Source organism: Sneathiella sp. (genome assembly GCF_047631475.1).
Classification (GTDB): Bacteria; Pseudomonadota; Alphaproteobacteria; order Sneathiellales; family Sneathiellaceae; genus Sneathiella.
Genome location: NZ_JBLHZT010000010.1, coordinates 1 through 57671, shown reverse-complemented (window position 1 = coordinate 57671; position 57671 = coordinate 1). Strand labels below are relative to the sequence as shown.

Here is a 57671-nt window from a genome sequence, read left to right as displayed (position 1 = left end):
GAATGGCATGTTTGTTGGCTTCCAGGCAAAACTCACTGGGCCAAGATTTGACGACCGGTGTCAAAATATCAAGAAGGAGTGATGCTTCTTTCTTTTTGTCCGGATCCGTTTCAGTGTTTTCGTCATCCACAAGTTTTGCAGCATACAGACACAGCCCCAAACCACCCTCAACTGCCGCTTTCTGCGCTAATAAAAGCCGCCGGATATCCGCGTGTTCGATCAGGTTTAGCTGATCTGATGACGCGTCTTTGCCATCTGGATGGCGTCCCTGTGGTCGGTTTCGAGCATATTCCAGACTGTAAAGATATCCGGCATATCCAAGGCTGACCGCCCCAAGGCCGACCCCGATGCGAGCTTCATTCATCATGTGAAACATGTAGAAAAGACCTTTGTGGGCCTCCCCGATCAGATAGCCGGTCGCTCCTCCTTTTTCGCCGAAGTTAAGGAGGGTATTGGTTGTCCCGCGATACCCCATTTTGTGGTTCAAGCCTGCAAGACTGACATCATTTCGGTCACCGATACTGGTGTCATCGTTCACCAGAAATTTGGGAACAATAAAGAGTGAAATACCCTTAACCCCTTCTGGCCCGCCCGGTATTTTAGCGAGGACCAAATGCACTATGTTTTCTGACAGTTCATGCTCGCCTGCTGAAATCCACATTTTATTGCCAGTCAGGCGGTAGGTGCCATCTTCCTGAGGAATAGCTTTTGTTTTTATATCAGAGAGGGATGAACCGGCCTGAGGCTCAGAAAGGCACATTGTGCCGAAGAAACGCCCGGCAATCATCGGTTCCATAAATCGTTTTTTCTGGTCTTCCGTCCCATATGCCCGAATAACGTTGGAGGCGCCTACTGTTAGAAATGGGTATCCGGAAGTGCCCACATTTGCGGCATTGAAGATGGCACTGCAGGTCATGGCAATGGTCGCCGGAAGCTGCATGCCGCCATGGTCATAATCGTGCTGGGCTCCGAGGAAACCAGCTTCGATATAGGCGTTGAGAGCCTCTTTGACTTCAGGAATGATGTGCACTTTTTCACCGTCAAACGTCGGCTCATTCAGATCAGCTTTCCGGTTGTGAGGCTCGAACAGATCGGCGGCGATATTCATGGCGGTGTCAATTACGGCATCAAAGATATCTTTATCATGATCAGCAAAACGTTCACGTTTAGCAAATTGGGCGACGTCCAGCATTTCATGCAGTTGAAAGGAAATATCCCGTTGATTCATCGTCGGTGTTGTCATGTCAGTTTTGCCTATCGTGATGTCTTGTGATCATTCTCGTTATGTCATTGGTTTACCATACCTAGCCTGCGATTCCAGTGGATAACAGACAAAAAATCGATTTTTTGCGGGTGCTTTTTCTGATTTGAGCCGCCCAAAGCAATCGAAAAATGATGTTTGCCGTTGCGTCAATTTTCCGGTTCTGCCCGGTTTTTCATTTTCGACCTAATTTTGTTGGCGTGCGACCTAAAAATAATTTAGCTTTGCAGTGTGACGGTGATCACAGATAAGAAAAACGGAATACGGGAATTCCAGATCACTTTCACAATGTGGGAGATTAAGTAATGATTGTTTTGCCTTCGGCGCCACTTAGAAATAGCAACACGGCGTCCGTTTATGTAAATCAGGTTTTCTCAGAGGCAGAGTGTGACCGAATACTCGCGGCCCTGGATGAGCAGAAATGGGAAGAGGCGATGATCGGCGGTGTGGCCGGGAAAGGGAAGTTCACGATTGAAAAAGACTATCGTAGCAACTTTCAGCAAACCGTTCCCGTTGATGAACTGGGATTTCCATTGAACCGGATCGCGGAAGAAATCAGCGTGGCGAATTCCCAACTCTGGCGGTTTGACCTTGGTGGTTTTGTTAAGGATGACATGCCGTGGGTGATGAATTATTGCCGAACAGGCGATCATAACGATTGGCATGTTGATCTGGGTCAGGCTGCTACTGCATCCCGCAAATTGGGATTTTCATTACAGTTGACCGAAGGGACTGAATATGACGGTGGTGACCTTGGTTTTCACCGAATTGAGAAGTCTCGAAAAGAATTGACCGGTAAGGGCACTTTAATTGTGTTTCCGTCCTTTTGGCTTCATCGGGTTGCACCGATGACAAAAGGGGCGAGGAAAGTCGTCGTCGGTTGGGTCCATGGCCCTAGTTTTCGATAAGGGACCAGAGTAATGCATATACCTCTTTTGCCGATGAGAAATCCCAATGTTTCGCTATCCATGCATTGGCCTGTTTTTTCGCCTCAGGAATGCGCGTCTATTATAGCTCAGGCAAATGCCAAGGGATGGGACAAGCGTTTACCTATTGGTCCGGGTAATACTAAGATTTTTCCAGATGCGAAAATGCTGCCCTATGTTGAAAGGCAGGCGTTGCCGATTGGGAAAAACGCCTACCCATTGGATCAGATCAGTTATGGTATTAATCAGGTAAATTCAGATAACTGGCGATTTGAACTGTCAGGCATCCCCGGGGATGATATGCCCTGGCTGGTTAAGCACAGTGCTGGCCGTGCAAAAAAAGAAGACTGGGAAGTCGATCTGGGTCCGGCTCAGACAAGTTCCCGAAAACTATGTTTTATCGTTCAATTGTCTGATCCAAAATCCTATTCTGGCGGTGATATATTACTGCACAATATACCAGTGGATCAGCAGGGCTTCCGGCAGCAGGGAACACTGGTTGTCTTCCCTGCATACTGGTTGCACCGGATTTCAGATGTGACCAAAGGGCACCGCCATTCGATTGTCGGTTGGATCCACGGTCATAATTTCAGATAAAGCCTATCCCCAAAGCTCTGGTTTTGGGGGGTGCATGACGCTATCGTCAAACTGGATGCCGTTCGGACGGTCCTTGTCGAGAAGGAGAGGGCCGTCTAAATCGACAAAGCGCGCAAAACTTCCCAAAAGCATCGCAGGCGCCATGGCAAGGCTCGTGCCGACCATGCAGCCAACCATGATGCCCAACCCAAACTCTCTTGCCGCTTCCGCCAAAAGAAGGGCCTCTGTCAGTCCGCCTGTCTTGTCCAGTTTAATATTGATGTAGTCATACATCGGCGCGACCTCATCAAGGGTCGATGTATCGTGACAGCTTTCATCCGCACAAACGGGCACCGGCCGATCCATTTCGGCAAGTATGGCATCCTCCCCTGCGGGAAGTGGCTGTTCAATCAGTTCTACGCCAAAGTCCGCCATTTTCTGGAAATAATAGTCCAGATCTTTTGGGGCCCAGGCTTCGTTGGCATCAATTATCAAGCGCGATTTTGGCGCGGCGGAGCGGACCGCGGCAACACGTTCTACGTCAAGGTCGCCCCCAAGCTTCAGCTTCATCAATGGCCGGAACGCGTTTAGCTGTGCGGATTCACCCATTTTCTCGGGGGTATCCAGCGACAGAGTATACGCCGTAATCAACGGGCCCGGTTCTTTTAGGCCTGCCAAACTGGCAACCGAACGGCCTGATTTCTTGGCTTCCAGATCCCAAAGGGCTGTATCGATTGCGTTTCTTGCGGATCCCGAAGGCATCAAAGTCAGCAGATCCTGTCGGCTTGCGCCATGGGCAATCTGTTCACGAATGGCTGAAATTTCGCCAAGAACCGTGTTGAAGGTTTCGCCATATCGTCCATAAGGAACGCACTCTCCACGACCCGTCAAGTCGCCTTCTTTGATCGTGACGACAACCACTTCAGCTGTGGTTTTTGCCCCGCGGCTGATGCGAAAGCTGCCCCGAATGGGCCAGCTTTCCTGTTTCGCGTCAATAGTACGAAGGGTCATTTCAATTGGTCCACAATTTTCGCAACGCCCGTGCGATAAGCGTCAACGGCAGGCAGCCCATACTTTTCTTCCAATTGGGCAAGATAGGCATCGCCTTCTTCCACGGACAGACCGGATGTATTCACACTGATCCCAACAAATTTCGCGTTCTTGTTGGTCAGGCGCGCCGTTGTCAGGTTCAGGTCCATGCATTCCTGTAAGTCGGGCAACGCATATTCAGGAATACCGCGCATATGCGTGCGGGTTGGTTCGTGGCACAGGACCAGTGCATCGGCCTGCGCACCATGTAACAGGCCCAAGCTTACACCGGCAAAAGAAGGGTGGAACAAGGAGCCCTGGCCTTCGACAATATCCCAATGGTCTTCATCATTCGCCGGGGACAGAATTTCGACAGCGCCGGAGATGAAATCAGCGACAACTGCGTCGATAGAGATGCCTGTTCCAGCAATAAAAATACCCGTTTGGCCTGTTGCACAGAAATCAGCCTTCATTCCGCGGGTCTTCATTTCTTTTTCAACGGCAAGGGCAGTGTACATTTTGCCGACAGAACAGTCGGTTCCGACAGCCAATAGGCGTTTTCCGCTTCTAGGGAGTCCTTTGCCGGTGGGGATATCGCCTGTTGGATGGCGGACATCAAATAGAGCGCGTCCATACTTTTCAGCGGCGTCCTTGATTTCCGGCACATCGGCCAAACGGATGTGCAAGCCGCTTGCGATATCCATGCCCGCCTTCATGGCGTCAGTAATTTTTTCAATCCAGTGTTCCGGCAGGAACCCGCCTGAATTAACAATGCCAATGACCATTGTTTTCGCGCCTTGCTGAATGGCGTCTTCGATTGTCATGTCATTGATCCCCAAATCAGCCTTGCAGCCATCCAGGCGTAGCTGTCCCAAGCACCACTCTGGACGCCAATCGACAATCCCTTTGGCTGTCTTTGCGCCTAACTGGTCGCCGACATCACCTAAGAACATCAAATAAGGATGTTGCATTTCACTCATAATACCTCCGGTACTTGAAAGGGGTGGTTAGACGTTCTGTCTAATCCTGTTGTAGTTTGCTGATTTCCTGGTTCAGCGCTTGCATACAGTCTTCGCTCGACCATTCTCGATGCTCGCTTTTTGTATAGGCGAGTGCGTTGCGGTAATACATAAACGCATTTGCTCGACATTTAACATAGTTATTTTGTGTGCGAACGACTTTTCCGGGCGTGCCCATGACAATTGAATTGTCCGGGATGACGGTTCCTTCTTTAAGGAAGGTATGCCCGGCAATGATGCAATTGTCGCCGATGACGCAACCATCCATAATGGTTGTGTTGATCCCGATCAGGCAATTGTCACCGATTGTGCAGCCATGGATCGTGCAATGATGGGTGATCGAGCAGTGGGCACCAATATGGGTTCCCGTGTTGTCTCCGATATGGATCATGACAAAATCCTGAATGTTAGTGTATTCACCAATTGTAACCTCTCTGGCTTCAGCCCGGATAACGGAATAGGGCCATAGGGAAGAGCCTTCACCAAGGGTGATACGGCCATACATTAAGGCTGTGGGGTGAATAAAAGCTGCTTTTTCAGCGTTGATCTCTGGGCCAAACTTGCTCATGTCCATCTTCTTCTTTCGGTATGGTATGTGGAGCGCAACCTGAAATTTTTCCGCAGAAAGCGACAGATCAGGTAACAAAACGCACTGTATCAGCAGGGCTGTTTTGTCGTCAAACAGATGTTCTTGGAAAGAAGAGGGTCAGGGGATAAAAAGAGGAGGGATTACCGGGAACCTGCCCACGGTGATGTTTGCAGCCAGTTTTCCAACGCTTCGACATCCACTGGTCGGCTCATGTAATACCCTTGTGCCACATGACATCCCAAACCGGCAAGCATATACCAGGTTTCACGGTCTTCTACACCTTCTGCAACGACAGCCAAATCAAGGTTTCTGGCAAGTTCAAGAAGGGTTCGAACTATGACCGCATCGTCTGAGATTGAGTTCATGTTCAGAACGAAACTCTTATCAATTTTGATCTCATCAACCGGCAATTTACGGATATAAGCCAACGATGTGTAACCTGTTCCAAAGTCATCAATTGAAATTTTAAGACCAAGTTCGTGCAGACGCATGAGAACATCGGACGCCCGAACGACGTCAGAAATGATGGCGCTTTCAGTAATCTCAAGCTTCAACAATTCTGCGGGATACTGGGATTGTTCCAATAGTCTGTTCACAATATCCGGAAATACCGGGTTGTGTAGAATGAGCGCTGAAATATTGACGGACACAGATAATCTATGGCCTTGTTTCAACCAGTTGCTTCCCTGACGAATAGCGGCATCGAGAACCCAGCGTGTCAGCGATTCAACATTGCCGGACCCTTCCGCAAGGGGAATAAAACTATCAGGGAATAAAAGGCCCTTTTCAGGATGTTGCCACCTTACCAGTGCCTCAACACCTACAACAGTGCTATCATGCATCCGGATCATAGGTTGGTAATGCAGTCTTAGCTGATTATTCTCAATTGCATTGGGTAACTCCTGAGCTAGACGGAGCTGGTGCCGCCGTTCCGTGTCTTCACGTTTCGTATAAACCATGAAACGGTTTTTCTCGCGTTTCGCGGTATATAGCGCGGAAACTGCCTTGTGAAGGAGAGTTTCGGCGGTATCGTGTGGCTCGAATTTAGCGATGCCCATGGTCGCACTGAGGGCAGTGCTTTGATCGTCAATAAAATAAGGTTGGCGCAGTTCATGGGATAGACGCGCTGCAATGGTTGTGTCCGAAACGCGTGATAGATGCTCGCCATGTAAAAGCAAAGCAAACTCGTCATCCCCGAGCCGACCAACAAGGCTGTTTTCTGGCGCGAATTGTTTCAATCGATCGGCAACTGTCCTCAGGATCTGATCACCAAAGCCATGACCTTTACTTTCATTCAAGCCTTTAAAGCTATCCAGATCAAGGGTGATAAGGGAAACGGGTTCGTTGTTGGACATGGACGTTTTGATCGTCTCGTTCAAATGAACGCTAAAGCTTTGTCTGTTCGCCAGCTGGGTGAGGGAGTCTTTCGCGTGAAGGGCACCAATATCTGAAAAAAGAGTGCCTGCCGTTTGCTGTAGTTTCCTAAAGCGTTCACTATTGATCAGCAGAGTATTGACCCGAGAATTTGTAAGCTCACCCTCGGGGATACAGTCTGCTGCGCCTTCGAACATTAACTCACTGGGGCCATTAACGACCACAACAGACAAGAGTGAATGACTGTGGGTATGGGCGCGAAGTAACTTGGAAATTTGTTCTCTGCCTAAGCTGAAACAGACAAAGGCGAGATTGTAGCGACCACTGGAGAGTTCTGTATTTGTGTGGCTGTTATACTCATTGAAGTGTGCGGATGTTTTGATCCCTAAATCCTGCAACATGTGATGCAGGGTGTCACCGGGTTCCAGAACCACGGCATTGACCGGCAGGCTATCCAGACTGTCTTCTCCAACATCTCCGGTTTGTTCCTCCGGTGATGTCCAGTTCCTGGAAAGTTTCAGTGAATTTGGTTTGAATGAAAACAAAACGTCGCTCTACTAAAAAAGAAATACGCGCCACATCCAATATACTGACGATGTGCACTCAGGAGTATTAGTGGAACTCTGTAAATAAGGTCTTAAGATTTGCTGCGGATTCAATAAAAAGAGAGCGCCATTTCGGCAATTTTAAGATCCTGATGTCAGCTGAAACAGGTTTCTTCATTCCCGTTATGGTTAATAAAACCTGTTTTATTTCAGGGAACTGCGAGAAATCGGGGATTAGCCAATTTGGAATAGATACAAATGAACTTAAAATACAAATATGAAACATTTGTTGCATTGTCTCAATGAGGGAAATATACTTCTCGAGTAATGTGAGCCAACGCACTCTTTGGATCTGTGGATTTGTTTAAATGGCGATAGAAAAACAAGACTTTGATCTTATTCAGGTGCTGGAAACAGAATTTGATTCGCTTAGCCCTCAGCTTAAAAATGCTGCCCGATATATCATCAGTGCGCCTGATGAAATCGCCTTATACTCCATGCGGGAGATCGCGGGTCGTGCAAAAGTTGCACCGGCGACAATGGTTCGTCTTGCAGATCGCTTTGGCTATGATACTTACAATAAATTCCGCGATGATTTTCGGAAAAGGATTGCCGCGCCGGTCACCGGTTACGCTGCCCGGGCAAGAGCGCTGCGGCATCGCCAAAATATAGTGGGCGGATCCAGTCTGGGATCAGAGATGCTGGCGGCAGAAAAAGAAAACCTGATCGGCACCTATCAGGCCATCTCTAATGATCAATTGGAACTGGCGGCTGAAGCTTGTCTCGCAGCCCGGAAGATTTATGTTGTCGGTTTACGCAAATGTTTTCCCATTGCCTATTTCTTTCATTATGGCACACGACTGTTTTTCCCCTCTTCAGTTCTGGTTCAGGGCCAGGCCGGATTGTTTCGTGAGGAAATTTCCCAGATTGGAAAAGAAGATCTCGTCTTTGCCGTTGCCTTCGAGCCCTATACAAGAGAGACCGTTGAGACATCAGAAGCCGCTCGCGAAGCCGGTGCCATGCGAATTGTTATAACGGACAGTCCTGTGTCCCCCCTTGCCAAGGATGCGGAGTTTGTTTTCATCGCCTCCAATCGAAGTCCATCTTTTTACAGATCCCTGACAGGTGCACTCTCAATTGCGCAGGCGCTGGTTGCTGCCATTGTCTCCAAAACGGGCGATCAAGCGATAGAGGCATTGGATCAAATGGACGCAAAGCTCCGCTCTAGCAACACATACTGGTATAAATAGGATTTGCCATGACTCATGTTTTTCATCGTGCACCCGGCCATCAATACCCTAAAGCAGTAAAAGGGGATGGCGTTTATATTGAAGATGCTGAAGGCCGGCGATATCTCGACGCTGGTGGGGCCGCTGTGTCCTGCCTGGGGCACAGCAATCAATCGGTCAATGACGCGATCAAGCAACAGGTTGATCGAATTTCATTTGCTCATTCCGGCTTTTTTACCAATGAGCCGATGGAAGAGCTTGCTGATTTTCTAATTGAGCGGGCACCAGGCCGTCTGGATAAAGTCTATTTTGTATCGGGGGGCTCCGAAGCGGTTGAGGCAGCGTTGAAGCTGGCGCGCCAGTATTTTATTGAAAAAGGGCAAACGAAACGAACTCGTTTTATTTCCCGCCGTCAAAGTTATCACGGTAATACTCTGGGAGCACTGGCGGCAGGAGGAAATGAATGGCGCCGCGAACCCTATGCGCCCTTGCTGATGCCTGTTTCGTTGATCGCCCCATGTTACGCTTACCGGGGAAAGAATTCCGGCGAAAGCGATTTTGATTTTGGACAACGGGTGGCCAATGAGCTTGAAGCTGAAATACTAAATCTGGGGCCAGAGACTGTTTGTGCATTTATCTGTGAACCGGTTGTTGGCGCGACGCTTGGCGCGGTACCAAGCGTCGAGGGTTATTTTAAGAGAATTCGTGAAATCTGTGATCAGTATGGTGTTTTGTTGATCCTCGACGAGGTAATGTGCGGAATGGGGCGAACCGGAACACTGTTCGCCCATGAGCAAGAAGAGATCACGGCCGATATTATGGTCACAGCAAAAGGGCTTGGTGCTGGGTATCAGCCCATCGGGGCCATGCTTGTATCTGATGAGGTTTTTGACGCCGTTTTAAACGGCAGCGGCTTTTTTCAGCATGGACATACCTATCTTGGGCATCCTGTCGCGTGTGCGGCATCGTTAGCCGTTCAAAGATATGTCGAAGATAACCAATTGCTTCAAAACGTCATGAAGCGCGGGGAAGAGATTCAAACAGAATTACGCCGCCTGATGGGACAGCATCCGAATGTTGGTGATATTCGCGGCCGTGGGTTGTTTATCGGCATGGAGTTTGTTTCAGACCGGGAAACCAAAACGGCATTTGATCCTGCCAAAAAACTGAATAAAAAAATTAAGGCGGCTGCTATGGCGGAAGGACTGATGTGCTACCCGATGGGCGGCACCATTGATGGCCAGAAAGGTGATCATCTTTTGCTTGCGCCACCTTTCATCATTGAAGAGAAACATGTGGATGAAATCACAACCAAGCTTGAAAAAGCTATTCTAAATGCACTTGGTTCGATATAGGTGACCTGATGAACGACTTATTGTCCAGTGTGCCTCCGCTGATTATTACTGTCGCGCCAAATGGAGCCAGAAAGACGCGGGAGGATCACCCAGCTCTTCCCATCACTCCAGAACAATTGGCGGAAGAAGCGTTACTATGCAAGCAGGCAGGCGCATCGATGATCCATCTGCATGTTCGCGACGATGCACATCGCCATTCTTTGGATGTCGGCCGGTACCGTGCAGCGACTGATGCAATTCGGGCCTGCTGCGGAGAGAATCTCATCATTCAGGCAACGACAGAAGCCGTCGGACAGTACACCGCCTCTGAACAGATGACTGTAGTTCGAGAGTTGCAACCGCAGGCCGCGTCCCTTGCTATTCGTGAGTTGGTGCAGGAAGGGGACATGGGAGAGGCGACCGAGTTTTTTCATGAACTCGCTCATCTTAATATCATGCCTCATTATATTCTCTATTCAGAGGAAGACCTGCAATGGTTTCAAACTTTGGTTGAACAAGGTGTGATTCCGGAAAAGAACATCTTTTTACTTTTCGTTCTGGGCCGCTATTCCGCGGGGCAGGTTTCAAGCCCTCAGGATTTATTACCGTTTTTGACATCCTTGAACATGCAGGTTCCCTGGTCTGTATGCGCGTTCGGCCCTATGGAGCACGCCGCGGCCAGTGCGGCAGTCGCTATGGGAGGGCATGTGCGTGTGGGTTTTGAAAACAATATGCGACTGAAAAACGGGCAGCTGGCGGATCGCAATAGCGATCTGGTTCGTCAAATAGCGGACGTTTCGGCGGCGGTAGGGCGTCCGATTGCGACTGCTGATCAGCTTCAGGCGATAGTCAGGGCAGGTTAATATTAGAATAAAAATCAACTTATGTTTACATTCGAAAAAGTTGGTTTAGTATTTTCCAGGAGAGTGGGAACGATCGCTATCTTGGGAGGAAGCTTGGTCCACATATTGAGGTCAGGCACGTAATGTCGAATAATTAGAATGAGTTATTTGGCGAAAGACAGGTTGAGGAGAAAGAAATGAGAAAGTTCTTTACTGTATCTGCAGCGGCGACAGTCGCACTTGGTGGTGCATTGCTTGCCTCTGCACCAGCGCAGGCAGAAAAATTTATTACGATCGGTACTGGTGGTCAGACAGGTGTCTATTATCAGGTCGGTGGCGCAATTTGTAAGCTCGTTAACCGTGGCACAAAAAACCACGACATCAAATGTACGCATACGACAGGTGGTTCCACGAAAAACATCAATGGTATTCAGGCCGGTGATCTGGATATGGGTGTTGCTCAGTCAGATTGGCAGTATCATGCGTATAACGGAACTGCACCAAAGCAGTTCCCTAAAGGCGCGTTTAAAGAATTGCGGGCTGTATTCTCTGTTCATCCAGAGCCGTTCACTGTTGTTGCACGCACCGATTCAGGGATCAAAACTTTTGATGATCTGAAAGGCAAGCGGGTTAACGTCGGTAATCCTGGTTCCGGACAACGTGGCACGATGGAAGTTGTTATGGAGAAAATGGGTTGGACAATGGGTGATTTCGCCCTTGCTTCCGAACTGAAATCTTCAGAACAGTCCGCAGCTTTGTGTGATAATAAAATTGACGCAATTGTATTTACGGTTGGTCACCCGAACGGATCAATCAAAGAAGCAACAACGTCATGTGATGCAAAACTTGTCAATGTTGACAATGATGTTATTCGCAAACTGGCAGCAGACAACGATTACTATGCAATGGCGACCATTCCGGGCGGCATGTATAAGGGGTCTGATGAGGACACAACAACCTTTGGTGTTGGTGCGACTTTCGTCTCCTCTACAGCAACATCTCCTGATGTTGTTTACCAGATTGTGAAAGCCGTTTTTGATGACATCAAACGGTTCCGCAAAATGCATCCGGCATTTGCAAACCTTGATCCAAAGAAAATGATTGTGAACAACCTTTCTGCTCCTCTTCATGAAGGCGCTGTTCGCTATTATAAAGAACAGGGCTGGATGTAATCCGCTTTATCAGGGACGGCATAATTGCCGTCCCTTTTGCGTTTTTATACGTATTTTTTTGATATTGGGGTTTGTAACCCGCCAATCCAGTTTTGGATTTTACGGGTTGTAAATAAGGGGGTTACATGAGTGATAAACTCAATAAAGAGGGTCCTTTAAGCAACGAAGAGCTCGAGGATCTGGTCGCGTCCACGGATACTGGCGGACGGACTCCAGACAATGCATTTATCGTAAAATTGATGATGGGCCTCGCGCTCGTTTGGTCCGTGTGGCAAATCTGGATCGCTTCACCATTGCCGTACATTTTTAATTTTGGCGTGTTTTCGGGCAAAGAAGCCCGGCCAGTTCATTTGGCCTTTTCAATTATTTTGGCATTTATGGCCTATCCGGCCTTTAAGAAAAGTCCTCGCCACAGAATTCCTTTGGCAGACTGGGGGTTGGCGATCATTGGGGCGCTTGCCACCATGTATCTGTTTGCTTTTGATACAGCCTTTGGCGACACTTTAACCGGTTCTCGACTATCAGATCGGCCGGGAAATCCTATTCTTCTGGATATCATTGTCGCTTGCGTCGGTGTTGTTGTTCTATTGGAAGCGACAAGACGCGCGCTTGGCCCGCCTTTGATGATCGTCGCGATGGTTTTCCTCGGATATACCTTCCTTGGTCCTTATGCCCCGGGCATCCTTGCCTGGAAAGGCGCAAGTTTTGGTGCGGTTGCTGATCATCAGTGGCTTTCTTCAGAAGGCGTCTTTGGTATTGCACTCGGCGTTTCAACGGGTCTTGTTTTCCTTTTTGTTCTTTTCGGTGCGTTGCTGGATAAGGCCGGCGCAGGAAATTACTTTATCAAGGTCGCCTTTTCGTTGATGGGGCACTTGCGAGGCGGACCGGCAAAAGCCGCGGTTGTTGCATCGGGCATGACGGGCTTGATTTCAGGCTCCTCTATTGCCAATGTTGTCACCACTGGCACGTTCACCATTCCAATGATGAAAAGAGTAGGCTTCTCTCCTGAAAAAGCAGGAGCGGTCGAGGTTGCTTCTTCCGTGAACGGACAGATTATGCCGCCTGTTATGGGGGCTGCGGCCTTCCTGATGGTTGAGTATGTCAATATCAGTTATTTTGATGTGGTCAGGCATGCATTTGTGCCCGCGATCATTTCCTATATTGCGCTTGTTTACATTGTCCATCTTGAGGCGATGAAGCTGGATATGCAGGGCTTGCCAAAAGCAGGTGAAACAAAACCTGCCAAACTGGCATTGCTTTCCTTTGGTATTACTCTGTCTGCCGTTCTTGCAATTGGTGGCGGCCTTTATTACCTGTCTGAGCTATTCAATCTGCTCGGTTCAACCTTCAACAAACTGGCCGCAATTCTGATCCTGATTGCCCTTCAGATGGGTGTTTTTAAAGGAATTATTGCGCGATCAGCCGAAGGCACCAAGGCATTGATTTTTTCTAAAGGGGCTGTTGTCCTTTGTAATGTCGTCATCGTGTGCTTTGGTATTTTCTTTGCGGTAAACCTTATTCGCGAATTGGCTGGAAGCGACCTTACACCTTGGATCGTGGGGGCCAGTATTCTGGTTGTCTATATCATTCTAATTTCCATTTGTGCAAAATATCCTGATTTGGAAGTTGATGATCCGAATGCCCCGGTAACCGCGTTGCCGGAGCCCGGTCCAACCGTGATGGCAGGTCTGCATTTTCTGTTGCCGGTTGCGGTTTTGATCTGGTGTTTGATGATCGAAAGACTATCACCTGAGTTATCTGCCTTCTGGGCCGTTGCTTTAATGATTTTCATTCTATTAACCCAACGTCAGGTTTTCGCATTTTTCCGTAAAGAAGCTCAGACTGGAAAACTAAAACAAGGGTTTAGTGAACTGGTTGAAGGCCTGATCGCGGGTGCCCGCAACATGATCGGTATTGGTATCGCAACCGCGGCCGCTGGTATCATCGTTGGTACTGTTTCTCAGACTGGTGTCGGGCTTGTTCTTGCGGAACTGGTTGAGTTTCTCAGTCAGGGGCAAATCCTGCTTATTCTGATCTTTACTGCAATCCTAAGTCTTATCTTGGGAATGGGGCTTCCAACGACAGCAAACTATATTGTTGTGTCTTCGTTGCTGGCTCCGGTGGTTGTCAGTTTGGGGCAGCAAAACGGACTGATCGTGCCGTTGATTGCCGTACATCTATTTGTTTTCTATTTCGGTATCATGGCTGATGTAACGCCACCGGTAGGGCTTGCATCCTTCGCCGCTGCAGCGGTGTCGGGGGGTGATCCCATAAGGACAGGTTTTGTTGCCTTCTTCTATTCCATGAGAACAGCTATCCTTCCGTTCCTGTTTATCTTTAATACGGATCTGTTGTTGATTGATGTGACACCTTTGGAGGGTGTCGTTGTGTTCATTGTCGCTACGGCAGCCATATTATTGTTTACGGCTGGTACTCAGGGGTATTTTTTCGCACGATCAAAAATGTGGGAATCAGCACTTCTGATCCTGATTGCATTTACCTTATTCCGTCCAGGATTTTGGATGGATCTGATTTCGCCGCCTTTCTCCAAAACAGAACCTGCTACGTTGGTTGAAGTGTTAGGCAGCTTAAATAGCGGCTCCGAAATGCGGCTCATTGTGCAGGGCGAAGATGATGTGGGTGACCCGCTCGTCTTTACAGCAATACTCCCTGTTTTGGACGGTGCGACTTCAGAAGAACGTCTTGAGAAGGTCGGATTGGAACTGCTGATCGAGGGTGATGAGGTTATTATTGATAACGCCGCATTTGACAGTCCAGCACAAGCTGCTGGGTTGGATTTCGATCAGAAAATTCTCAGTGTTTTAGTTCCGGTTAGCCAGCCTGCAAAAGAGCTTATGTATATTCCGGCTCTTATATTGTTGGCTTTTATCGGGTTAATTCAGCGTCGGCGCAACCGAGCCGGTCGGCCTGAAGCGGCTACGGCCTAAAGGGGAGAGAAAATATGTTTCAACACATTCTTCTTGCTGTTGATCTGGAGGCAAAAGACTCTTGGTCAAAATCAGTTCCGGAAGCTGTAAATTATGCAAAAGCATTTGGTGCGACATTGCATGTCATTACCGTTGTTCCTGATTTTGGAATGAGTATAGTCGGCTCTTTTTTTCCAAAAGAACATGAGGGTAAAATGCTGGAGGATGCTGCGAAGCGGCTTCATGAGTTCGTCGATAGTAACATCCCGAAAGAGGTGAAATCTCAGGTCGTTGTCGGGCATGGCTCCGCTTATGAAGAAATTCTGGCGATGCAAAGAAGGCTCAAATGCGATTTGATTATCATGAGCGCCCATCGGCCTAAAATGCAGGACTATCTGCTGGGCCCAAATGCTGCTCGGGTCGTCCGCCACGCAAATTGTTCTGTGTTGGTCGTTCGCGATTAAAAGAAAAGCGGCCCGATTACCGGGCCGCTTTTTTCTATTTCAGCGTTTCAAGATACGCGATGACATTTTGGCGCTGGCTTTCTTTCTTAAGGCCAGCAAAACTCATCTTCGTGCCTTTCAGGTATTTTTTAGGTTTTTCCAGAAAAGCGTCCAAAGTGGCAGCATCCCATGTGATGTCAGCCTCTTTCATTGCTTTTGAGTATTTAAAGCCATCGTGAGTTCCGGCCTTTTTTCCAACGACACCGAAAAGGTTTGGTCCGATTTTGTTTTTCCCGCCTTCATCTACAGTGTGGCAGGCCTTGCATTTTTTAAAGACTTTCTCGCCTTTTTTTGCGTCGCCTGCAGCCATTGCTGTTGAGGCTGCCAGTGTCAGGACGATGGCCGTACCACAGGCTAACAGCGTTGATGATTTCATAAATCTCTCCTATTCGGTTATTTCTGGTTAGCAGAAATCTCTCTAGCTTTTCCGAAAATATACGCCATGATTATAAATGAAAGGGTTTTATGTTCAAAATGGGTCGATTTGTCGCGGTTGGTGCAGAAGAATATTTCTTGCGTTTTATGCGAAAAAGTATCGCAATATTAAGATAATATTAATGAAACCCCTGTTACATCGTAGGGTAGGAATAATCTAGTTTATTGGAGCCAATGTGTCAGAAAACGGTTCTTTAAGTCCAGCCGATGTTGAACGGCTACTCACTGACCGTTCTGCCGAAAACAGAGCGAAAACAGTAGAGAAAATTGCCGGAAATCTTGTGGCAAACGAATTCAGCGACAAAGAACGGGCGGAAGCGGAAGAAATCTTTCGGGTTCTGGCAAGTGATGCTGAAATTCTTGTCAGGCAGACACTTGCAGACACGTTGAAGAACCTTCCGGATCTTTCTCACGATATTGCTGTGTCGCTTGCAAGCGACATTGCAGACGTGGCAACGCCTATGCTGACTTTCTCTGAAGCGCTAAGCGATCAGGATCTGTTCGACATTATCAGTTCAAAACCGGAAAGCCATCAAGCCGCGATCGCTGAGCGTTCAATCGTCTCAGAAGCAGTGTCTGAGAAATTGGCAGATACCGGCAACAAAACCGTCGTCGCCAAATTAATGGAAAATGAAGGCGCCCAGATTTCGGAAGAAACCTTTGAAAAGGTTTTGGATGAGTTTGGGGACGATGAACTCGTGAACGCCCCAATGGCGAAACGGAGTGAGCTTCCCATCACGGTGACCGAAAGACTGGTTACTCTGGTGTCCGATAAGCTGAAGGAGCATCTGGTCAGTCATCATGAGATGTCGCCTGCAATGGCAACCGATCTGATCCTGGCGAGCCGGGAAAAAACGATGGTCGGCTTGCTAGGGTATGCAAGTTCTGGCGAGCTTGAACGCTTGATCAATCAACTTCATGACAACGGCCGACTAACGCCAACAATTATTCTCCGTGCTTTATGTGTGGGAGACATGGATTTCTTTGAAACTGCGTTATCAAAAGGGTCAGAAATTGCTGTTTCCAACGTTCACTTGCTGGTCAATGATGCCAGTGGTCAAGGGCTCAAGCAGCTTTGTAAGAAGTGTAAAATCCCGCAAGGGGTTGCGGAGATGATGCGTGTCGCTGTCGATGTGGTTAACGAACTGGAATATGATGGCGATCCTGGAGATCGGGAACGGTTCAGAAACCATGTAATCCAACGGGTTCTTACCCATTTTGAAGATCGATTTGACGCTGAAAATGTCGATTATCTGATCTCTAAAATCGCTGAACACGATTCTAACAGCACCGAAGCTGCTTAATCCTTATTTTTCAGAGTGAAGGAACGACCGATCGGTTGTTCCTTTAATTACCGCCAGCGTGATCAGCAATTGGGCGGTAAAATAGGTCACCCAAATGTATGTTCCCGCCATGGGAATTGGCATTAGAAACTTGTTGATAGCAATCATTGCATCGGAAATCATAAAAATAAACGCTCCACTGACTAATAGTTTTGCTGGCAGGTGACTGTAAATTGCAGAAAGGGTCATTAATGCAATGACAGTTACATAAATACTCACCGGGGCTTTTAGATTGCCTAAATGCGCCCAGAGTATGCCAATCATCCCAAGCCCAATAAAGACCGTAGCGCCAACAAGCATCTGTCTTGACTTCGGAAGCGGTGGTGGTAATCGATAACGGGTAAAGACTGCGATATAAAGAAGATGGGCCACCAGAAATGATCCCAAGCCCTGAATAAAATAGTCAGATGTTCGAATGGCAAGAAAAATGTCACCTAAGCATGATGCAAGTAATGCTGCTGTCATCAGCTTCTGGGCTTTTCCCGATGGCAGATTTGAATAGGCGAATAACGCGAGCAGGAAACACCCGCCGGCTTTCAGTACAATGAAAGCGATTGACCCCTCAATCACAGGGGCAACCTGATATGCCACGGCAAATATAACGGCGGTAACAAGTAAGGCGGCGTTTTTATAGCTGCTTAAAGAAAGCATTATGTGGTCTTCTTTCTGCGAATACCAATTTGGGCCCTCAGTTGATCGGGCGCGGGAAAGTCTTTTTGGGCAGTATATAAAGCCTGAAGGTTACCCAGAATACTGGCAGGCATCGGGTGCGCCTTGGGCCCGGATGCATCAATATGCAAGATCATCTGCTCGGAAGTGGCAGCAAGAAAACCTTCCTGTTCATGATACATTTCCAAAAAAAGGTGAATGCGCTTATCATCAACATCGACGACCCTAAAGGTAATCAGTAGCGGGTCGTTTGCCTTTACCTCCTGCCTGTAAGTGACGTGTGTCTCAAGGACATAGACGGTGCAGTTCGACGCATCGCGGTAGGCCCTGGTCAATTCGATTTGGTCCAGCAAATTGTCAAGTGACTGGTCAAACGCCATGACGTAATACGCAACGTTCATATGGCCATTGTAATCGATCCATTCCGGGCGAACGTTCAGTCTGTTTAGTTCTTTAAATCCATTTTTTATCATCAGGGAAGAGTAGCGGTTTTTGCCTATGTGTAAATATCTTCTTGCCGTGTAATTCTTGGAGTTGTAAGTCCACAGGGATAGATATTTTTGAAGACCCACTTTTTTCCGTCGCGGAAATAAAGTGTGGCTGACAGGGAGAGCGTTATGTCATTACATCCGGAAAAACTGGAAGCTGTAAAATCCAAGTTGCAGGAAATCTTGGGAGACCGATGTACGACGGCGCATTCTGTTCGGCAACAGCATGGTACAGATGAAAGTTGGCATATACCGTGCCCTCCTGACATTGTTTGCTTTGCACACTCGACAGAGGAGGTCTCGCAAATCGTAAAGATTTGCGCAGATAATCAGGTTCCGATTATCCCGTTCGGCGCAGGCACGTCCCTGGAGGGGCATATCAACGCTGTTGAAGGCGGGGTCTGTATTGATCTGGGGCAGATGAACGAAATCCTGAAGGTCAATACTGAAGACCTTGATTGTACAGTGCAGCCCGGCGTCCGGCGCAAGCAGTTGAACGAATATTTGCGAGATACAGGTTTGTTTTTCCCAATTGATCCGGGTGCAGATGCCTCCATCGGTGGCATGGCGTCCACGCGGGCGTCCGGCACCAATGCGGTACGTTACGGTACGATGCGCGAAAATATTCTCAACCTTACTGTGGTCCTGCCGGACGGGAAGATTATTAAAACGGGCGGCCGGGCTAAAAAAAGCGCTGCTGGATATGATTTGACCAAACTGTATATTGGTTCCGAGGGAACGCTTGGGATCATTACGGAAATTACGTTGCGCCTTTACGGTATTCCCGAAGCAATTGCGGCAGCAACCGTTTCATTTGAAGATATCGAAAATGCCGTTCAGTCTGTTATTCTGACCATTCAAACGGGCGTGCCAATTGCCCGGATCGAATTGTTGGATGATGTTCAGGTGGACGCAATTAACAAATATTCCGGTTTGGACCTTCCTGTACAACCTCTTTTATTTCTGGAGTTTCATGGCAGTGAAGAAGGTGTCAAAGAACAATCGGAAATGGTTAGAAGTATATGCGACGATTTTGGAGCACGTGATTTCACCTGGACTGTTCAGGCGGAAGACCGAACAAAATTGTGGCAGGCCCGTCACGATGCTGCGTACGCTGCAAAAGCTTTGCGGCCCAACGCATCCATATGGGCAACCGATGTTTGTGTTCCAATTTCAAGACTTGCCGATTGTATTATGCAAACCAAAGCGGATCTTGATGAAAGTAATTTGATTGCGCCAATTGTTGGCCATGTTGGCGATGGTAATTTTCACTTGGCGTTTGTTCTCGATAAGGACAGCCCGGAAGAATTTGAAGAGGCCGAACGGATCAATGGGAGATTAATTCAACGGGCCTTGGAAATGGAAGGGACTTGCACGGGAGAGCATGGCGTCGGGTTGGGTAAACGAAAATACCTGAAACAAGAGCTTGGTGACGCTGTCGATGTAATGCGTGCCCTGAAGATGGCGCTGGATCCTCAGAATATTATGAATCCAGGTAAAATTATTTAATCAGCCTCACAGTTGGGAATAGACAGGCCTTTCGGTAATTTCGTCTGTTTATTCCCGCAGGCATTTTCGAGCTGCTCCTGTTTCAGGTCTTCAACATCACTCAGATCCGCACCTGAAAGTCTAGCGCCCCAAAGAATGGCGTCATCCAGATTGGCGTTCCCAAATTTTGCATTTGTCAGATTTGCCCGAAAGAAAACGGTTCTACCTAGCAACGCCCCGGAAAGATCCGCATTCTCCAGATCAGCACGGCTTAATCGCACGTCTTTCATGCGGGCTTTCGTAAAGACTGCGTTCTTCAGAGTGGCGCGTTTAAGATTAGCACTCGTCATCTTAGCAGATGAGAAATTTGCGTTGGAGAAGTCACTGCGCTTCATATTGGCATTCCGCAAATCGGCTTCAGAAAAATTGCTGTTCTGCCCGGTCGCATTTTCCAGGTCAACTTCTCTCAAATCAGCTTCTTGCAGGTTCGCGCCGTTCAGATTTGCTTTTTCAAGATCTGTATTGCGAAGTGTTGCTTCCTGCATGTTGGCATTTTTCAGGTTCGCTTTTTCAAGATCAGCGCGTCTTAAATCCGTGTCCTGTAGATTAGCGTTTTCTAGATTGATATCTTTTAGAATGGCATCACGCAAGTTGCTACTGGAAAGATCAGAACCGGGCATAATCAAGGATTGAAGCTTCGAGCCTTTCAGGTTGCATTCTGAACATTTGCCGGTTTCTTTTAAGGTATTCATATCAGAATCGCTCATCGCCAAAGCGATTGGTGATAGAGAAACAAGAAATGTCGAGAGTAACAACACGGCTTTCATAAGACGCTCCCAGAAGATAGACAGGATCATACTGTATACCCCTTTACTTATGAACGTCTCTCAAAAATTCAATCGAGACAGATATTTGACTTCTGAAATTCATACTGTCAGTATCTCAAAAAAATCAAGAATATAGGATAAAACCGGTAGAGCCGGGCTTTTCACAGATATGGATGGAAAAATGATAACTGCAGTCCTATGGGATTTTGGTGGTGTACTGACAACGAGCCCATTTGAGGCATTTAACAGGTTCGAAAAAGAACACGGACTTCCAGAGAATTTTTTGAGAACAGTTAATTCTACAAACCCTGACACCAATGCCTGGGCCAAGTTTGAGAGAAGTGAAATCTCGGCGGATGAATTCGATGGACTGTTTCAGAGCGAAAGTTCATCACTTGGTCATTCCGTTGCTGGCAAAGAAGTGATCGCGCTGCTGTCAGGTGATATCCGGCCGAAAATGGTGGCGGCGCTAAAGGAAATTTCCAAAGACAGAAAGTGTTATTGTTTAACAAACAATGTTCCTGCAGGCCAAGGCCCGGGAATGAGCCGGTCAGAGGAAGCACGTGCTGCTGTCGCCGAGGTAATGTCCCTTTTCGACGAAGTGATCGAATCCAGTAAAATTGGAATGCGTAAACCAGATCCAAAAATTTACGAATATGCCTGTAATCGTATGGGGGTATCAGCCGATGAAGTTCTGTATTTGGATGATCTTGGCATAAACCTGAAGCCCGCGGCCTTAATGGGTATGAAAACAATTAAGGTCATTAGTGAACAGCAGGCACTTACCGATCTTGGTCGCGCATTAGGGCAAACGTATCTTTAAAAACAGAGATAATAAAAAATGAACAGATTTCTTGAACATACCGGCGCAAAATATCCGATTATCCAGGCCCCAATGGGGTGGATTGCCCGGTCACAGCTTGCATCTGCTGTGTGTAACGCAGGAGGGCTAGGCATAATCGAAACCTCTTCTCGTGAGACCGAAAATTGCATAGCCGAAATTAAAAAAATGAAAGAGCTTACAGATCAGCCTTTCGGGATCAACCTCCCGCTTCTTTTCCTTAAAGATCAGAATATGATCAACTTCGTTGCAGAAAGTGGCGTAAAATTCGTAACGACTTCTGCAGGAAATCCGGAAAAGTTGATCGAAATTCTAAAAGCGAAAGACATTATCGTATATCACGCCGTACCAACAGTTAAGGCCGCCCTTAAAGCCGTAGAGGCGGGTGTGGATGGTCTTGTTGTAGAAGGCGGTGAAGGGGGCGGGTTTAAGAACCCGGAAGAAGTTTCCTTGCAGGTCTTGCTGCAGGCGATCCGTGACAAGGTCGATGTCCCAATGGTTGCGGCTGGTGGAACTGTTGATGGGCGGGGAATGGCGGCGGTCTTTAGTTTGGGCGCTGAGGCCATTCAGATGGGAACCCGCTTTGTCTCTGCTAAGGAAAGCCCGGTACATCTGAACTATAAAAATGCGATTATTGAGGCTGAAGATACGGGAACTTTGGTCCTGAACAAAAAGGCAACGCCCTGCATACGGGCGTTGAAAACGGAACGCACGAAAGAGATTTATGAAGAAGGCCGTATGCCTGCGGACATGTTTGCGCGCATCAAAGAATTGTATTTTGATGGTAATATGGAGGCAAGCGCAGGTCTTTCAGGTCAATCCGCTGCGTTGATCAAGGGGCAAAAGTCAGCGGAAGACATCATCAACGAAACGATTAGTGGTTTTCGCGAAATTTGCTCCCGCATGGGCAAAATGTCAGAAGGCGGCTTCTAGTCTTCCGAAGAAGAATGCGAACGGTGAAGGCCTTTTCGGGTCTTCATCCGTTTGACATGCTTTTCCTCCCAATTTTCGGCCCAGTGACCTTTCCCAAATACTCGCATGGCGTCGAGTGAAAGCATAAAAAGCAAGGGCATTGCAGGCCAAATGAACCAAAAATAGGATGGGTTGGTTATCAGGTTGATCATTAATAGAAAAATGATCAGAGCCCCGGTGAAAAACGCCCGCCTGTAAAAAGCAGCCTGTCGTCTTACATATTTTCGGATTTTCTCTTCTTCCAGACGATCTGTATCCTCCGTTGATGAGGACCGATGTACGCGGTCAATCTTAGGGTCAGGGATTTTATTTGGTTTTGCGGCCCCTGCGACCTCCAACACATAAACGTCGATCGTGTTCTCTATGTTTTTTACTTCTTTTTGACCGAGATAGGTAAACTTTTTGTTCAGTTTTCCCTTAACATGATCATATACGGTACCAGACAGGCAAACCCCGCCGGTCGGTGCTAGCGCTTCAAGCCGGGCGGCCACATTAACGCCATCCCCGAATATGTCATTTCCTTCAATAATGACATCCCCAAGGTTAAGACCAATTCTGAAAAATAACGCTTCAGGGTCATTTGTTTTCTGGCTTTCATTGTGGATGCTTTCCTGAATGAAGGCCGCAAACTGCACAGCCTGGACAACACTTCCAAACTCGGCAATGACAGCATCCCCGGTCAAATTAATAACTCGGCCGGAATAATCAGCAATATTACTTGTGAAAAGTGTGCGGGCTTTCTTGAGCCGAGCCAGCGTACCTTCCTCATCCTGACCCATCAGGCGGCTGTACCCCACAACGTCTGCGCACAGGATTGTTGTCAGTTTGCGCTGTGTCGACGTGGTCATTGAGGCATCCGCATGATTTAAGGGCCTATCAGTGATCTGAAGGAGATACGAATTTTTCTTCTAGTCCTGTGGTAAAAGCAAGCCCTTTTGCTGTGACAACCACCTCATTCGGCCAGTTTTCTCCCACAAACCCTTTGCGGGCGAGGGCAGTCCAAACAGACGGATTGGAAAGCCCGCTGGCATCTTTAGCCGATACGGTGAAGTCACCAACATGCATATGATTTCCATGCGCGTGGGGCATACGGGTGATACGAACGTCATCACAGCCGTCAACGGGTTGACTGCTATCAGGATCCTTCGCCAAAATTTTCAGCAAGACAAGCGTTTTGCTTTGCAAGGGGTTCAGCTTAATTGCTTTTGGCTTTGTTGGCATTGTTTGGAACCTTTATTTTACGTTACTTTATAAACTCGGAGAGGGCCTGCCCGATTTCATTTGGGCTGTCTTCCTGAATGAAGTGAATTCCCTTAACGGTGACTTCTGTTTGGTTAGGCCAGCGACGGCAAAAGTCGCGAGCGGAGCCCACTAAAATGGAACCGGGTTCCGCATTGATAAATAGTTTTGGAAGATCGTTTTGGCTCATCCAGTTTGCATATTCCTGAACAATATCTACGACATCCGCTGGATCGCCAGCGATGGGAATTTGCCGCGGCCAGGTCAGTGTCGGGCGCCTCTCTTCTCCCTCGCGTCGAAATGGACGACCATATTCGCGTTTTTCAACGTCGCTTAGCGGTCTCATGATAGAGGCCGGTAGGATCCGTTCAACAAAAACGTTTTTTTGCAAAATCATTTCTTCGCCAGCGGGGCTGCGGAGCGACTGGAAAATACCGCGGGCATCTTCTGGCCAATCCTCCCACCCATTTATGGGTTGAACAATGGCTTCCATATAGGCGATGGACTTCATGGCCTGCCGGTTATTGTTGGCCCAGTCGAAGCCTAAGGCAGAACCCCAGTCATGCAAAACCAAAGTGACGTTATTGGTAACGTCCAAATATTGAAGAAGGTCTTTCAAAAAGGCCTTATGTTCGGCAAAGGTATAGCTGTTTTCGTCACTTTTGGGCAATTTTTCTGAATCGCCCATCCCGATCAGATCCGGGGCAATCAATCGGCCCTTGCCTTCTAAGTGAGGCATGATGTTGCGCCATAAATAGGAACTGGTGGGATTCCCATGTAAAAATACAATGGGATCTCCCTCGCCCTCTTCGACATATGCCATTTTCAGGCCACGAATGGTTGCGAATTCTTTTTTGTATTTCATGGTCTCTGACATGAGGGCCTTCTATTTCTATTCGTGGAATAAAGCCGGATTATAGCCGTGGCTGTCGCTGGATGCAAAATTTCTAGAGGGTAAAAAATAAAAGAGGATGCTGAAAAACCGGAAAAAAATTCGGACTATCCAATTATTGTTTGGAAAAATCGTATCTTCACCTTTAGGTTGTTTCTAGATCAAGGGGGGATGCAGGTGTCTTTTTTTACTAAATTTTGCGTATCGGTTTTGCTTATATCCGTATTAAGTGGTTGTGTCGCAACGACAAAGGTCAAGACTGTTGCTGGACCGCAAGGCAAGCCTGTTGCCTACTCGTCTCAAAAGGCACCAAGTGTTTACGAGGTGTTTGATCGCGTCTATCAGCCACCGAAAGTGAACACGGATATTCCTTCGATCATGGATGGGGCTGTGCCTTCTGGTCATACGGTTCGTGTTCGCATGGGATCTCAATTTTCAAGAACCTATGAGCTTTGCGATGCGAGCATGGTTTGTAAAGAAGTGCGACCGGTCAGTAATCAGAAAGCAAATTATGGCGAAGAGCCGGACAAAGCGGATGATACGATCATAGCGGATGTTGAATTGCGGCCTGAGACCAAAGATTTATTTGGTGCAAGAATACCAGACAGCCACTTAGGGCGCAGTATTTTGTTGATGGAGCCAGATGTTGAGCTCAGTCTCTTAACAGCGGGTGGTTTGCAGGAGCCAAACGCTTTTTGGACGGCGTCAGCCAAGAGTTATGTCACTGAAATTGCAACACAATATTTTCAGGAATTGGGGCATTCAGTCACGCTTTATAAAGATGGAGCTAATGGCCTTGCTACGAAAACCGGGCGGGATTTGATCAATCTGCATGAAGCTGTAGGAAAATCGATCTTCCAGTACCAATATCCCGGTATTTTCCAACTGCCGACGATGCAAAATGATAAATTTGATTGGCAGTTGGGAAGAACAACTCAAGAGCTTCAGAACGCCTATGGGGCCGATTTGGGGTTATTTGTTTATCTTCGGGATTCTTATTCAAGCGGTTCGAGGGTCGCGGCGCAGGTTTTGATGGCAGCCCTGTTTGGGGCCCATATTCCAGGGGGGCAGCAGGTTGGTTTCGTATCTCTGGTTGACCTGAAAACGGGCGACATTGTCTGGTATAATCGACTGTTTTCAGGATCGGGGGATTTGCGGACATTTGGCGCGGCTGTCAATTCGACAAACTCACTCCTTGTGGACATCCCTCTATGAGGCTATCCACCTTTGCGGCACCCTTTCTGTTTTTGATTGCAGGTGCATGTGCGACGGATACCAACGTTCCTACGGGGCGGCTTGCCCCTGGGCATGAGCCGAACCTTAAATCGACGGAAGCGGGGCTTTGGTTTCAGGTCAATAAGCTGGAGAAAAAACTGGCGAGCAGTAATCTGGTGGAACGAGATCCAGAACTGAATACCTACTTAAAATCCGTAATATGCAAATTATCAACAGAACATTGCGCGGACTTTAAGATATATGTTTTAAAACACCCGTATTTTAACGCGACAATGGCTCCAAATGGAACGATGCATGTCTGGACCGGGTTGTTGTTACGGGCGGAAAGCGAAGATCAGCTCGCAGCGGTCCTCGGCCATGAAATGGCTCACTATCTTTATCGGCATTCCTTGAAAAAGTACAATAATGCCAAGCAATTGACCGATTTTCTGACTTTTTTCAATATCGCGACTGGAGGGTTCGGGGTTGGTTTTGTCGGGCTTGCCGCGTCCATTGGTGTGGCCGGAAGTCTTTACTCCTATTCGCGGGAACTTGAAACTGAGGCGGATCAGGAAGGTTTGCTTATAATGCATAAGGCGGGATACAATCCTGATGCTGCTGCAAACTTGTGGGAACGGATAAAAGAAGAAAAAGAAGCTCAGGAGAAGGCGGAAGCAGAAGGAAATGGCGATGAAGAAGACACATCAAGTGTGTTTTGGCAGACCCACCCCCCAACCGAAGAGCGCATCAAGAATTTGAGACTTCATGCAGACAAGCTGAAGACTGATGGAGATCCTCCTTTTGCCAATCAAGCAACTGAGTTTGATCGGATGGTTCGGCGTTTTTGGCATGGCTGGATGCAAGAGTTCATTTCCACACAAGCTTATGTGCAGGCTCTCGTCGTTTTGGACAGGCTGGAAGAACGCGGATTTAACGCTTTTGAAGTTGAGTTCTTCAGAGGGGAGGTTTTCCGTTTGCGTTCGGACGAGGAAGATCTGGAAAAGGCAATGATGCATTATCAGAAAGCTTCCGAGCAGGTTCCGGCTCCACTTAAAACACTTAAACACATGGGACTTGTCGCAAAAAGACAAAAGAAGCCTGAGCAGGCCATGAACTATTTTAGTCAATATCTGATGCAAAACCCGACCGCCTCTGACGAGGGTCTGGTTCGAACCTATATTTCTCAGTTGAGGAAATAATATGAAAAAAATCTGTGCTGTTTTTCTTCTACTTGTTACAACTGCCTGTGTTCCTGCATTTACGTTGAAAACACCAGGTGAAGCGAAGCCCTGGAAGACATATTCCGTTAGCTTGCAAGAAGAAACGAACGAGCTGGTAACGGACAAAACGATCGCATGGACCAAATACGGGCTCGCACTGGACGTAATTGAATTCTGGCGCCCGGTCAAAGAAGGGGAAAGCGTTCCCGTTCTATATTCACCGGCTAATGCAGATAAAGCGCCAACTTTCCGGGCAGATATGACCCCGGAAGAAATTTTGGAGCTTATTCATGGCAGCCTCCGGCTAACTGAATTGGTTCCGGGACGTTTTACCAACCTGCGTCCTCAAGGCTTTGGGACAAAACAAGGTTATTTGGCTGATTTTCAATTATCAAATAATCAAGGTGACAATTTTAGTGGACTAATTCTGTTCACGAGTGCCACTGGCAAGCTTGAGGCGGTCACACTGATCGCCCGATCGTTGCATTATTTTGAGACACGAAAAAAGACCTTTGATGCCATAAGTGCTTCCCTTCAGTATTAGAGAATTTGGGGAGCTGAATATACTGGCTGGGGTTTCCCCAGCCTTTTTTTTGTGGCAGCTTATGGATAACGGAGTGGGCTAAATGAAAAAAATAACATCTGCACCTATTGAAGCGTTACTGTCGAAATTCATTGACAAAAATCTTATTGCCGGCGGAGTGGCTGGCATTATTAACGCGGACGATCTGCCTTGCACAGTTACGGCCGGGCTTGCAGATCAGGGGGAGGTTCGTCAGATGACTGAGGATGCGTTATTTCGCATCTATTCCATGACAAAGCCTATCACCAGTCTTGCCGCCATGATGCTTTGGGAAGTGGGAAAATTTGATTTAGACGACCCGGTTGCACGGTATCTTCCAAATTTTAAAAACACCCGGATATTGATCCCGGGGGAAGGTGAAATATCCTCGTCTCAGCAAATGACCATCCGTCATGTTTTTACCCATACCGCGGGTATAACTTTGCCCGCCTTCAGTGATGATCCACTTTCAGATCTTTATAGAAAACAGGCGCTGGACGGTATGAGAAGCAAGGGTAATTTAGCAGAAGTGATTGATCGGCTGGGGCCGATGCCGGTTCTGTTCGAGCCGGGGAGCCGTTGGAAATACAGTATGGCAACTGATATTCTGGGACGGTTGGTTGAGGTATGGAGTGGTCTGGATTTTCGCGATTTTCTAAAGGATCGAATATTTTCGCCCTTAGGGATGACAGAAACGGACTTTACCGCAGATATTTCACAAAAGAGCCGCATGACGACCAACTATGAAGTGGCAACGCGCGGGATCGTCGGGGTGGTTGATCCTGCCCAGAAAAGTGCGTTCTATCAGCAGCCGGAATTTTGGTCCGGGTCGGGCGGGTTGGTCTCCACCTATCGGGATTTTGCAAAATTTATGCAGCTTTTTTTAAATGATGGAAGGGTCGGGGAGCGTCAGCTTGTTCGGCCTGAAACAATCGATTTAATGGCAAAAAATCACCTAGGGGGAAGCATGGATGATTTGGGGGCTGGTGATTTTAACTTCATGTCGTGGGACGGTATTGGCTTTGGCTTGGGCTTTTACGTTGTTGAGGAACCAAAAAAAGCAGGATTTCCGTCTCCCGCCGGTGAATATGGTTGGACAGGGGCGGCAGGGACACTGTTTTTTATCAATCCGACCCTAAAAATAGGGGGCTTGTTAATGGTGCAGCATATGCCCGGAAATGTATATTCGTTGCGGTCTGAGTTTCGGCGTGCAGTCTATGATTCTGTGCTTGCAGCGTAAAAGTTTTGACGTTTTGGAACGATCGCTCTTGATCTTGATGATGAAAAAGAGTTGGATGGGTCAGGTTTAAAAAATAACAGGAAAAGGGCGTTTTATGTCTGCTCAGAATAAACAATACAAATTGGCAGCGCGGCCAGTGGGACTTCCTAAAGACAGCGACTGGGAGTTTTCAACATCTGATATCCCCAAAGCGGAAGGTGGTCAGGTTGTCGTCCGGGTGCATTATGTCTCTCTCGATCCGGCAATGCGCGGTTGGATGAATGACGCGCGGTCTTACATTCCGCCTGTTGGATTGGGTGAAGTGATGCGGGCAGGGACCGTTGGAGAGGTTGTTGAAAGTAACAATCCAGCCTTTAAGGTCGGCGAATTTGTCACCGGATATCATGGGGTTCAGCAGTATGGTGTTTCAGATGGCAAAGATCTTGTAAAAGTCGATCCAAATCTTGCACCTTTGGAAAGCTATCTTGGTGGCTTGGGTATGCCTGGGCTTACTGCCTATTTTGGCCTGACTGATGTTGGCGCGGTAAAAGAAGGCGATACCGTGCTTGTTTCTGGTGCAGCAGGCGCCGTTGGTGCCATGGTGGGACAGATCGCCAAGATTAAAGGCGCCCGGGCTGTGGGGATTGCCGGTGGTTCTGAGAAGTGTAAATACGTTATTGAAGAGCTGGGTTTCGATGCCTGCGTTGACTATAAATCGGATCGGTTTTTAAAAGACCTGAACGAAGCGGTGAACACAGGTGTTGATGTTTATTTTGACAATGTGGGCGGCGAAATTCTGGATGCGGCACTTGCACGTCTCAATCGTCACGCCCGTGTCGTGATTTGCGGTGCGATCTCTCAGTACAACAACACGACACCGGTTCGCGGGCCAGCCAATTACCTCACGCTTCTTGTTCAACATGCAAGAATGGAAGGGTTCGTTGTTTTTGATTATGTGGATCAATATGCAGAAGGTGTAAAACAATTGGCAACCTGGTACAGTCAGGGGCAGCTTAAATTCAAAGAGCATATTGATGAAGGAATTGAGAATTTTCCATCAACCCTGCTGAAGCTATTCAGTGGAGAAAATTTTGGAAAACTCGTTCTCAAGGTGATTGAAGAATAATTTCTTATTTGAGAAGATAAACATCTTCTAACAAAATCCCTTTAGCCGGTATGACAGCTGTGGTATGTCACACCGGCTATTTTTTTGAAATCCGCGCAGTAGACAATTGGCTGCGGATTGGGATTTATCATGAGTTTGCTTGAAGATCGTGTCGCCAATCGGCGAACCTTTGCCATTATTGCGCATCCGGATGCGGGGAAGACGACCCTTACGGAAAAACTTCTGTTGTTTGGGGGTGCCATTCAGCTTGCTGGTGCCGTTAAAACACGGGGTGAGCAACGCCGTGCGCGATCAGATTGGATGAAGGTTGAACGCGAACGAGGTATCTCGGTCGCTTCATCAGTTATGACCTTTGACTATGAAGGCAAGACGTTCAACTTGTTGGATACGCCAGGCCATGAAGATTTCAGTGAAGACACCTATCGTACTCTGACGGCAGTTGACAGCGCTGTTATGGTTTTGGATGGTGCAAAAGGTATCGAAACACAAACCCGAAAATTGTTCGAGGTTTGCCGTCTTCGCGATATGCCAATTGCCACTTTCATTAATAAGTTTGACCGTGAAGCACTGGATCCGTTTGAACTTTTGGATGACATCGAACAGACACTGGCCTTGGATGTGGTGCCCGCCAGTTGGCCCATTGGAATGGGTCGGAACTTTCTGGGCTGTTACGATCTGTTTAATGATCGTTTGGTTCTGGTCAGTAAAGACAAAAACAATCACTTGGACGAAGGCATTGTTTGCAACGGGATTGATGATCCAAAGCTGGATGAATTATTGCCGACTGAATATGTCGAAAAACTTCGCGAAGATGTCGAGATGATCCGCGAGTTATGCCCCAAGTTTGATCAACAGGCTTTTCTGGAAGGGACCATGACGCCCGTCTATTTTGGAAGCGCGATTAATAATTTTGGCGTTGAGACCCTACTGAATGGTTTGACCCTTATGGCGCCCTCTCCACGGCCCGCACCAACAGCCGACCGCGATATTGTGCCGACTGAGAAAAAAGTCAGTGGTTTCATCTTTAAGATTCAAGCAAATATGGATCCAAAACACAGGGACCGTATTGCTTTTATGCGTTTGGTCTCTGGCCATTTCAAGCGGGGGGCGAAGCTGAAGCATATTCGCAGTTCCAAGACGATGGCGATCCATAATCCTGTTCTGTTTCTTGCGCAGGACCGGGAACTGGCTGAAGAGGCATGGCCGGGCGATATTATCGGTATTCCAAATCATGGCAATTTGCGAATTGGTGATGCGCTAACGGAGGGCGAGGAAATTCGGTTTACTGGCATTCCGAGCTTTGCGCCTGAATTGCTGCAAAAAGTGCGACCCGTCGATCCTATGCGGGCTAAGCATCTGGCCCGAGCCCTGATCCAGATCGCAGAGGAAGGTGCTGCGCGGGCCTTTAAGACGCGTATGGGGTCGGACTGGGTCGTTGGTGTTGTTGGCGGCCTGCAATTTGAAGTATTGGCAGATCGTATTCGCACAGAATATGATATTCCCGTTAATTTCGAACAGACCGAGTTGTACACGGCCCGTTGGGTTGAGCATCCAGATCATAATGAGCTGAAGAAATTTATTGACGCCAATCAGGCGTCGCTGGCCGAAGACCATGACGATGCCCCCGTTTTCCTGGCCAGAAACGCCTGGCATTTGGAGCGGGCCGAAAAAGACTGGCCTGAAATTAAGTTCCAAAAGACAAAAGAACAACTGACTTAGGAGAGTAAAATGCCATCCTTTGATATCGTGTCCAAGACTGATCTGAATGAAGTGGAAAACGCGCTAAACAACGTGCGCCGTGAAATTGAAACCCGGTATGATTTTAAAGGCAGTAACTGCACGATCGACAGAAAAGAGAATGTTCTGACAGTGTTTGCCGATGATGACCTGAAATTGCGTCAGATGCATGAATTGCTGCAGGGGCATTTGACCAGACGAAATGTCGATGCAGGTGTTTTGGATTATAAAACCCCGGAGCAGGCCGCAGGACAAAGCGTGCGTCAGCAGGTGATTGTTCGCGAAGGGATCGAAAAGGACCTTGCTAAAAAGCTGGTCAAAGAAATCAAGGGTTCCAAAATCAAAGTTCAGGTTGCCATTCAAGGGGATGAACTTCGGGTAACCGGGAAAAAACGGGATGATTTGCAGGAGGTCATCACCTTTTGTAAAGGTCTCGATTTCGAGATGCCCTTGCAATATATAAATTTCAGAGACTAAACAGTGGGAGCGCGCGTGAGCGCGCTTCTCCGCAAGTCCACTTATTTCAGGGAATATTCGGCATCAACGGTGATGGATGCGCCTTTGGCGGTTACTTTTCCATCCTCGACCATCATTATGAGGTGAGAATAGACAGACCTTGCTGCCGCAGGATGTAAATATTCCGGAATATCCTGATACATTCTTTTTACCATTTCAATGACAGTCATCGGACCATTTTTCAAACAATCTGTTATCTGATCCATACGTTCGTATCGATGATCGATAAGCCCCTGTACAAAGGATTTTGGATCATCGACGGCCGGGCCATGTGTTGGCCAGTAACGCGCATGGTCGAACGCCTGAATTTTTTTAAGGCTGGCAATGTAATCACTCATGTCACCATCAGGAGGAGAGACAATTGAAGTGGACCAACCCATCACATGATCACCTGAAAACAAGGTGTTCTCTTCGATTAGGTCGAAGCATAGATGGTTAGATAAATGTCCCGGTGTATGGATCGCCTTGATGGTCCAGCCATCCCCTTCAATTGTATCATTGTCACCGATATAAACATCCGGAACAAAAGACATGTCACCGCCCTGTTCGGGTTCCATTCCGGGTTTTCCGCTCCCATGGGGGCCAAATCCATATGTTGGTGCGCCGCATCTTTCTTTTAGAGGGGCGGCACCCGGAGAATGGTCATTGTGGGTATGGGTCACCAGAATATGCGAAATTGTTTCCCCAGCGGTCGCTGCCAAGATCGCGTCAATATGATCCGGGTTTGTAGGTCCGGGATCAATAACGGCGACATTCCCCCGTCCTACAATATAGGTTCCTGTCCCATGAAGGGTGAAGGGACTCGGGTTTTCCGCGATCACACGTCGAATAAGCGGGCTGAGTTCGCTTGCTCTTCCATACTCAAAGTCGACGTCTTTTTTGAAAGGAATTTTTACAGACATTTTTTAGGCTTTCGTTGTTTTTCGCAATTGTAACCGAACGGGCGGGCTCTGCAAAAGATATCTGGTAGAAAGTAATGGTTGGGCGGGGCGAGAATGAATCCTGATTTATAATATGCGCCATCGCGGTCGAAGAGACAGGCTATTTTTTGATTGCCGCGCGGCAAACCGATTGCCTGTTAAGGCAGAGCCATAATAAAGGGTTGATTGTTATGGGGCCTCTCTTGGCAGAGGTGAGCTCTCTCAATCAATAGTAAGATCAGTAATTTTGTATTCCCCCTGTTAAGTTAAATTTATGGAAAGCAAAACAGGACGCTTGATTAGATTTACCTAAATAAAAAGTTTGGAATTTTTTATTTAATATTTGAATTTTTTAAGTATAGAAAAATGAATTGATCATATCGCATTTCAAAATATAAGAAGTAAATTTGTCAATATATTAAATATTTAGTAAATATTTTTTTTTATTTAAGTTTAAAAGTAAAATTCAGGTATGAATTAATAAATTTTGCATATGCGAACAGAAGTTAAAGTGAATTTCTGAGTTTATCTTTGTTGACGTTTAAATAAAAGCTTGCCTATACTTTTTTTCTGCCGCAAGTGTCCGAACGTTATTGCGGTGGCATAAACATAAAAAGAAAATCGGACAATTTTGGGAGGCCGTTCTGTTTGAGTTTTTGCAGTTGGTCATCGGCGGCGTGTCAATCGGATGTATTTATGCTCTGGTCGCGCTTGGCTTCGTATTGATCTATAAAGCGACGGAAGTCGTGAATTTTGCCCAGGGCGATCTAATGATGCTCGGGGCCTTTTTGGCATATACCTTTATCTCCATTTTGGGGTGGAATTATTGGTTGGGCGCGACAGCGGCCATTATTGCCATGTTCTTTGTCGGTAATCTGGTTGACCGTGCGGTTTTGCGGCCTGTTTTGGGGCAGCCGCAATTTTCCATTGTCATGGTGACCATCGGCTTCGGTTATGTTGCCCGTAGTGTCGCGGGAATGATGCCGGGGTGGGGAACAGAAACCTACGCCATTTCAACGCCTTTCTCGAGCGAAGGAATGCGGCTTGTACCCGAAGAGATTGGATCACTTGTGATCTCTCAAACCGACCTATCCGTGATTATTGCAACGATTGTTCTCTGTGCGGTGCTGTATGGATTTTTCACCTATACCCGGCTTGGGGTTGCCATGCAGGCTTCCTCGCAGAACCAGTTGGCATCCTATTATATGGGCATTCCGGTAAAATCTGTTTTCTCAATGATTTGGGGAATTAGTGCCGCGGTTGCGGCGGCGGCTGGAATATTGCTGGCACCGACGACGCTGATTGACACCAATATGGGGTTCTTGGGACTAAAAGCCTTTCCTGCCGCAGTTCTGGGAGGATTCGGGTCAATCCCCGGTGCCGTCGTTGGCGGTATCATTATTGGTATTATCGAGACGCTGGCGGGCTTTTATCTGCCGCCTGGATTTAAGAATGTTGCGGCCTATGTAGTGCTTCTTCTGGTTCTTGTTGTGCGTCCTCAAGGTCTGTTTGGACAGAAGACAGGGAAGAGGGTCTGATCATGCGTTTCTTATTCAAAACTGAATATGAGCAGGACATAGTACTTGCGAAGCATTCAGGGTATCATTGGTCGTATGGCGCGTTGTTGCTTGCAGTTCTGTCTGTGCCGTGGATTTTGGACGAATATTATGTGGGGCAGATGACCCAGTTATATATCGTTGCAATTGCAGGCGTCGGGTTGATGTTGCTATCCGGATATACGGGGCTGATCAGTTTGGGTCATGCTGCCTTTTTTGGAATTGGTGCCTACACGGAAGCTGTTCTGACGGGAAATGGAGTTCCATTACCCTTTATGGATGAGCCCGTTGTCTTTTCGTTTTTCCTGTCTTTCCCGCTCGCAGGTCTATTCGCAGCGATCGCCGGTGTGGCTATCGGAATACCGGCATTGAGGCTGACCGGTATTTATCTGGCCATGGCGACCTTTGCATTTGCCATTATCGTCGAGGAAGTGTTTTCCCGTTGGGAAAGCGTGACAAACGGATATACCGGCCTATTGGTCGAGTCGATTGAATTTGGTGATATGGACCTGACCGATGGCGCCCCTTTCTACTTTTTAAGTCTTGGGGTGTTGATTGCTGTTATCCTGTTTTCTCTGAATATTCTGAGGTCACCAACAGGTCGGGCAATGATGGCTGTTCGGGACTCGGAAATTTCTGCGCAGAGCATGGGTGTGAATCTGGCTAAAACGAAAACCATAGCCTTCGGTCTAAGCGCCGGTATTACAGGTTTGGCGGGCGCCCTATTTGCACATAAACTGGGTTTCCTCTCTCCTGAAAGTTTCACGGTTCTACAATCTCTGGAGCTTCTGGTTCTGGTTGTTGTGGGCGGGGTTGGCTCGTTACATGGGGCCGTTTTTGGGGCCATGTTCGTTTTGGCATTACCGCAGGCACTGGCGATCATGAAAGATTACCTGCCGCATGCAATTGCTGAACAACCCGGTTTCGAGCCGTTGATCTTTGGCTTGATTTTGGTCTTTTTCATTATTTTCGAACCGTTTGGAATTTATGGCCGCTGGCTGAAAGTGAAGCACTATTTCCTGATGTTCCCGCTTTACAAGAAAGCCACGTTTAAACGTCAAAAATCCTATATGAAGTCGGAGAGATTGAAATGACTCTTTTTCAAGCTGAAAATCTGGCGATTAATTTTGGCGGCGTTAAAGCGGTTGATGGCGTCAATTTTGATATCAAAAAAGGTGAATGTTTCACCATCATTGGTCCGAACGGCGCCGGTAAAACCACAATTTTTAATCTGATTAGCCGGATCTATGATTCAACCGACGGTCGGATGATATTTGATGGTCAGGATATTACGAAGACACCGTCACACGATATTGCGGGCCTTGGTATTGCCCGGACGTTTCAGAATATCGAACTATTCGAACATGCGTCTGTCCTGCAAAATCTGCTTGTAGGGCGTCATTGCCATAGTCGTACCAGCCTGTTTGCAGAGGCTCTTTTTCTACCATCCGTGAGGCGGGCGGAACTGGCTCACCGGGAAAAGGTTGAGGAAATCATCGATTTTCTCGATCTGCAACATTACCGGGATAGCTTGATCATGAACCTGCCTTATGGGGTTCGAAAGGTTGTCGAGTTAGGACGCGCGTTATGCACGGAACCCAAACTGATCCTGCTGGATGAGCCTTCTTCAGGCCTGAATGTTGAAGAAACGCAGGATATGTCCTTCTGGATTGAGGATATCAAGAAGGAGCTGGGCATTACGGTTCTTATGGTAGAGCACGATATGGGGCTTGTATCTGAAGTTTCTGATCGGGTGCTTGTCCTTAACTATGGGCGGATGCTTGCATATGGCTCCCCTCAGGAAGTGCAAAATGACCCTGAAGTGGTCAAAGCATATTTGGGGGGATGAGATGAGCGAACCAATTCTGAAAGTCCGAAACATAGAGACTTACTACGGACCGATTATGGCCATTCGGGGCGTATCTCTGGATGTGCAAGAAGGAAAGATCGTTACGGTTCTTGGGGCAAACGGGGCCGGTAAAACAACGATTCTCAAGACCATCAGCGGTGTAATGGACCCTCAAAAAGGGACCGTTTTTTTCGAAGGAAATGAGATCCAGAAAAATGATCCAGACTGGATTATGCGCCAAGGGATTAGTCACGTGCCAGAAGGGCGCGAAGTTTTTCCATTTCTGAGCGTGCGCGATAATCTTATGATGGGTGCCTATACGCGCTCAGACAAAGACGGGATCGCACAGGATCTGGAACTGGTCCACAGCTATTTTCCAATATTAAAAGAGCGGGGGGATCAGCCTGCGGGTCAACTATCAGGCGGCGAACAGCAGATGCTTTCCATCAGCCGTGCTCTGATGGCGCGTCCGAAAGTAATGCTTTTGGATGAGCCCAGTCTGGGGCTCAGTCCGCTACTGGTGAAAGAGATATTCGGGATTATCAAGCGACTGAATGTCGAGCAGGGTATGACCATGCTGTTGGTTGAACAGAATGCAAATATCGCCCTGCATACTGCTGATTTTGGATATGTGTTGGAAGTCGGCCGGATCGTTATGGAAGACACCACAGCGAACCTTCTTCAAAAAGACGATATCAAAGAATTTTACCTCGGGATGCAGGATCATGGTGTCCGCGGAAAACGGCGTTGGAAAAAACGCAAGACCTGGCGTTAAGAGAGGAGGCTGGAGTGAATACGATGAACGCAATTACTTACCCTCCGACAATTATCGACGGAGCGGATACAACGGCGAAGCTCTTCTGGGCACGTGTAAAACAATTTGGTGACAAAATTGCGATGCGCGAGAAAGATCTGGGAATATGGAAGAGTATTTCCTGGACCGATTACGGCAACAAGGCCCGCGCTGCGGGGCTGGGGCTGGTTTCCCTCGGCTTGCAACGGGGTGATACCGTCTCCATCCTAAGTGATAATAACCCTGAATGGTTATACATGGATTTCGGTATTTTATGTGCAGGCGGCGTCAGCAGTGGTGTTTACACAACCGATAGTGCCAGCCAGGTGGAGTATCTTTGTAAAGACTCGACGACCCGCTATTTCATTGCGGAAAATGAAGAGCAACTCGATAAAATACTGGAGGTTCGTGACAATTTACCGGAGCTTCGAAAGATCATCGTCTTTGATATGGATGGGCTGCGCGAGCTCGATGATGAGATGGTTATCAGTATTGACGAGCTGTATGACTTGGGAAATGCCTATCACGCAATAAACCCTGATTTTTGGGAAAATGCGATTTCCCAGTCAAAGCCAGATGATCTGGCAATCCTGATTTATACTTCTGGTACAACCGGACCGCCAAAAGGTGCCATGATTTCCCATCGGAATATCATGTTTCAAATATCGAACCAGACACCCCTGGTCGGTTTTGGTCCAGAAGATGAACAATTGTCATTCCTACCGTTATGTCATATTGCAGAACGGGCATTTACAGTGTTTCTTCCTCTATTCTCTGGATCAACCGTGAATTTTGTCGAAGGTCTGGATACGGTTCCGGAAAATATTCGGGAAGTCTCGCCGACGATCTTTTTTGCGGTCCCCCGTATATGGGAGAAGTTTTTCTCTGCCATCACATTACAACTAAGTGATGCGACGGGCCTGCAAAAGCTGGCTTACAAATGGGCAATCGGCGCAGGGTACAAACTGGCTGAATGCAAGTTGGCCGGGACAACCCCTTCAGCGCTCGACAAAGCTAAATTCTGGCTCGGTGATGTGCTGGTTCTTAGAAACATCAAGCGCTTTCTTGGTTTGGATCGCGCCCATTATCTGGGATCGGGTGCAGCGCCAATTTCGCCGGACCTGATCAAATGGTATCTCGCCTTGGGGCTGGATATGTATGAAGTCTATGGACAAACAGAAAATGTGGGCTTGGCAACGTCTAATCTTGAGGAAAAATTTAAACTCGGAACTGTTGGTGCTGCGGCACCAAACACTGAAGTCAGCATATCGCCTGAGGGTGAAATCCTTCTGAAAGGTCCCCATGTTTTCATGGGGTATCTCAACCAACCGGAAAAAACGGCGGAGACCATCGTTGACGGATGGCTTCATACAGGGGATGTGGGCCATATCGACAATCAGGGGTTTGTAAAAATCACTGATCGGATGAAGGATATTATCATCACCGCCGGCGGTAAGAATATTACCCCGTCTGAAATCGAAAATCAGTTGAAGTTCAGCCCCTATATCTCCGATGCAGTTGTTATTGGAGATAAGCGCAAATATTTGACCTGCCTTGTTATGATCGATCAGGAAAATGTCGAAAAATATGCGCAGGACCGGGATGTGCCATTTACTAATTTCCAAAGCCTGTGCAAGGCAACGGAAGTAACAGATCTTATCCGGAGTGAGATTGAGCGGGTGAATAAAGGGTTTGCGCAGGTGGAAACAATTAAAGAGTTCAGATTAATTGATGAAATTCTGACCGCCGAGGACGACGAGTTGACACCAACCATGAAACTCAAGCGCTCGTTCGTTAGCAAGAAATACAAGGAACTCATCGATACAATGTATTGAGGGAAAGGCTTTGGGACACAAAAATGCCCAAAGTCACTGCTAGTAATGGGAAATTAATTGGGAGGACTAGAGATGAAACGGAGAAACTTTTTCCGCTTAGGACTGTCTTTTGCGGCTGCTTTGGCAACAGCGACAGCGATGACAGCACCGGCCGCGGCACAGCAAGGTATCAGTGATGACAAAATAGTTCTTGGATCACATCAACCTCTATCAGGCCCTGTTGCCTTGTGGGGCGTACCGGTGACCAATGGTATGCGTATGGCTGTCGAAGAAATCAATGCCAAAGGCGGTATTCATGGGCGTCAGCTGGAACTGATTGTTGAAGATTCTGCTTATCAACAAAATAAAGCCGCTCAGGCGGGCGACAAGCTGATTAAAAAGGACAAGGTCTTTGCCATGGTCGGCCCATTGGGGACACCGACAAATATGGTGACAATGCCGCGGGCTTTGAAAAAAGGTGTCCTGAATATTTTCCCTGTTTCGGCAGCCAAGGAAATGTTTGAGCCATATCATAAACTGAAATTCGCAGCCTTTACACCTTATGACGATCAAATGCGGGCAGCCGTCAAATATTTCGTTGAAAAAGAAGGCGTTAAGAAAATCGGTGTTTTGTATCAGGATGATGATTTTGGTAAGAACATCCTGCTGGGTTGTGAGGAACAAGCCAAGGCAATGGGTCTTCCGGAAGTTGTGAAAACAAACTTCAAGCGCGGTTCAAAGGACTTTTCTTCTCAGATCGCAAAACTGAAATCGGGTGAGGTGGATCTGGTTTGTCTCGGAACCATTATCGGTGAGACAATTGGAAGTATGGCGACAGCCAAGAAAATTGGTTTTAATCCAAAATTTGTTGTTAGTTCTGCCGGGTATGTGCCTGAAAATATCACGCTGGCCAAAGGTCTGACAGAAGGATTGTACGGAACTAGCCAAACACCTATTCCTTATTATGAAGACGTTTCCGACACTATAAAAGTCTGGATGGACAAATATAAAGAACGCTTTAACAAAACAGCGGTTCTTCAATCTGTCGCTGGATATGAGTTGATGCATACTTTTGCGATTGCCCTAGAAGGGGCCGGCAAGGACATCACAGCTGAAAAAGTTGCGGAAGCCATGGAGCAGATCAAGGATCACCCTTCAATGTTTGGTGGGGCACCCATGAGCTTCAGTAAAGATGACCATTTGGGTCCAGATAAAAGAAACAGTGCTATTCTGTCTAAAGTTGTTGGACCGAAATGGCAAAAGCTTCAAAATATCAGCTACTAATATACAGTAACTGCTAATTTAACCCGGCATTCGTGCCGGGTTTTTTTATGTCTAACAGGTGTTTACGGAATTTTTTCCAAAAATTGAAAAAATTTTATTTATTTCTCGTTTCCTGACTGAGTGAAAGGAAAAAGTAACCAATTCACTCTAGCTTTTCGAGCAATACATAAACATTGATCAGGAGGGGAGGCATTAAAATGCAGCTCGCCAAAAAGCTAAAAAGTTTTCGCAATAAGAGTGACAAGACAGAAGCACCGAAGACCACGATCTCTCAAAGATCTCCAATATTGAGAATGATCGGCAAGCTTGGTATCCGGGCCCGTCTATATGTCGCATTTGGTGTGGTCGCCATCCTTACAACGATCAGTGGAACCCTTGGTGTTGTAGAGTTTGTATCACTTGGAAAAACGCTCAACACAATTACTGAAACAAGCTTCAGCGCTTTTTCTAAAGCCCAGCGGCTTTCACAACAGGCGACCGGCGTGATTGAATCTGCGCCATTGATTGCCGCCGCAAAAACTGAAGACAATCGCAAGCGTCAGGCTGAAAACGCTCAAAAAGCATTGGTTGAGTTGATTGAAAGCGTAAAAGAAGCGAAGAATAGCTCTAATGAAGGCGATATTGAGCAGGCTTTGGCCAATCTGGATATGTTGGGATTTGTTTTAGAGGACCTGGCTCTTTCAGTTGTGAAGCGGAACGAACTTGAAAAGAAGCTTAAAATAGATCTGGATACAGTGACAAGTCTTGAACAGGAAATTCAGGGACTTGTTGAGCCTGTTATCAATGCCGAGACCTCCGCTTTGGGAATGAGTTCTCAAATGTTAAGTGCCGCAGGGGATATCCAAAAAGTAAAAGCCGGCATGCGGAAGATTCTTTCTCGGGATGTCCGTTTGATCCAACGTCTTATTCAGTTCAGCGCAGACGCGAACGCTGTGGTTAGTTCTCTTTACCGGGCTGCCAACCAGCAGTCGCCAGAAGAGGTCGAAGAACGAAAAGCAGAATTCCTGCTGACCGGCGCCAAATTGAAAACGATTGCATTTCTTCCAAAATTCAAGGGCAAAGACGAACTGAGAAAGGCGACGAACAGTCTTTATGAACTGGGAAATCGGGATGACAGTATTTTTGCTCTTCGCAAAAATTATCTGTCTACTGTTGCAGAAATAAGGGCTGCCGAAAATCAGGCCGCAACCCTTGCGACTGCATTGGAATATGTTGTTGAAGATCTGGTCGCTGCGACGGAAGCCAATTCCATAGAGGCAGTGGCCAAGGCAAATGTTGCCATTGAACGGAACAGTAACCTGCTTATTGGTATCGCTGTTCTCAGTGTTGTCATTGCCCTACTGATTGCATGGCTTTATGTCGGACGTAATCTGATGCGGCGGTTGAACCAGTTTGTTGCTGATATGCGCAGTATTGCTGACGGCAATCTGGATACAGAAGTTTCTGTGTCAGGGAACGATGAAATTGCGGTTATGGGGCATGCCCTTGTCGGTTTCCGTGACAATGCTAAAGAGGCTGAGATTGTTCGGGCGAATGCTGAAGCGGAACGGCAGAAACGTGAAGCGGATAAAGCGCAGGCTGAACGAGAAGCCGCTGAAGCTGAGAAACGGGCTCAGGTTGAAAAAGAACGTCTTGAACAGGAAGCGGAACAAACAAAACGCGCTGAGATGAACCAGCTGGCTGACGATTTTGAAGGCAGTGTGAAGCATTTGGTTGAGAGTTTTGCGGTCGCCACTTCAAATATGAACGATACATCCCGGAACATGTCGGAAGCGGCAGACGAAACAAGTTCACGTTCACAAACCGTGGCAAGCGCGTCTGATTTAGCCAGTAGTTCTGTTCATTCGGTCGCCTCTGCAACCGAAGAGCTGTCAGCGTCAATCAGTGAAATTAGCCGTCAGGTTAGTCAAGCGGCCTCCATTGCCGGTGAAGCTGTGTCTGAAGCTGAACGGACAAATGTCATGGTGACAAGCCTGAACGATGCTGCCGCAAAAATTGGGGACGTTGTCGGTTTGATCAATGACATTGCCGGACAAACCAATCTGCTTGCCCTGAATGCGACCATCGAAGCTGCCCGCGCGGGAGATGCAGGTAAAGGCTTCGCTGTTGTCGCAAGTGAAGTTAAAAATCTTGCGACACAGACCGCAAAGGCGACCGAGGAAATTTCTGGTCAGATTAGAGCCGTTCAGGAAGAAACAACCAATGCTGTGGGTGCGATCGGTGGCATTAGCTCGACCATTGGGCGGATTAATGAAATTGCGACGACCATCGCTTCTGCGGTTGATGAGCAGGGGGCCGCAACTGGAGAAATTAGCCGTAGTGTCCAGCAGGCAGCACAGAGTACTCAGGAAGTGTCTCATAATATTGGTTCTGTTAGTCAGGCGGCGCAAACAACGGGTCAGTCAGCATCGCAAGTGCAGGATGTGGCAACCGAATTGTCCCGCGAAGTTAATTCACTAGATAGTGAAGTGCAGCGTTTTCTGGAACGAGTTCGCGCTAGTTGATTACAGGAGTTTGAATAAGAACCCGGCCTTGTTGTGGCCGGGTTTTTTTGTGTTTTAAGCAGAGTGTTTTTTCAACAGGGCTGCAATGGCCGGTATAGTGAAAAGGGTCATTGCGTCCTCTGTCTCCAGCCGGGTATTAAGATGTTCTTCCAGGTGAAGAACCAGACGCATATGATTAAGACTATCCCATTGTGCGACTGTTTCGATTGTGTCTTCCGCGGAAAGGCTTTGAGGATCACATTCCAAAATATTGGAAAGTAACTGGATGGCGTTTAGAACACTGGTTTTGTTATCCATCTGACCGCTCCTGCAGAGCTTCCCATTCAGATTTTAGCAAGCCAAAAACAACAACATCTTCGAAAGAGCCATCGTTCGCTGTTACCTGCTGTTTTAGAATGCCTTCTTTACGAAAACCCTGCTTGGTGTAGTTAAAAAGGGCCGGAAAATTTCTCGCTCTTACGCTACCGGAAATTTTGTTTATTTTGACGCCGGTAAACAGAAAGCGCATCATTCGTTCTCTTACTTCAATGACAGCATTTTTACCCCAGTAATCCCTATTACCAATAATAGTGCTGGTTTCAGCACGCGAATTTTTAAGCTCAATATGAATGCGCAGTATTCCGATCGGTTGTTTGATATCGCGCGCATAGATGAGTAAGGCGAAAAGTGATTTATTGTTGAAGCGAGCAAACTTTTTCTGAAGTTCGGTGCGACTTTGACCAACTTTCTCTTCCAGAAACTCAAGTAATTCCTCGTCAGAAAACCATTCGATCAACTGTTCGGGAAGGTTCTCCGCATCCACTGATTTTGCGACATAATTTGGCGTTTCGAGCGTCAGGGGCGTTCCCCATTTCCAGTACATGCTAATCCGTTCCCTTTAAGCAGACGTTCCGTACGTTATCACGATTGATCTTTCCTCGATCTGTTTTTGGAATCTCGTCAATAAAAAACCAGGTTTCCGGTATAGCTTCCGGTCGGATCAGATTTTTCATCCAATCGATAAGATCGTTTCTTGTTAGTGTGCTGCCATCTTTCAAGACACAAGCAACAGCGACCTTTTCACCGCTGATGGCATCAGGCAAGCCAAAGACACAGACTTCTACAACCTCTATATGGCGTTCCAAAAGAAGGTCAATTTCTTCTGGCAGGATCTTCATGCCGGCCCTGTTGATTTCTGACTTGCTGCGACCAGTAAGCCTGATTTCGCCATCTTCTTCAATCGTTCCTATGTCCCCAGTGTAAAACCAGCCATCTTTAAGAACCTCTCTTGTAAGGTCGGGTTGGTTGTAATAGCCGCTCATTATGGAGGGGCATTGGATAAGGATCTCACCGGTTCCCGTATTCTGAATATTTCCGTCTTCCTGTTTGATCATAGCATTCCCGCCCCAGAGCGAGCCAATTCGACCGTCCAAAAGGCGGCCTTCCTGTAGCGAGGTTCCGCCGATCCAGTTGGCTGTTTCTGTGATGCCATACATATTGAAGACTTCTGTGGTTCCCGACCATTTTGTAATGGCATCCCATAAATCAATGGAAAGGGGCGCAGAGCCCACATGAACACGTTTCAAGGTTTCATTTTTTGGAGGGAGGGAAAGTTTCTGGACCATCTTCCAAAATGTCGGAACAGAGCTCAGGAAGGATATGGCGTTTTCATCAATTAACACGCCAAGGCGGCTTAGGCTGACCGGAGATCGATCGCTTAGCAGCAATACATCGCCGCCAGCAAATAAGGGGGTGAGAATATTGCCAATTAAACCATGGCCAAAATGGGTCGGAAGGGGGCACAACGTTTTTTGCAGGACTTCGGACCCCATATAGGCTTGGTTTAAGGCTATACGGGCAGAGAGAGAGCGGAAACTATGGGTAACCCCCTTTGGGTTCCCTGTTGTTCCTGACGTGAAAAGAAGCAGCGCGGGACTGTCAAGTGTTACCGCGTCTGTCGATTGTCGATTTGTTTGAAAAATTTGCGCGTCCTGATCAGCGTGAAGAATGGCTGCTGCCGGTTTGACAAACCGTTTCAATGTGTCGATTTCATTCTCGGTCAAGGCCGGATTGATACAAGCAGCCGCTGCCCCGCTGGACCATATAGCAAGCAAATCTGCGACAAATTCAGGTGTTCCGCCATGCCCTAGAAGAACAATTGAGTTCGCCGATATTTTGCCGTCCAACTGTGCCAGCCTGTCGGTCATTCGAGAACGAAGCATTGCTGCATCCCACCATACTTGATCTGCAGTGCAGGCAAGACGCCCAAGGTTAGGGAAGTGATTGAAGAACATAATCAGGATCTCGTCATTTTGTTTTTCATGGTAGCGAGTTCAAAAAGTTTCGCACAAAGCGAGGGATCATCCCAGGGAATGCACACCGGGCATTCTTCCAGATAAATGCTTTTGGGGTCCCGGAATACTTCATCTGGAAAAATGGCCACCGTTTTTTCGTGATCGTAATGACATTGGTCGATTTCGGGCGTTTCACCGTTAAGCAGGCAATGTGAAAAGCGTGAAACAAGGGTTGATTTGATATGCCGGGAGACCTGCAGGCCATGGGGCGGTCTTAGATTTACCTCAATCGCGGTGGGCACTGTCGCGGGATCCTGTTCAAAAACATCAAGTCCTCCAAAACCCGAATAACCGATATTCTGTACCAGTGATTTAAGGTATGGCTCCCAATGGGGGCGATAAAGGCTTTGTAAGACGCAAGATGGACCAGTATCCTGATGGCGAGTGAGCGGCATTAAAACGTCATAAGCCAGTAACGTTCCGTTCCAGGCCGAAAAGTTAAGGGTGAGTTCCTGACCGGAGACGGGTTGTTGGAAAACGATCGGGCATTCAGCATCGGGTTGCACGCAAGTCGTGCGCATGAAGTGGCTTGCCTTTGAGTAATCGTCATCATTTTCAATTCGGGCAACGCCAATTCCCCCGGCTTCAAATGAAACCTTTAGATAAAAAGGTTTGGGTAAATCCATCACGAGAGCCTCAGCGGTCTCCCACGAGGTCGCAGTTGCATAGTCCGGAATGATAAACCCTGCTGACTTTGCATGTTCCAAAAGGCGGGCACGACCATAATCATTCGCATCGGGCAAAAAGCTTTTTTCCAATAAAGTCAGAACCGCCTGTTGCCGTTCAGTGGCATCACCTGCTATTTGCCGCAATCGCTCCCTGATTTTCAGAAGGTTGCGTATTAAGATCTCATCATTGGTCAGAAAAAATTGCGCACTCGTTTGCTGCTCGGCGTTGGATAGTGTGTTCGCTAAATGGCTATAGGTATCAAATGGTTTTGATTTGGAGATCGGGATGTAATGTTTTGCTGCGCTGGTGTGCAGAAGAATATGGCCTTCCTTTGCCAAAACAGCACTGTCGACAGCAAAAGACCTGAAAAGTGCTGGTAAATGCGCAAGACTGATATTGTTGTTGAGATCAGCAAGGAGAATTTGTGCAGTCATTAGGCCCCTGAAGCCGGATTTTTTATATTCATCCAGAATAGCTTAAAAGGGTATAAATTCCATGAAGAAATAAATCTTCGACATTCAGGCCGAAAGACCTTGTTTTAGTTCAATGATTTTGCGTCGGTAACGGCTGTTTTTATCTGTAAAACGACGAGCGGTTGCTGCGGCCGGTGGGGGCGTTTAACCGATAATTCTGACGGATGGCGTCTCTAATCTAACAGGGGCAATGATCAACATCAGCGGGCCAATGATCATTGGTTCGACTGTTCGGTTCGACTAGGGCGACGCCCGCCGTCATCAGGTTTTTTACATTATCCTAAAAGGCTCTTTCAATCGCAAAATCAATTGCAGAAATAAGCGCACTTTTCTCGGGGCTATCTGGGAATATATCAAGATCTGCTTTGGCAGCGGCGCCATATTCACGGGCGAGTTTAAACGTCCCTTCAAGCGCGTCATGGGCCTGAATTATTTCAAGTGCAGCCTCCAAGTCGCCGTCTTGCTGGTTGTCCTCAATGACACGTTTCCAGAACTGTTTTTCTTCAGCCGTTCCATTTTTGTAGGCGATCAAAACAGGTAATGTGACTTTTCCTTCACGGAAATCATCGCCTATTGTCTTGCCAAGTGCTTTTTGTTCGGCCGAATAATCCAAGGCATCGTCGATTAGCTGAAACGCTATGCCAAGGTTGTTGCCGTAGCCAGATAAAGCTTTTGCCTCTGCGGCGGGGCGTTCGGCGACAACGGCACCGACTTCACAAGCGGCCGCAAACAACGCAGCCGTTTTGGAGGTAATAACGTCAAGGTAGCTTTCTTCAGAGATATTGATATCCCCAACATTCATCAACTGTAAAACTTCGCCTTCAGCAATCACAGCAGAGGCAGTAGATAAAATGCGCAAGACTTCTAGCGATCCGTCTTCCACCATTAACTGAAAGGATCGGCTAAACAGAAAATCACCAACAAGGACACTTGCCTGATTTCCCCAAAGAACATTTGCAGTTTCGTTTCCGCGGCGTAAGTCACTTTCGTCGACAACATCATCATGTAACAGCGTCGCAGTGTGAATAAACTCAACGCAGGCCGCTAATTTCTGAGCGCGATCTCCATGATATCCACATAATTTTGCGGCACCAAGGGTAAGGACAGGGCGTAGCCTTTTTCCGCCGGCGGCAATCAGATGCCGGGCCAAGGTTGGAATAAGGGCAACATCACTATGCATCCGATCAAGAATGATCTCGTTCGTTTGATCCAGATCCTTTTTCACAAGATCCATCAAAGGCTGCAGGGATGCTTTCATTGAAGCGGGACCACGATTGTCCATTTCTGCTGTAACTGACAAAATTGCCTCACTTAGGTTGCGGCTAGACCGACTCAAAATTTGGCTGAGCATAGCTTATGTTATTTTGCGGTCAAGTCACAGTACAAAGCCTTGGTTTCTGTTGAAAATGTGATTATGGTTTGCGGCAAATATTTATAGGTAGAACAACAGTGGTCGAAATATTACGCTTAAATGATCCGGTATTGATTTCATATATAATGTCAGTATTTGAGGATGAGGCTATACAGGCCGTTGTTCTGGATGAGCATACCTCTATTCTGGAGGGCAGTATTGGCGCGGTCCAACGGCGTATTATGGTTCTTGAAAAAGACAAAATTCGTGCCGAAGCAATTGTCGAAGATTTAGTCCCTGGGGAATTGAAAGGGGATGATTGATACATTTCCCGAATATTCTGAAGATGGCTTTCTGGATGGAAAACTTTTAATCAGGCAACCCGTTAAAGGGTTTCGAGCGGGGTCTGACGCGGTTTTGTTGGCGGCTGCAGTTGATATAAAACCGGGCGAAAGCCTTCTGGATGTTGGCTGCGGCGTTGGAACCGCGGCCTTATGCGCTGCCTTCCGTCAACCCGCTTGTTATTTGTCCGGCGTGGAATTCCAACCCCATCTTGTTGAACTTGCCCATCAGAATATAACCCTGAACAGAGAAAAATTCCCGGATACGCCCATAGAAATTATTTCCGCCGATATTACGAGGAAGCAGGATTTTGAAAATAGTAAAGGCCCAGCGAACAAACGTTTTCTGGAAGACGCTTTTGATCATGTGATGTCTAATCCGCCTTTTTATGAAGAAGGTCGGGCGCAGGGATCCCCGAGTAACATCAAGACGCAGGCGCATATTGAAGGGGCGGCACGACTGGATATCTGGATCAGGTTCTGTGCAGCCCGTATTCGGCCAAAAGGAACATTCACGCTGATTCATCGGTCTGACAGACTGCCCGAAATTTTACAAGAAATGGGGCGTGTTTGCGGAAACTTAAAAATCATACCGCTGTGGCCCAATAAAGATACAGCGGCTAAACGGGTCCTCGTTCAAGGCATAAAATCAACCAATGGCCCAAGTCAGCTTCTGCCGGGTATTGTAATGCACGAACTGGATGGTAAACCGTCAAAACAAGCGGAAGAAATATTGAGATCTGGAAAGAGTTTGCTTGAAGCGTGCAAATAATACTTGCACCAGCCTAAGGTGTGATTACTTTAATCATCATGAAAATATCAGCATTAATCGACAAAACACCGCTGAAGCGGTTCCGTAAAAAAAATCCTGTGGTTGCGGTGATCCCGTTGCACGGGGTTATTGCCTCTGGCGGTGGTAAATTAAGAGGCGAGCAACTGAATTTGATCGGGCTTGCAGAGATCATTGACGATGCTTTTGAAACCAAGAATTTGAGCGCCGTTGCGCTTTCCATTAATTCTCCTGGTGGCTCCCCGGTGCAATCATCCCTGATTGCCAAGCGTATCCGCCAGCTTGCAGATGAAAAAAACGTCCCTGTTTACGCGTTTGCCGAAGATGTTATGGCATCGGGTGGATATTGGCTTGGTTGTTGTGCCGACGAGATTTATGCTGACTTAAACTCTGTCGTGGGGTCCATTGGCGTCATTTCAGCAGGCTTTGGATTTACGGGCCTGATGGAAAAAATAGGCGTCGAAAGACGGACATATGCAGCGGGTGAAAACAAATCAAAACTTGATCCGTTTAGTCCTGAAAAAGACTCAGATGTAATCTGGCTTCAAAAATTGCAGGTCGAAATCCACGATAATTTCAAAGCGTATGTCAAAGAACGGCGCGGCGACACCTTGAAAAAACGCAAAGACAAAGAACTTTTCTCGGGTGATGTCTGGACCGGCACAAAGGCGATGGAGCTTGGCTTGATCGATGGCATATCGGATATGAGATCATTCTTGCGGAAGAAATACGGCGAAAAAGTAGAATTCCAACTGCTGGAAGGACGAAAAAGCTGGATCCAGAGGACATTGGGGCTTGGGGCTCAGTCCGTCACTTCGCAAGCAGTCGGAGATTTTGTCGCTGCCGCGAAGAATGAAGCCGCATGGAATAAATACGGACTGTGATTCGCTTAAAATGCTGAATTGAAAGAATCGATATGCTCTCACCTATCAAATTAATCCTGCTTCTGGCTGTTATTGGAGCTGTTTATTTCATTGCGAGAAAAGCAGGCTACTTGGGCGGCAAGTCAGAAAAACAAAATAATTTGCAAGGAAACAAGGACGGTGCGGGCAAAGAATCCACAGATTTGGTCAAATGTCAGAAGTGTGGAACGTTTGTGGCATCACTGGAAGATCATCGCTGCGAGCACTGATTTAAAAGATATCGTCAGTGCTCTGTTGACCACCGGAATTGTGACCATTATGTTGCGGCGCACCTAGTTAATCAAAAATGTGGTCAACGCTATGGCGGATAAACCGGCTTCCGCGCCTTCCTTTCAGGATTTAATCCTGACTTTGCAACATTTCTGGGCTGACCAGGGATGTGTCCTTCTTCAGCCCTATGACATGGAAGTTGGTGCAGGGACCTTCCACCCCGCGACGACGCTTCGGTCGCTGGGCCCTGAGCCGTGGAAAGCCGCCTATGTGCAGCCATCCAGAAGGCCAACAGACGGTCGGTATGGAGAAAACCCGAACCGCGTGCAGCATTACTATCAGTTTCAAGTCATTCTGAAACCGTCACCGGACAACATTCAGGACCTTTATCTGCAAAGCCTGTATGCGCTGGGCATTGACCCAAAAAATCATGATATCCGTTTCGTTGAAGATGATTGGGAAAGCCCAACTCTTGGAGCCTGGGGGCTTGGGTGGGAAGTCTGGTGTGATGGAATGGAAGTCAGTCAGTTTACCTATTTCCAGCAGGTTGGCGGATTTGACTGTGATCCGACATCAGGCGAGTTGACCTATGGTCTGGAGCGTCTTGCCATGTATGTGCAGGGTGTCGATCACTTGATGGATTTGAAATGGAATAATGACGGCGTGACCTATGGCGATGTGTTCCTGCAGAACGAGCAGGAATTTTCCGCGTATAATTTCGATCATTCAGATGTGAAAATTCTGTTGCAGCATTTTAAGGATGCCGAAAAACAGTGTCAGGATATTCTTTCTGCAGGGTTGGTTCTTCCAGCCTATGATCAGTGCATGAAAGCCAGTCATTTGTTTAACCTTTTGGATGCGCGCGGTGTTATCAGCGTGACAGAACGGGCCGCTTATATTGGCCGGGTCAGGGCACTGGCCAAGGGCTGTGCAGAACAATGGTTGAAAAACCGTGGACATTTGGACACGGGGGAATAAACGATGGCTGAATTACTATTTGAACTGTTCAGCGAAGAAATTCCTGCGCGCATGCAAGTGAAGGCGGCAAGTGATCTGGCGCGACTGGCTTCAAAGGAACTGACAGACGCTGGCTTGGCATTTGGGGCCGTTTCTTCCTATTCAACGCCGCGCCGTATTGCAATTCACATCACGGACCTTCCTGTAACGCAACCTGATAAAAGTGAAGAACGCCGGGGACCGCGGGTCGGCGCACCGGAAAAAGCCCTTGAGGGTTTTTTACGGTCGACAGGTCTGCAAAAAGATCAACTGGAAGAAAGAGACACCCCAAAAGGGGCGTTTTATTACGCTGTTATGGAAACTAAAGGCGGCAAGACCTCTGATGTGTTGTCGGTGGTACTGCCAAAGGCAATGGCGCAGCTACCTTGGCCTAAACCCATGAAGTGGGGAGACTACAAAGCGCGTTGGGTTCGACCATTGCATTCGATCTTATGCCTGTTTGATGGTGCTGTGGTCCCGATTAGATGGGAGCATATTGTTGCCTCTGACAAAACCTGTGGTCATCGTTTTATGGCTGCCGACGAATTTTCGGTTTCAAGTTTCGATGATTATCGGAAAAAGCTGAGAAATGCTTATGTGGTTCTTGATGATGGTGAGCGTCGTGCGTTGATTGCAAAGGATGCAGAACGGCTGGCGAAAGATGAGGGGTTGAGCATTATTCAGGATGATGCCCTGCTGGCAGAGGTTGCCGGTCTCGTTGAATGGCCGGAAAGCCTGATCGGTGCGATTGATCCAAAATTCATGGATGTTCCGCAGGAAGCATTGATTTCTGCGATGCGCAGCCATCAAAAATATTTTTCTCTTGCCGATCAGAGCGGTAAAATGGCGCCGCGATTTATTACCGTTTCAAACTTGAGAGCAGATGATGGCGGCCGGAAAATTACGGCAGGGAACGAACGGGTTTTAAGTGCCCGCCTCGCGGATGCAAAATTCTTTTGGGATCAGGATAAGAAAGCCACGCTGGAAAGCCGTGTGGCGTCTTTGGAAAATGTTGTTTTTCATGCCCGCTTGGGGACTGTTCGTCAAAAAGTGGAACGTATCGAGGCACTTTGTGCAGAGGTTGCCCCTTATGTGAACGGCGCGGATGTTGCCGATTGTCAACGGGCGGCACGTTTATGCAAGGCGGACCTTACAACCGAAATGGTGGGTGAATTTGCTGACCTACAGGGGTTGATGGGCCGCTACTACGCAGAGCATGATGGCGAAAAACCTGAAATCTCCAAAGCGATTGAAGAACACTATTCGCCGCTGGGCCCTGGGGATAAATGCCCGTCGGCACCAGTCAGTGTGGTTGTTTCATTGGCCGATAAAATCGATACTTTGGTCGGCTTTTTTGCCATGGATGAAAAACCAACGGGATCAAAAGATCCTTATGCGCTGCGCAGGGCGGCGTTGGGGGTTATTCGTCTGGTTTTGGAAAATGGATTGCGCTTGCCGTTGACGAAATTGTTTACGACAGCCGGACAGCTTCAGCTGGTTGATGGAAAACTAGACCCAGAAGAGTTGCTGGCATTTTTCGCGGATCGCTTAAAAGTGCATCTGAAAGAGCAGAATATACGCCACGATTATGTCGCCGCGGTATTTGCGTTGGGCGGAACCAGTGATCTCGTCCGCTTGATGGATCAAGTGACGGCGCTTTCCAACTTTCTGGAAACGGATGATGGGGCGAACCTGCTGATCGCGTATCGCCGTGCGACGAATATTCTTAAAATCGAAGAAAAGAAAGATGGCGTCTCTTACAATCAGGTGCCTGACGAAAGTAAGTTAAAAGAACCTGTCGAAAAGAAACTTTTCGATCGTATCGAAGAAGTCGCTGGTCTTCTCTCTGCGGCTTTGGGGGCCGATGCTTTTGAAGCTGCTGGCAAAGCCGCTGCAACATTGCGGAAACCTGTCGATGCTTTTTTCGATGATGTGATTGTGAATGCAGAAGAGGCTGAAGTCCGTGTGAACCGACTTCGTCTCCTGTCAGGGATCCGGAATGCTTTGGATCAGTTGGCAGATTTTACCAAGATCGAAGGTTAGTGCATTGAAAGCCTTACCTGATAAACGATAAATTATGAGTGGATGGACAGATGACTAAGTGGGTATATTCCTTTGGTGACGGTGCCGCAGACGGTGCGGCAGAAATGCGCAACCTGCTCGGAGGGAAAGGTGCCAACCTTGCAGAGATGAGCAATCTAGGATTGCCGGTTCCGTCAGGTTTTACGATCTCTACGGAAGTCTGTACCGCTTATTACGAGAATGACCGAAATTATCCGGACGACCTTTCCGTTCAGGTTGATGCCGCAATCGAGCAGATTGAACGCTCGGTTGGTGGTCGTTTTGGTGACAAAGAAAAGCCATTGCTGGTTTCTGTCCGCTCTGGTGCGCGGGCGTCCATGCCAGGAATGATGGATACGGTCCTTAACCTTGGTCTGAACGACGAAACCGTGGAAGGGCTTGCCGCCCAGTCTGGTGACCGTCGATTTGCCTATGACAGTTATCGCCGGTTTATTCAGATGTATTCCGACGTTGTCCTTGAAGTAGAACATCACCATTTCGAAGAACTTCTGGAAATTATGAAGGAAGAAAACGGCTACAACCTTGATACCGATTTGTCGGCAGGCGATTGGGAAACACTGGTTGGTCAATATAAGGCAAAAGTTCAAGAAGAATTGGGGCGCCCGTTCCCTCAAACGGTTCAGGATCAGTTATGGGGCGCCATCAGCGCCGTCTTCGGGTCCTGGATGAACCAGCGTGCGATTACTTACCGACGTTTGCATGATATTCCTGCTGAATGGGGGACCGCTGTAAATGTTCAGGCGATGGTCTTCGGGAATATGGGCGATGATAGTGCAACCGGTGTTGCTTTTACTCGGGACCCCTCAACTGGCGAGAAGCGCTTTTACGGTGAATTTCTAGTCAATGCACAGGGTGAAGATGTTGTTGCCGGTATTCGGACACCACAGAACCTGACCAAACAGGCGCGTTTGGAGGCTGGATCAGAGGACCTGTCGATGGAAGAAATCTTCCCCGAAGTCTACGGTCAGTTGGTTGACGTTTACAAGCGTTTGGAAGCCCATTATCGGGACATGCAGGATATTGAATTCACGGTGCAACAAGGCAAGCTATGGATGCTGCAAACCCGTTCTGGAAAACGGACAGCAAAAGCAGCCTTGCAGATTGCCATCGACATGGTGGAAGAAAATCTGATCGACAAGGAAGAAGCGATAAAGCGGATTGAGCCTTCCTCACTGGATCAGTTATTGCACCCGACACTTGATCCGTCTGCGGAAAAGAAAATCATTGCACGCGGTCTGCCTGCTAGTCCGGGGGCGGCTTCTGGTGAGATTGTCTTCAGCAGTGATGAAGCTGAAAAGCTGGCGAACGAAGGCAAGTCGGTTATTCTCGTGCGTATTGAAACCAGTCCGGAAGATATCCACGGCATGCACGCCGCAAAGGGTATTCTGACCAGCCGGGGCGGAATGACATCCCACGCGGCGGTTGTGGCCCGTGGTATGGGCCGGGCTTGTGTCTCTGGCGCAGGGTCCCTGAATATCGACTATAAAGATGAAACATTGACCGTTCTAGGGCAGGTGTTCAATAAGGGTGATATCATTACCATTGATGGCGCCGCGGGTGAGGTCATGGAAGGGGAGGTCGGAATGATCCTACCTGAACTTTCTGGAACTTTCGGTCTTCTTATGGGATGGGCCGACGAAATCCGGCGGATGAAGGTTCGTACAAATGCCGAAACGCCGCTGGACGCGGAAACAGCCCGAAAATTTGGCGCGGAAGGAATTGGTTTGTGCCGGACCGAACATATGTTCTTTGACGCTGACCGGATTGTTGCTGTTCGGCAGATGATTTTGGCGGAAAGCCTTGAAGAAAGACAGGAAGCCTTGTCCAAGCTGCTGCCTGTACAGCGCGCTGATTTTGTTGATCTGTTCCGGATCATGGCTGGCCTGCCTGTTACGGTTCGCTTGCTTGATCCGCCATTGCATGAATTCCTGCCAAAAACAGACGAAGAAATTGATGATCTGGCGACCGCGCTTAATGCGGATGCCAAAAAGCTGCGTCACCGTGCCCTTCAGCTGCATGAATTCAATCCGATGTTGGGTCATCGTGGCTGCCGTCTGGGTATTTCTTATCCGGAAATATATGAGATGCAGGCACGCGCTATTCTTGAAGCTGCGGCATCAGTTTCAAAAGAATTGGGAGAAACAGTCATTCCGGAAATCATGATCCCATTGGTTGCGACCAAGCGGGAGCTTGAAATCCTGAAAGAAAAAATAGCGAATGTCGGAAAAGCAATTGCCAGTGAAACAGGCGTTGAAGTGGAATATCTGATCGGAACCATGATCGAGCTGCCGAGAGCGGCCCTTCAGGCCGGTCAGATCGCTGAAGAAGCCGAATTCTTCTCATTTGGTACCAATGACCTTACCCAGACGACTTACGGCATCAGTCGCGATGATTCCGGATCTTTCCTTGATGACTATGTTGAACAGGGAATTTACGAAACGGATCCATTCGTTTCGCTGGATCAGGAAGGCGTTGGTGAGTTGGTAAAGATCGCTGCTGAACGTGGACGGATGACACGCAAAGAGATCAAACTCGGTATTTGCGGCGAGCATGGTGGCGACCCTTCCAGTATTGATTTCTGCGAGCAGATTGGTTTGGATTATGTGTCCTGTTCTCCTTACCGTGTTCCAATTGCCCGTTTGGCCGCCGCTCAGGCTGCTTTGGGTGTCAGCAGAGAATCAGAAGCCTGAGCAATAGTCAAAAGAACCAAGAAAACCCGGCCAAGCGCCGGGTTTTTTCGTTTTCCCCAACTGGTTTGTACTTTTGTGACGGAATTTTCTTCGTGGTGCGTTAAATGTAATAGCAAGTAGGATTGCAGGATGAGCGCATGGTGTCACAAAAGGCTTTTATTGCAGCCAATCGGTTTGGAATGGGCAGCGGCCCTTCTGAACAATCGATTATAGAGACCTCTCCAACAGAGTGGCTGCGTAAACAGGTCAAGCCTGTCGATGGGCGGGCGTTGGGCTTCCATGCAAGGCCTCATTCCTCTACTTGGTTTTCGGCGCTTGCAGAAGCGAGGCGGTCCGGAAAAGAAGCTGTTAAATCGTTGCGCCGTTCCGTTGCGCGTCCCCAGTTTATGGATGAAACAGTTTTTCGGATTGAGACCGCAGTTCAAAACACATCACCTTTTCAGGAACGGTTAAGGCTATTCTGGGCCAACCATTTTACCGTGTCGGCGACACGGGCTATTGTTGGTCCTGCTGTGGGAGGCTTTGAACGAGAAGCAATTTCACCTCATCTTTTTGGTTATTTTGAAGATATGCTAATCGCCGCCGTTCAGCATCCGGCAATGTTGATGTATTTGGATAATGCGGTATCAGTTGGCCCTAAATCGAGGGCGGGCAAACGACGTAACCGGGGATTGAATGAAAATCTGGCGCGCGAGATACTGGAATTACATACATTGGGCGTTGAGGGCGGGTATCAACAACAGGATATCATCGAATTTGCGAAAATGCTCACGGGGTGGACCGTTGATAGCCTTCATAAGCGTTTGCCAAATAAAGGAAATTTCTATTTTCTCGACAATTTCCACGAACCTGGCTCGAAGACTTTCCTGGGCCAGAAGTGGGGCGAAAACGGGGTGGAAGAGGGGGTGAGCGCCTTGCGGTTGCTGGCCCGCCACCCGGCAACAGCTAAGCATATTGCAACAAAACTTGCCCGCCATTTCGTGTCAGACACGCCTTCTGCTGCCAGTATTGACCGACTGTCAAAAGTCTATCTTCAAACACGGGGCGATCTCCGTGCGATGTCGCTTGCGCTAATCGATTTACCCGAAATCTGGGAGACACCAGGCCAGAAAATTAAAAATCATTTTGAATACGTGATTTCCATATTGCGGATTACAGGTCCGGAAAATATCCCGATGAAGCTGGTCCAACGTGGCCTCAAGGAAATGGGTTATACGGTTTTCGGTGCTCCTTCCCCAGAGGGGTGGCCTGATACGGCCCGCGAATGGCTTATGCCACAGTCCCTGATGCGGCGTATCGAGTTTGCGAGAGTGGTGGCTGAACGGTCGCGTGGTCGTAAAGATGTGAACGATTTGATTGACCGGACAATTGACCCCATGCTCAGCGACATGTCTCGCGACCATATTCTGGGTGCCGCGTCACAGGCCGAGGCTGTTGCACTTGTTTTCTCCAGCCCTGAATTTCAGCGGAGATAATCGAAATGGTAGATATACGGGTAAATCGTAGAAAATTTATGATCGGCGCGGCCAGTTTGCCTGTGTTGGGCGCTCCTGACCTTAGCTTTGCCAACATACCGGGGGAACAAAGACTGGTTGTTATGGTGCTTCGGGGGGGCATGGATGGTTTGTCCGCTGTCGCCCCGGTTGGAGACCCGGATTACTATACATTGCGGCCAAATATAGGGATCCCCAAACCAGGGGAAACAAATGGCGCGCTGCCGCTTAGCCCTTTTTTTGGTCTTCATCCATCGTTGAAGCCGATCTATTCGCTTTGGGAAAAAGGCCAACTTCTTCCTATTCATGCGGTGGGAAGCCCCAAGGGAACCCGGTCTCATTTTGATGCTCAGGATATGTTGGAAAATGGGACAGGTAAGGCGAACGGTGCGCGCGACGGTTGGCTCAATCGCGCGATTCTGGCACTTGGCGGGTCATCGGAGGAGGGGCTTTCCATCGGGCAAGCCGTTCCGTTGATCTTGCGC

General features: G+C 47.8%; 52 protein-coding genes (1 of these 52 running past the window's edge). 34 read left to right on the top strand and 18 right to left on the bottom strand.

Annotated features, from left to right (window positions below; all coding sequences use genetic code 11):
• Positions 1 to 1243, bottom strand: the 5' portion of a protein-coding gene (locus tag ACJAYR_RS06200; protein ID WP_415235796.1) for an acyl-CoA dehydrogenase. 563 nt of this gene lie to the left of the window's left edge; only the first 1243 of its 1806 coding nucleotides appear in the window; the start codon lies at positions 1241 to 1243; its stop codon lies off the left edge, out of view.
• 323 nt (positions 1244 to 1566) lie between these two features.
• Here ACJAYR_RS06200 and ACJAYR_RS06195 point away from each other — a divergent pair, with 323 nt between their 5' ends.
• Complete coding sequence (locus ACJAYR_RS06195; protein WP_415235795.1) at positions 1567 to 2169, top strand: 2OG-Fe(II) oxygenase; 603 nt, start codon at positions 1567 to 1569, stop codon at positions 2167 to 2169.
• A gap of 12 nt (positions 2170 to 2181) precedes the next feature.
• Entirely contained in the window at positions 2182 to 2784 is a 603-nt protein-coding gene (locus ACJAYR_RS06190; RefSeq protein WP_415235794.1) for a 2OG-Fe(II) oxygenase family protein, read from the top strand.
• A 3-nt stretch (positions 2785 to 2787) separates the two neighbouring features.
• Here ACJAYR_RS06190 and dgcA read toward each other — a convergent pair whose 3' ends face one another.
• From dgcA to ACJAYR_RS06170, 4 genes are all read right to left on the bottom strand, one after another.
• Positions 2788 to 3774: an N-acetyl-D-Glu racemase DgcA gene (gene dgcA, locus ACJAYR_RS06185; RefSeq protein WP_415235793.1), complete on the bottom strand. Its 987-nt coding sequence runs from the start codon at positions 3772 to 3774 to the stop codon at positions 2788 to 2790.
• The gene (gene dgcN / locus ACJAYR_RS06180) at positions 3771 to 4772 is read right to left on the bottom strand and encodes an N-acetyltransferase DgcN (protein ID WP_415235792.1); all 1002 of its coding nucleotides are present in this window, start codon (positions 4770 to 4772) and stop codon (positions 3771 to 3773) included. Before dgcN ends, dgcA begins: the two co-directional genes overlap by 4 nt.
• 40 nt (positions 4773 to 4812) lie before the next feature.
• Positions 4813 to 5379: a gamma carbonic anhydrase family protein gene (locus tag ACJAYR_RS06175; RefSeq protein WP_415235791.1), complete on the bottom strand. Its 567-nt coding sequence runs from the start codon at positions 5377 to 5379 to the stop codon at positions 4813 to 4815.
• 161 nt (positions 5380 to 5540) lie between these two features.
• Positions 5541 to 7319, bottom strand: coding sequence for a putative bifunctional diguanylate cyclase/phosphodiesterase (locus ACJAYR_RS06170; protein ID WP_415235790.1), 1779 nt, complete (start codon positions 7317 to 7319; stop codon positions 5541 to 5543).
• A gap of 368 nt (positions 7320 to 7687) precedes the next feature.
• Here ACJAYR_RS06170 and ACJAYR_RS06165 point away from each other — a divergent pair, with 368 nt between their 5' ends.
• The 6 genes from ACJAYR_RS06165 to ACJAYR_RS06140 all read left to right on the top strand — a co-directional run bounded on the left by ACJAYR_RS06165 (position 7688) and on the right by ACJAYR_RS06140 (position 15287).
• A complete protein-coding gene (locus tag ACJAYR_RS06165) occupies positions 7688 to 8569 on the top strand; it encodes a MurR/RpiR family transcriptional regulator (RefSeq protein ID WP_415235789.1) in 882 nt (293 codons plus the stop codon).
• An 8-nt stretch (positions 8570 to 8577) separates the two neighbouring features.
• Positions 8578 to 9903, top strand: a complete 1326-nt coding sequence (locus tag ACJAYR_RS06160) for an aspartate aminotransferase family protein (protein ID WP_415235788.1) — start codon at positions 8578 to 8580, stop codon at positions 9901 to 9903.
• 8 nt (positions 9904 to 9911) lie between these two features.
• Positions 9912 to 10745, top strand: coding sequence for a 3-keto-5-aminohexanoate cleavage protein (locus ACJAYR_RS06155; RefSeq protein WP_415235787.1), 834 nt, complete (start codon positions 9912 to 9914; stop codon positions 10743 to 10745).
• Positions 10746 to 10921: 176 nt separating this feature from the next.
• Positions 10922 to 11896 carry a TAXI family TRAP transporter solute-binding subunit gene (locus ACJAYR_RS06150; RefSeq protein WP_169544644.1) on the top strand — a complete coding sequence of 325 codons (975 nt, stop codon included), beginning with the start codon at positions 10922 to 10924 and terminating at the stop codon, positions 11894 to 11896.
• Between the two features lie 125 nt (positions 11897 to 12021).
• A complete protein-coding gene (locus ACJAYR_RS06145) occupies positions 12022 to 14844 on the top strand; it encodes a TRAP transporter permease (RefSeq protein WP_415235786.1) in 2823 nt (940 codons plus the stop codon).
• Positions 14845 to 14858: 14 nt separating this feature from the next.
• The gene (locus tag ACJAYR_RS06140) at positions 14859 to 15287 is read left to right on the top strand and encodes a universal stress protein (RefSeq protein ID WP_415235785.1); all 429 of its coding nucleotides are present in this window, start codon (positions 14859 to 14861) and stop codon (positions 15285 to 15287) included.
• A 34-nt stretch (positions 15288 to 15321) separates the two neighbouring features.
• On the opposite strand, the gene ACJAYR_RS06135 is transcribed toward ACJAYR_RS06140, so the two are convergent.
• Positions 15322 to 15702 (bottom strand): c-type cytochrome, encoded by a 381-nt coding sequence (locus ACJAYR_RS06135; RefSeq protein WP_415235784.1) that lies wholly within the window; start codon positions 15700 to 15702, stop codon positions 15322 to 15324.
• 235 nt (positions 15703 to 15937) lie between these two features.
• Between ACJAYR_RS06135 and ACJAYR_RS06130 the strand changes: the two genes are divergently transcribed.
• Positions 15938 to 17065 carry a DUF2336 domain-containing protein gene (locus tag ACJAYR_RS06130; protein ID WP_415235783.1) on the top strand — a complete coding sequence of 376 codons (1128 nt, stop codon included), beginning with the start codon at positions 15938 to 15940 and terminating at the stop codon, positions 17063 to 17065.
• Between the two features lie 3 nt (positions 17066 to 17068).
• Here ACJAYR_RS06130 and ACJAYR_RS06125 read toward each other — a convergent pair whose 3' ends face one another.
• Together ACJAYR_RS06125 and ACJAYR_RS06120 are read right to left on the bottom strand one after the other, a co-directional pair.
• Positions 17069 to 17755: a lysoplasmalogenase gene (locus tag ACJAYR_RS06125; RefSeq protein WP_415235782.1), complete on the bottom strand. Its 687-nt coding sequence runs from the start codon at positions 17753 to 17755 to the stop codon at positions 17069 to 17071.
• The gene (locus tag ACJAYR_RS06120) at positions 17755 to 18246 is read right to left on the bottom strand and encodes a thioesterase family protein (protein WP_415235781.1); all 492 of its coding nucleotides are present in this window, start codon (positions 18244 to 18246) and stop codon (positions 17755 to 17757) included. The genes ACJAYR_RS06125 and ACJAYR_RS06120 overlap by 1 nt, the downstream gene beginning before the upstream one ends.
• Before the next feature lie 144 nt (positions 18247 to 18390).
• Between ACJAYR_RS06120 and ACJAYR_RS06115 the strand changes: the two genes are divergently transcribed.
• Positions 18391 to 19770 carry an FAD-binding oxidoreductase gene (locus ACJAYR_RS06115; RefSeq protein WP_415235780.1) on the top strand — a complete coding sequence of 460 codons (1380 nt, stop codon included), beginning with the start codon at positions 18391 to 18393 and terminating at the stop codon, positions 19768 to 19770.
• On the opposite strand, the gene ACJAYR_RS06110 is transcribed toward ACJAYR_RS06115, so the two are convergent.
• Positions 19767 to 20606, bottom strand: a complete 840-nt coding sequence (locus tag ACJAYR_RS06110) for a pentapeptide repeat-containing protein (protein ID WP_415235779.1) — start codon at positions 20604 to 20606, stop codon at positions 19767 to 19769. The two genes, ACJAYR_RS06115 and ACJAYR_RS06110, sit on opposite strands and share 4 nt — an antisense overlap.
• Positions 20607 to 20757: 151 nt before the next feature.
• Here ACJAYR_RS06110 and ACJAYR_RS06105 point away from each other — a divergent pair, with 151 nt between their 5' ends.
• A complete protein-coding gene (locus ACJAYR_RS06105) occupies positions 20758 to 21399 on the top strand; it encodes an HAD-IA family hydrolase (RefSeq protein ID WP_415235778.1) in 642 nt (213 codons plus the stop codon).
• 18 nt (positions 21400 to 21417) lie between these two features.
• The gene (locus ACJAYR_RS06100; protein WP_415235777.1) at positions 21418 to 22350 is read left to right on the top strand and encodes an NAD(P)H-dependent flavin oxidoreductase; all 933 of its coding nucleotides are present in this window, start codon (positions 21418 to 21420) and stop codon (positions 22348 to 22350) included.
• Here ACJAYR_RS06100 and ACJAYR_RS06095 read toward each other — a convergent pair.
• From ACJAYR_RS06095 to ACJAYR_RS06085, 3 genes are read right to left on the bottom strand one after another with little or no spacing between them, the layout of a single operon-like run.
• Positions 22347 to 23237, bottom strand: a complete 891-nt coding sequence (locus tag ACJAYR_RS06095; RefSeq protein ID WP_415235776.1) for an adenylate/guanylate cyclase domain-containing protein — start codon at positions 23235 to 23237, stop codon at positions 22347 to 22349. The genes ACJAYR_RS06100 and ACJAYR_RS06095 overlap by 4 nt on opposite strands.
• Positions 23238 to 23265: 28 nt before the next feature.
• Positions 23266 to 23610 carry a hypothetical protein gene (locus ACJAYR_RS06090; protein ID WP_415235775.1) on the bottom strand — a complete coding sequence of 115 codons (345 nt, stop codon included), beginning with the start codon at positions 23608 to 23610 and terminating at the stop codon, positions 23266 to 23268.
• Positions 23611 to 23632: 22 nt separating this feature from the next.
• The gene (locus ACJAYR_RS06085; RefSeq protein WP_415235774.1) at positions 23633 to 24505 is read right to left on the bottom strand and encodes a haloalkane dehalogenase; all 873 of its coding nucleotides are present in this window, start codon (positions 24503 to 24505) and stop codon (positions 23633 to 23635) included.
• 192 nt (positions 24506 to 24697) lie between these two features.
• On the opposite strand from ACJAYR_RS06085, the gene ACJAYR_RS06080 reads away from it, so the two are divergent.
• From ACJAYR_RS06080 to ACJAYR_RS06050, 7 genes are all read left to right on the top strand, one after another.
• A complete protein-coding gene (locus tag ACJAYR_RS06080; RefSeq protein ID WP_415235773.1) occupies positions 24698 to 25735 on the top strand; it encodes a hypothetical protein in 1038 nt (345 codons plus the stop codon).
• Entirely contained in the window at positions 25732 to 26934 is a 1203-nt protein-coding gene (locus ACJAYR_RS06075; protein WP_415235772.1) for a M48 family metalloprotease, read from the top strand. The genes ACJAYR_RS06080 and ACJAYR_RS06075 overlap by 4 nt, the downstream gene beginning before the upstream one ends.
• A 1-nt stretch (position 26935) precedes the next feature.
• On the top strand, positions 26936 to 27499 hold the full coding sequence (locus ACJAYR_RS06070; protein ID WP_415235771.1) for a hypothetical protein: 564 nt from the start codon (positions 26936 to 26938) through the stop codon (positions 27497 to 27499).
• Between the two features lie 82 nt (positions 27500 to 27581).
• The gene (locus ACJAYR_RS06065) at positions 27582 to 28757 is read left to right on the top strand and encodes a serine hydrolase domain-containing protein (RefSeq protein WP_415235770.1); all 1176 of its coding nucleotides are present in this window, start codon (positions 27582 to 27584) and stop codon (positions 28755 to 28757) included.
• A 94-nt stretch (positions 28758 to 28851) separates the two neighbouring features.
• Positions 28852 to 29862, top strand: coding sequence for an NADP-dependent oxidoreductase (locus tag ACJAYR_RS06060; RefSeq protein WP_415235769.1), 1011 nt, complete (start codon positions 28852 to 28854; stop codon positions 29860 to 29862).
• Between the two features lie 129 nt (positions 29863 to 29991).
• Positions 29992 to 31581 carry a peptide chain release factor 3 gene (locus ACJAYR_RS06055; RefSeq protein WP_415235768.1) on the top strand — a complete coding sequence of 530 codons (1590 nt, stop codon included), beginning with the start codon at positions 29992 to 29994 and terminating at the stop codon, positions 31579 to 31581.
• Positions 31582 to 31590: 9 nt separating this feature from the next.
• Positions 31591 to 32076: a YajQ family cyclic di-GMP-binding protein gene (locus ACJAYR_RS06050; RefSeq protein WP_415235767.1), complete on the top strand. Its 486-nt coding sequence runs from the start codon at positions 31591 to 31593 to the stop codon at positions 32074 to 32076.
• 41 nt (positions 32077 to 32117) lie between these two features.
• On the opposite strand, the gene ACJAYR_RS06045 is transcribed toward ACJAYR_RS06050, so the two are convergent.
• On the bottom strand, positions 32118 to 33017 hold the full coding sequence (locus tag ACJAYR_RS06045) for an MBL fold metallo-hydrolase (RefSeq protein ID WP_415235766.1): 900 nt from the start codon (positions 33015 to 33017) through the stop codon (positions 32118 to 32120).
• Positions 33018 to 33679: 662 nt separating this feature from the next.
• Between ACJAYR_RS06045 and ACJAYR_RS06040 the strand changes: the two genes are divergently transcribed.
• The 7 genes from ACJAYR_RS06040 to ACJAYR_RS06010 all read left to right on the top strand — a co-directional run bounded on the left by ACJAYR_RS06040 (position 33680) and on the right by ACJAYR_RS06010 (position 42835).
• Positions 33680 to 34573: an ABC transporter permease subunit gene (locus ACJAYR_RS06040; RefSeq protein ID WP_169545809.1), complete on the top strand. Its 894-nt coding sequence runs from the start codon at positions 33680 to 33682 to the stop codon at positions 34571 to 34573.
• A gap of 2 nt (positions 34574 to 34575) precedes the next feature.
• The gene (locus ACJAYR_RS06035) at positions 34576 to 35685 is read left to right on the top strand and encodes a branched-chain amino acid ABC transporter permease (RefSeq protein ID WP_169544665.1); all 1110 of its coding nucleotides are present in this window, start codon (positions 34576 to 34578) and stop codon (positions 35683 to 35685) included.
• Positions 35682 to 36440 carry an ABC transporter ATP-binding protein gene (locus ACJAYR_RS06030; RefSeq protein ID WP_169544666.1) on the top strand — a complete coding sequence of 253 codons (759 nt, stop codon included), beginning with the start codon at positions 35682 to 35684 and terminating at the stop codon, positions 36438 to 36440. Before ACJAYR_RS06035 ends, ACJAYR_RS06030 begins: the two co-directional genes overlap by 4 nt.
• Before the next feature lies 1 nt (position 36441).
• Positions 36442 to 37215, top strand: a complete 774-nt coding sequence (locus tag ACJAYR_RS06025) for an ABC transporter ATP-binding protein (RefSeq protein WP_169544667.1) — start codon at positions 36442 to 36444, stop codon at positions 37213 to 37215.
• A gap of 23 nt (positions 37216 to 37238) precedes the next feature.
• A complete protein-coding gene (locus ACJAYR_RS06020; RefSeq protein WP_415235765.1) occupies positions 37239 to 39068 on the top strand; it encodes an AMP-dependent synthetase/ligase in 1830 nt (609 codons plus the stop codon).
• A 72-nt stretch (positions 39069 to 39140) separates the two neighbouring features.
• The gene (locus ACJAYR_RS06015; protein ID WP_415235764.1) at positions 39141 to 40331 is read left to right on the top strand and encodes an ABC transporter substrate-binding protein; all 1191 of its coding nucleotides are present in this window, start codon (positions 39141 to 39143) and stop codon (positions 40329 to 40331) included.
• A gap of 197 nt (positions 40332 to 40528) precedes the next feature.
• On the top strand, positions 40529 to 42835 hold the full coding sequence (locus ACJAYR_RS06010; protein ID WP_415235763.1) for a methyl-accepting chemotaxis protein: 2307 nt from the start codon (positions 40529 to 40531) through the stop codon (positions 42833 to 42835).
• Between the two features lie 54 nt (positions 42836 to 42889).
• Here ACJAYR_RS06010 and ACJAYR_RS06005 read toward each other — a convergent pair whose 3' ends face one another.
• The 5 genes from ACJAYR_RS06005 to ACJAYR_RS05985 all read right to left on the bottom strand — a co-directional run bounded on the left by ACJAYR_RS06005 (position 42890) and on the right by ACJAYR_RS05985 (position 47592).
• The gene (locus tag ACJAYR_RS06005; RefSeq protein WP_415235762.1) at positions 42890 to 43132 is read right to left on the bottom strand and encodes an acyl carrier protein; all 243 of its coding nucleotides are present in this window, start codon (positions 43130 to 43132) and stop codon (positions 42890 to 42892) included.
• Entirely contained in the window at positions 43125 to 43697 is a 573-nt protein-coding gene (locus ACJAYR_RS06000) for a GNAT family N-acetyltransferase (RefSeq protein WP_415235761.1), read from the bottom strand. The genes ACJAYR_RS06005 and ACJAYR_RS06000 overlap by 8 nt, the downstream gene beginning before the upstream one ends.
• A gap of 1 nt (position 43698) precedes the next feature.
• On the bottom strand, positions 43699 to 45036 hold the full coding sequence (locus ACJAYR_RS05995) for a class I adenylate-forming enzyme family protein (RefSeq protein ID WP_415235760.1): 1338 nt from the start codon (positions 45034 to 45036) through the stop codon (positions 43699 to 43701).
• A gap of 74 nt (positions 45037 to 45110) precedes the next feature.
• On the bottom strand, positions 45111 to 46271 hold the full coding sequence (locus tag ACJAYR_RS05990) for a hypothetical protein (RefSeq protein ID WP_415235759.1): 1161 nt from the start codon (positions 46269 to 46271) through the stop codon (positions 45111 to 45113).
• A 319-nt stretch (positions 46272 to 46590) separates the two neighbouring features.
• Entirely contained in the window at positions 46591 to 47592 is a 1002-nt protein-coding gene (locus ACJAYR_RS05985; protein WP_415235833.1) for a polyprenyl synthetase family protein, read from the bottom strand.
• A 167-nt stretch (positions 47593 to 47759) separates the two neighbouring features.
• On the opposite strand from ACJAYR_RS05985, the gene ACJAYR_RS05980 reads away from it, so the two are divergent.
• The 8 genes from ACJAYR_RS05980 to ACJAYR_RS05945 all read left to right on the top strand — a co-directional run.
• Positions 47760 to 47984: a DUF2007 domain-containing protein gene (locus tag ACJAYR_RS05980; protein ID WP_415235758.1), complete on the top strand. Its 225-nt coding sequence runs from the start codon at positions 47760 to 47762 to the stop codon at positions 47982 to 47984.
• Positions 47977 to 48774, top strand: coding sequence for a tRNA1(Val) (adenine(37)-N6)-methyltransferase (locus ACJAYR_RS05975; RefSeq protein ID WP_415235757.1), 798 nt, complete (start codon positions 47977 to 47979; stop codon positions 48772 to 48774). Before ACJAYR_RS05980 ends, ACJAYR_RS05975 begins: the two co-directional genes overlap by 8 nt.
• Positions 48775 to 48812: 38 nt before the next feature.
• On the top strand, positions 48813 to 49676 hold the full coding sequence (locus ACJAYR_RS05970; protein WP_415235756.1) for a S49 family peptidase: 864 nt from the start codon (positions 48813 to 48815) through the stop codon (positions 49674 to 49676).
• A gap of 339 nt (positions 49677 to 50015) precedes the next feature.
• On the top strand, positions 50016 to 50903 hold the full coding sequence (locus ACJAYR_RS05965) for a glycine--tRNA ligase subunit alpha (protein WP_415235755.1): 888 nt from the start codon (positions 50016 to 50018) through the stop codon (positions 50901 to 50903).
• Positions 50904 to 50906: 3 nt separating this feature from the next.
• Positions 50907 to 52964: a glycine--tRNA ligase subunit beta gene (glyS, locus tag ACJAYR_RS05960; RefSeq protein WP_415235754.1), complete on the top strand. Its 2058-nt coding sequence runs from the start codon at positions 50907 to 50909 to the stop codon at positions 52962 to 52964.
• Positions 52965 to 53014: 50 nt separating this feature from the next.
• On the top strand, positions 53015 to 55693 hold the full coding sequence (gene ppdK, locus ACJAYR_RS05955; RefSeq protein ID WP_415235753.1) for a pyruvate, phosphate dikinase: 2679 nt from the start codon (positions 53015 to 53017) through the stop codon (positions 55691 to 55693).
• A gap of 137 nt (positions 55694 to 55830) precedes the next feature.
• Positions 55831 to 57168 carry a DUF1800 domain-containing protein gene (locus ACJAYR_RS05950; RefSeq protein ID WP_415235752.1) on the top strand — a complete coding sequence of 446 codons (1338 nt, stop codon included), beginning with the start codon at positions 55831 to 55833 and terminating at the stop codon, positions 57166 to 57168.
• Between the two features lie 5 nt (positions 57169 to 57173).
• On the top strand, positions 57174 to 57671 hold a 498-nt coding region (locus ACJAYR_RS05945), incomplete at its 3' end, for a DUF1501 domain-containing protein (RefSeq protein WP_415235751.1).

Coding starts and splice junctions, on each gene's coding strand:
- ACJAYR_RS06195 (WP_415235795.1), top strand. CDS start 1,567: ATGATTGTTTTGCCTTCGGCGCCACTTAGAAATAGCAACACGGCGTCC.
- ACJAYR_RS06190 (WP_415235794.1), top strand. CDS start 2,182: ATGCATATACCTCTTTTGCCGATGAGAAATCCCAATGTTTCGCTATCC.
- dgcA (WP_415235793.1), bottom strand. CDS start 3,774: ATGACCCTTCGTACTATTGACGCGAAACAGGAAAGCTGGCCCATTCGG.
- dgcN (WP_415235792.1), bottom strand. CDS start 4,772: ATGAGTGAAATGCAACATCCTTATTTGATGTTCTTAGGTGATGTCGGC.
- ACJAYR_RS06175 (WP_415235791.1), bottom strand. CDS start 5,379: ATGAGCAAGTTTGGCCCAGAGATCAACGCTGAAAAAGCAGCTTTTATT.
- ACJAYR_RS06165 (WP_415235789.1), top strand. CDS start 7,688: ATGGCGATAGAAAAACAAGACTTTGATCTTATTCAGGTGCTGGAAACA.
- ACJAYR_RS06160 (WP_415235788.1), top strand. CDS start 8,578: ATGACTCATGTTTTTCATCGTGCACCCGGCCATCAATACCCTAAAGCA.
- ACJAYR_RS06155 (WP_415235787.1), top strand. CDS start 9,912: ATGAACGACTTATTGTCCAGTGTGCCTCCGCTGATTATTACTGTCGCG.
- ACJAYR_RS06150 (WP_169544644.1), top strand. CDS start 10,922: ATGAGAAAGTTCTTTACTGTATCTGCAGCGGCGACAGTCGCACTTGGT.
- ACJAYR_RS06145 (WP_415235786.1), top strand. CDS start 12,022: ATGAGTGATAAACTCAATAAAGAGGGTCCTTTAAGCAACGAAGAGCTC.
- ACJAYR_RS06140 (WP_415235785.1), top strand. CDS start 14,859: ATGTTTCAACACATTCTTCTTGCTGTTGATCTGGAGGCAAAAGACTCT.
- ACJAYR_RS06135 (WP_415235784.1), bottom strand. CDS start 15,702: ATGAAATCATCAACGCTGTTAGCCTGTGGTACGGCCATCGTCCTGACA.
- ACJAYR_RS06125 (WP_415235782.1), bottom strand. CDS start 17,755: ATGCTTTCTTTAAGCAGCTATAAAAACGCCGCCTTACTTGTTACCGCC.
- ACJAYR_RS06120 (WP_415235781.1), bottom strand. CDS start 18,246: ATGATAAAAAATGGATTTAAAGAACTAAACAGACTGAACGTTCGCCCG.
- ACJAYR_RS06115 (WP_415235780.1), top strand. CDS start 18,391: ATGTCATTACATCCGGAAAAACTGGAAGCTGTAAAATCCAAGTTGCAG.
- ACJAYR_RS06110 (WP_415235779.1), bottom strand. CDS start 20,606: ATGATCCTGTCTATCTTCTGGGAGCGTCTTATGAAAGCCGTGTTGTTA.
- ACJAYR_RS06105 (WP_415235778.1), top strand. CDS start 20,758: ATGATAACTGCAGTCCTATGGGATTTTGGTGGTGTACTGACAACGAGC.
- ACJAYR_RS06100 (WP_415235777.1), top strand. CDS start 21,418: ATGAACAGATTTCTTGAACATACCGGCGCAAAATATCCGATTATCCAG.
- ACJAYR_RS06095 (WP_415235776.1), bottom strand. CDS start 23,237: ATGACCACGTCGACACAGCGCAAACTGACAACAATCCTGTGCGCAGAC.
- ACJAYR_RS06090 (WP_415235775.1), bottom strand. CDS start 23,610: ATGCCAACAAAGCCAAAAGCAATTAAGCTGAACCCCTTGCAAAGCAAA.
- ACJAYR_RS06085 (WP_415235774.1), bottom strand. CDS start 24,505: ATGTCAGAGACCATGAAATACAAAAAAGAATTCGCAACCATTCGTGGC.
- ACJAYR_RS06075 (WP_415235772.1), top strand. CDS start 25,732: ATGAGGCTATCCACCTTTGCGGCACCCTTTCTGTTTTTGATTGCAGGT.
- ACJAYR_RS06070 (WP_415235771.1), top strand. CDS start 26,936: ATGAAAAAAATCTGTGCTGTTTTTCTTCTACTTGTTACAACTGCCTGT.
- ACJAYR_RS06065 (WP_415235770.1), top strand. CDS start 27,582: ATGAAAAAAATAACATCTGCACCTATTGAAGCGTTACTGTCGAAATTC.
- ACJAYR_RS06060 (WP_415235769.1), top strand. CDS start 28,852: ATGTCTGCTCAGAATAAACAATACAAATTGGCAGCGCGGCCAGTGGGA.
- ACJAYR_RS06055 (WP_415235768.1), top strand. CDS start 29,992: ATGAGTTTGCTTGAAGATCGTGTCGCCAATCGGCGAACCTTTGCCATT.
- ACJAYR_RS06050 (WP_415235767.1), top strand. CDS start 31,591: ATGCCATCCTTTGATATCGTGTCCAAGACTGATCTGAATGAAGTGGAA.
- ACJAYR_RS06045 (WP_415235766.1), bottom strand. CDS start 33,017: ATGTCTGTAAAAATTCCTTTCAAAAAAGACGTCGACTTTGAGTATGGA.
- ACJAYR_RS06035 (WP_169544665.1), top strand. CDS start 34,576: ATGCGTTTCTTATTCAAAACTGAATATGAGCAGGACATAGTACTTGCG.
- ACJAYR_RS06030 (WP_169544666.1), top strand. CDS start 35,682: ATGACTCTTTTTCAAGCTGAAAATCTGGCGATTAATTTTGGCGGCGTT.
- ACJAYR_RS06025 (WP_169544667.1), top strand. CDS start 36,442: ATGAGCGAACCAATTCTGAAAGTCCGAAACATAGAGACTTACTACGGA.
- ACJAYR_RS06020 (WP_415235765.1), top strand. CDS start 37,239: ATGAACGCAATTACTTACCCTCCGACAATTATCGACGGAGCGGATACA.
- ACJAYR_RS06015 (WP_415235764.1), top strand. CDS start 39,141: ATGAAACGGAGAAACTTTTTCCGCTTAGGACTGTCTTTTGCGGCTGCT.
- ACJAYR_RS06010 (WP_415235763.1), top strand. CDS start 40,529: ATGCAGCTCGCCAAAAAGCTAAAAAGTTTTCGCAATAAGAGTGACAAG.
- ACJAYR_RS06005 (WP_415235762.1), bottom strand. CDS start 43,132: ATGGATAACAAAACCAGTGTTCTAAACGCCATCCAGTTACTTTCCAAT.
- ACJAYR_RS06000 (WP_415235761.1), bottom strand. CDS start 43,697: ATGTACTGGAAATGGGGAACGCCCCTGACGCTCGAAACGCCAAATTAT.
- ACJAYR_RS05995 (WP_415235760.1), bottom strand. CDS start 45,036: ATGCTTCGTTCTCGAATGACCGACAGGCTGGCACAGTTGGACGGCAAA.
- ACJAYR_RS05990 (WP_415235759.1), bottom strand. CDS start 46,271: ATGACTGCACAAATTCTCCTTGCTGATCTCAACAACAATATCAGTCTT.
- ACJAYR_RS05985 (WP_415235833.1), bottom strand. CDS start 47,592: ATGGACAATCGTGGTCCCGCTTCAATGAAAGCATCCCTGCAGCCTTTG.
- ACJAYR_RS05975 (WP_415235757.1), top strand. CDS start 47,977: ATGATTGATACATTTCCCGAATATTCTGAAGATGGCTTTCTGGATGGA.
- ACJAYR_RS05970 (WP_415235756.1), top strand. CDS start 48,813: ATGAAAATATCAGCATTAATCGACAAAACACCGCTGAAGCGGTTCCGT.
- ACJAYR_RS05965 (WP_415235755.1), top strand. CDS start 50,016: ATGGCGGATAAACCGGCTTCCGCGCCTTCCTTTCAGGATTTAATCCTG.
- glyS (WP_415235754.1), top strand. CDS start 50,907: ATGGCTGAATTACTATTTGAACTGTTCAGCGAAGAAATTCCTGCGCGC.
- ppdK (WP_415235753.1), top strand. CDS start 53,015: ATGACTAAGTGGGTATATTCCTTTGGTGACGGTGCCGCAGACGGTGCG.
- ACJAYR_RS05950 (WP_415235752.1), top strand. CDS start 55,831: ATGGTGTCACAAAAGGCTTTTATTGCAGCCAATCGGTTTGGAATGGGC.